We start from the raw sequence: 57671 nt of genomic DNA, 5'->3' as shown, positions 1-57671 counted from the left end.
GCGAGTGAAGCAGTTGCTTTGACTTTAAAAGAAATGCGAAGCTACGCTAAACCTGGTATGACAACAAAACAATTAGACAATTTTGGAGCAAATATCCTGTTGGACTTTGGAGCCAAGTCAGCACCTTTTTTGACTTATGGTTTTCCAGGTTGGACTTGTATCAGCGTGAACAATGAATTTTGCCATGGTATTCCGTCCAACAAAAGAATATTAAAAGAAGGTGATTTGGTGAACATAGATGTTTCAGCAGAGCTTGACGGCTTTTGGTCAGACAATGGTGGCTCATTTGTACTTGGAAAAGATATTAATCAACATCAAAAACTCATTGAAGCATCACAAGAAATTTTGCAAAAAGCAATCTATAACATTAAAGGTGGTGTTCGCATTTCAGACATCGGACATATAATGGAAACCGAAGCAAAAAAAAGGGGTTTTAAGGTTATTAAAAATCTTGGTGGACACGGCATAGGTAAAAGTTTACACGAACAACCTGATGAATTATTGAATTATAGAAGCCGATTTGACCAAAGACGATTTAAGAAAAATTCAGTTGTAGCAATTGAAACTTTTATCTCAACTACCTCCACTTATGCTACAGAACTTAATGATGGTTGGACAATGGTAGGAAACAAAGGGGGATTTATGGCACAACACGAACATACAATTGTGGTTACAGATAAAAAACCAATCGTATTGACAGAAATGAATGATATTTGGGAATGAATAAGCCCGAACATTTATTAGCTTAAATAATTTAAGAAGGGTAAAGTAATAAATTTAAGCTTTATGTATTCAAGAAAGTTTGCTGCAAGGGGAGTGGAAGATTCTTCGAAAAGCCCAACGTTTCTTAGCCGCGAACCGTCATAAAACAGCCAAATAAAATCCCAATCAATGAAAATCCTCCTGACACTGATATTAGCCACTTTCTCTGTAATCACTTACGGACAGGTCGATAGAACAAACCAAATTGACAAGGAGCTTCAAGATTGTCTTGATTCAAGTGAAAACTTCACAACCATAGGAATGACCGACTGTGTGCGAGCTGCGACAGAAAAATGGGACGCCGAATTAAACAAAGCGTACAGGGAGCTTTTGGACTTGCTGACCACTGAGCAAAAAGAAAAGCTAAGGATCGCTCAAAGTGAATGGATGGAATATCGAGACAAAGAGATCGAATTCTCAAACCAACTCTACTATGATATGCAAGGCACAATGTGGCGGCAGATTGCAGCCCGGACCAAACTCAACCTGTCAAGAAACAGAACCATAGAGCTTGAAAGTTACATTGCCAATTTGACTATCGACAAGTAAGGGATCACGACTGATGCAAGTAATGGAACTTTGAGTTCTGATCTGACTCGCAAAATCCGTTATGCCTACAATCTCTATAATTTATTTTTAATAATACGCCTTTTTGGCCACCAAGGCCCAAAGGCGCTAAGTTTTTTTTTGTATTAAAAGGGCTTTCAAGTGGTACTCCACAGCCTTTTTCTTTGTGTTCAAGTTTTTCTTTGCGACCTGGCGACTTTGTGGCTAATCCTTAAAGATACTCGCTAAGTTTTTGGCCACCAAGGCCCAAAGGCGCTAAGTTTTTTTATAGTATGAGGAATTTCAATGCAAGAGATATAAAGGAACTGTGGCTAGGGCACAAGTGGGTGTGGTTAAAGCTTATTAAATTCAAAAGTAAATGCGTCTTCAATTGCCAATATAAGGGTATTCATTTTATAATTATCTCTGTTTACAAAGTCATGATAATCATTTGGTATTAAACACAGTAGCTCATTGCATTCCTCTTTTATTTTCCAGTTTCCGGAACCATCGCAATATAAACATTCATGTTTAATCGCTTGAATAGTTTGGTGCAATATAGTGGTCTCATCAACGAATTTTTGAAAGAGCCTTTCTACGTGAGGAACATCAGCTAATTTGCAATAAGTGAATATTTGTGCTTGATGAGTGATAATCGTAGGTAATTTACTTTTGAATTCATTATACAAATTCAGCATGTTTTGAGGGCTTTTATCCCTTCCCAGTTCAAAAAAATCCAAATAAATCTTCACAAGGTTGTTAAATTCAAACATGGATTGTGACATCATATCCTTATGCCTCTCCCAAAGTGAATTTCCTCTAAAATTCTTGAACTGTTTCTTGGCAAAGAAGTAGGTTGCGATTATGAAACCAGCCTGTATGACAGTCGTAATGGCAATTAATGCAGAAGAGAATGATTCTTCAAATATAAATTTTAATTCCATAAATGATTGAGCTCTAATGTTTAAGAAGAGCTGTTTGTTCTCCTATGTTTATTTTCACCTCCTTCAGAAGAGGGTAAGAGTAGGGATTTAAAATATACTGTGACAGTTTGTGGCTAAGAGAGAGGTAATCTAATGAGAAAAAGCTCCCGATCGCTTAGGGGAATGCAGAACTCGATAAACATTTTACCCAGATTGAATTTATTAATATTTCAACATTCGAAACTAGATATCTTCCTGCCACCAGTAACTGAAAAGACCTTTTAAGATTCTTTACAATATGAAGCATAAAGTAAGAGGAAAAGGGTGGAAAATAATCAATTAAGGCGAAATTTTATTTAATAATCTCACTGCCCACCCCCATTTCTTTTTTATTCCACCTCCCTTTCCTATTTTAGGGACAGGTTTAGTTTGAACCCAAGTTTGGGGAGCAACTTTTCGTTTAAAAAATGAGTAAATCCAATTTTTCGTATCTGGAAAATGAATTCCCAATCCTTTTTAATATAGGACAGGCAGCAGAATTCAACCTTCATCAAGACCCCGTAACCTGCTTATTCAAACTCCGACAGTTTGGGGAGATAGTGACGGAGTATTTGTTCGAGGAACATCACCTCGAGTTTCCGTATGACAATTCCTTCCATAATAGACTTAAAACTCTAGAATTTGAAAGTGTCATACCCAACCAAGTCAAAGACCTCCTTCACGGCATCAAACACAAAGGAAATGTGGCGGTGCATCAGAACAAAGGATCTGTGGAAGAGGCTAAGGAGCTGTTGTTCTCCACCTTCAAAATAGGGAAGTGGTTTTATCAGGCTTACTCAGAGGAAAACGAGGACCTTTCTCATGTGAAGTTTCAGGTACCTGCTAAACTTGACGCCCGACATGCCCTTCAAGAACTGGAGACCCAATATACCAGCCTCCAAAAGGAATTTGAAAAACTCCTTGCCGAAAGGGACAAATCCGGATTGCCTGAAGCCAAGCAGGAAGAAATAAAAAACCGCTCCCAAAAAGCCGCCAAAAAGATAGAAATGTCAGAAGCGGAAACACGCATACTCATAGACGAGCAGCTGCGGAAAGCCGGATGGGAAGTGGACACCAAAAGCTTGAATTTCAAAACCCATAAAACCTTGCCGGAGCGGGGCCGAAACCTTGCCATTGCCGAATGGCCCTGCAACTCGAAATGGGCAGATTATGCCCTTTTTGTAGGTACGGAACTGTATGGCATCGTAGAAGCCAAAAAATATGCCTCGGATATCTCCACTGACCTCAACCAATCCAAAGTGTATGCTTCATTGGTGGAACCTGTTCAGGAAGCCACGCTCCTGGGGCAATGGGAAGAGTACAAAGTCCCCTTTCTGTTTTCTACCAATGGCAGGCCGTACCTGGAACAGATAAAAACCAAAAGCGGTGTATGGTTTTTGGACATCAGAAATGGATATTCCCGATCAAAAGCGCTCCAGGGTTGGTACAGCCCCAATGGATTGGTCAAGCTTTTCGAAAAGAACCTCAAAGAAGCCGAAAAGAAGCTTCAAACCGAACCCATGGATTTTCTCGAAAGTGAATCCGGTTTAAGGTTGAGGAAATACCAGATTAAGGCCATCAAAGCTGTGGAGCATAAACTCCTGGATCAGCCTGATGACAGGCGTAGCCTCATCACCATGGCCACCGGTACCGGCAAAACCAGAACCATGATCGGATTATGCTATAGGCTCATCCAATCAAACCGGTTCAAAAGGATTTTATTCCTGGTCGACCGCACCCTACTGGCGACCCAGGCAATCAATGCTTTTAAAGACAATAAGATAATAGGCTTGAATACCTTCTCGGAAATTTATGATGTCAAGGAATTGACGGATACCTTACCCGAACTTGATACCCGCTTACACTTTGCCACTGTACAAGGCATGGTCAAACGCCTCTTTTACAACAATAGTGAAGATGTCCCTGGCGTGGATCAATATGACTGTATTGTCATCGATGAGGCACATAGAGGATACCTACTGGACAGGGAGCTCGACGAAGAAGATCTGGAATTCAAAGACCAGAGGGATTACGTGAGCAAGTACCGGATGGTACTGGATTATTTTGATGCTTATGCCATCGGGTTGACGGCTACTCCTGCACTCCATACCACTGAGATTTTCGGAAAAGCAGTGTATACCTATTCCTACAGGGAGGCGGTCATCGATGGCTACCTCATAGACCATGAGCCACCCAAGATCATCAAAACCAAACTGGGAGAGGAGGGGATTGTCTGGGAAAAAGGAGCAAAACCCAAAGTCCTAGACCGGGAATCCAATGCACTGGTAGAGCTGGAACAACTTGAAGATGAGCTAAAGATCGAAATCTCCGGGTTCAACAAAATGGTGATTACGGAAAGCTTCAACCGTACCGTCATCCAACAGCTGGTCAAAGACCTTGATCCGGACGGTGAGGAGAAAACACTCATTTTTGCCGCCACCGATGAGCATGCGGATAGGGTGGTCCAGTACCTCAAGGAAGAATTTGCCGAATTGGGGATAGATGTTCCCGATGATGCTGTCCAAAAGATCACCGGCAAATCCTACGATCCCCAAGAACAACTGACCCGTTTCAAAAACGAAAAATATCCCAACATTGCTGTAACCGTGGATCTGCTGACCACCGGTATCGATGTGCCCTCTATCTGTAATCTGGTTTTTCTGAGAAGGATCAAATCCAGGATCCTCTATGAGCAGATGCTAGGCCGGGCGACCCGCAGATGTGATGAAATCAACAAAGAGGTTTTCCATATTTACGATGCCGTAAAAATCTATGAAACCCTCGAGGGCTTTACCCAAATGAAGCCGGTGGTGACCAATCCCAAAACCAGCTTCCGACAGTTGGTGGACGAGTTTGAGCACCTGGAAAAAGAGGATCGGGTAAAGAAACAAATCGATCAACTTATTGCCAAAATCCAGCGAAAAAAGAAATACCTCTCTGAGGAGAAAAAAGCCCTTTTTGAGTACAACAGCAAAGGGGAAAGCCCTGATGAACTGATAGAAAGCCTCAAAGCCGGGGAGCCTGGACTTTCCGTCCAAAAGATAATCCAGCTAAGTGGGCTATGGAAGTTTTTGGATGAATTGAAACCTGCTCCCGGGGTACAACTCGTATCGGAGCATGAGGACCGTTACCTCGGTACTGAGCGGGGTTACGGCACGGCCAAAAAGCCCGAAGACTATCTGGAGAATTTCGCCAAGTTTATAAAGGAAAATCAAAACAAAATAGAGGCCCTTAAAATTGTCCTCAGCAGGCCTACTGAATTGGACCGCAAGTCCTTAAGGGAACTGATGCTGGAACTGGATCAGGCGGGCTTCAATGCCAACACCCTGAATACCGCTTGGAGAGAGGCGAAAAATGAGGATATTGCGGCCGATATCATTTCATACATCCGGACCATGTCCATCGGTAGCTCCCTAATCAGCCACGAGGACAGGATTAAAAAAGCCGTAGATGCTATTCGAAAACAGCGGAAATGGAACACTACGCAGTTGAAATGGATAGACCGTTTTGAAAAGCAGCTGCTGAAAGAAACCGTCCTGAGCCAGGAAGACCTGGACAGGGATCCCTTTGATGGTGCCGGAGGCTACAAAAGACTGAACAAAATATTTGAGGATCAATTGGGGGATGTCCTTTCCCACTTGAACCGGAACCTATACGCGTAATTTATTTTCATGAGTGCAGAGCAAATTGCCAAAAAACTGTGGGAACTGTGTAATGTCCTCCGCGATGACGGAGTGACCTACCACCAGTACCTCAACGAACTTACCTACATCCTTTTCCTGAGATTGTCCGAGGTCAAGAAATTTGACCAAGACATACCTGAAAAATATAGGTGGACAAATCTCAAGGAGATTACCGACAACAAAGAGCTTTTCGATACCTATAGGGATTTGTTGGCCAACCTGGGAAGCCTTTCGACCAACGAAACCATTACCGAAATTTATACCAATGCGGCCACCACACTGAGAAAACCGGTAAACCTAAGAACCCTGATCACCAACATCGATCAGATCGACTGGTTTGAGGACGAGGAGCAGGACAAGATTGCCAGCATCTACGAAGAACTGCTGGAGAAGAATGCCGGCGAGAAGAAGAGTGGGGCAGGACAGTACTTTACCCCACGCCCGCTAATCAATGTAATGGTGGACCTCATGGCTCCAAAGGTAGGGGAGCGATGGAATGATCCGGCAGCCGGGACCTTCGGATTTATGATTGCCGCCAATGAATACCTCAGGCGCAAACATGATGATTACTATGAGCTGAATGAGAAGGAAAGAAGCTTTCAGGTCAATGAAGCCTTTTCCGGCTGCGAGCTGGTGCAAGACGCACATAGGCTTGCCCTGATGAATGCCAAGCTTCATGGGCTGGAAAGCAGGATAGAGATGGGAGATAGCATGACAGAGCTGGGCAAGACCTTCAAGAATTACGACGGCGTTCTGGCCAATCCTCCCTTTGGCACCAAGCAGGGTGGAGAGCGCCCGACCCGGGATGACTTTACCATAAAGACCAGCAACAAGCAGCTCAACTTTCTGCAGCATATCTATCGCTCTCTTCGCAGGGATACCGGCAAGGCAAGAGCCGCTGTGGTGCTTCCGGACAACGTGCTTTTCGAAGACAATGATGGACAGAAAATCCGCAGAGATTTGATGGACAAATGCGACCTGCATACGGTGCTCCGATTGCCTACCGGGATATTTTATGCAGCCGGTGTCAAGACCAATGTGCTGTTCTTTACCCGAGGCAAATCCGAGACAGGCAATACCAAGCGGGTATGGTTTTACGACATGCGTACCAATGCCCCCAGCTACGGCAAGCGAACCCAGTTTACCCGTGAGGCCTTTGCCGGATTTGTGAAGGCCTATACAGGAGGGGTTGCCTTGGATGCCGTGAAGGACCAATATGATGGCGCCGTGGATGAGGATAAGCGTTCTTCCATAGAGGATCCAAGATGGCAGGTTTTCACAAGGGAGCAGATAGCTGCCAAAAACGATTCCCTGGATATCGGCCTGATCGAGGATGAGAAGATCAGCAAAAATGCCGACTTGGGCCAGCCATTGGATATTGCAAAGCAGGCGGCGGATGAGTTGGATGCCATTAAAAAAGAGTTGGATAGGATAATTGCTTTGTTGGGATGATAGAGGAAAAATTGCCAAAGGGGTGGGATGTTTACCCCTTAATTAAACTACTGGAATTGTTGGAAACTGGTTCTAGACCAAAAGGTGGAGTTCAAGGAATTATTGATGGAATACCAAGTTTAGGAGGTGAGCACCTTGATTACAATGGAGGATTTAAGTTTGATAAACTGAAATTCATCCCATTGGAATTTGCTGAAAAGATGAAAAGGGGCAGAATTTATGATGGAGATGTTTTAATTGTAAAAGATGGTGCTACAACTGGCAAAACATCTTTTGTGGATGATAATTTTCCTTTTGATGAAGCATACGTTAATGAACACGTTTTTATTTGCAGACCCAATAAGAATCATTCTGGTAAGTTTATTTCATTCTTTTTAAGAAGTAAGGAAGGGCAAAAGAGGATTTTAGAAAACTTTACTGGATCGGCTCAAGGTGGGATAAATCAAAAATTTGCGCAGAACACTCAAGTACCAATCCCTCCCCTTCCCGAGCAGCAGCGAATTGTAGCCAAATTGGATGCCATGTTTGGACATTTGGATAGCTTGCGGGAGAAGATGGACGGGATACCGGTCTTGCTGAAAAACTTCCGACAGCAGGTCCTGACCCAAGCCGTGACGGGGGAGTTGACGAAGGAGTGGAGAGAGGGGAAGGGATTGGGAGAGTGGGAGGAGAAAAACTTGGAGGAAATTTGTATTTCTATAACTGATGGAGATCATCAAGCACCTCCTAAGGCAGAAAGTGGAATTCCATTTTTGGTCATTTCAGATATCAGCAATGGTAATCTAGATTTGGAAAAAGCTTCTAGATTTGTACCCATCCAATATTTTGAAAATTTAAAAGAATCTAGAAAACCTCAAAAAAATGACATTCTTTACACAGTTACTGGTTCAATTGGAATACCTGTATTATTAAAAAAAGATTATGAATTTACCTTTCAACGGCATATTGGCATCATAAGGCCAAGTGTCGAGCAAATAAATGAAAAGTTTTTATACTACACCCTAATGTCAGAATATTGTTTAACACAAGGAAGAAGTGTAGCCACTGGTACTGCGCAATTAACCATCCCATTAAGTGGCTTAAGGAAATACAATATTCCATTACCTGTAAAGGAAGAACAACTAGAAATTATTAAAAAAATAGATACACTCTTCTCCCTTGCCGACAAAATTGAATCAAAATATACTTCCTTAAAAGCCAAGATTGACCAATTGCCCCAGGCGATATTGGCAAAGGCATTTCGAGGGGACTTGGTAAGCCAGCAAGAGGACCAACTGTACCAAATTGAAGAGGCTGTGGAGTTGATGGCGGCGGAGAAAGCAGAATTATACAAATTAAAATAATTTGAAGGAAAAGATTGAACTTTGGCTATAAACATCGAATTGATTCAGTTCTTTATAAAGCGAATCTCAAATTCTAATTCTCAAACATTTGGAAGTGAAGTAGCGCATCTTTTTGAGCATCTTGAGAAAGAAGTTAAAGACAATCCGATTTATAAGATTTATGAATCCTCAAGGATTCGATGGAGAGAGTGGGAAGATGAAAGAGATGGTGAATTGGAGCTACCTGTTCAGTTTGAGGATGCTAAATATTATATCTATGACATCTATAAAAGAATCTCAGAACAGGGGAAAGAAGGATATAGCTTGGTTATTGAATACTTCCCAACTCGAAATTCTAATATAAATGACAAGGTAGCCTCTTTTAATGAACAATTACTTCCTTATCTCGCAGAAGCCTTAACAGACATTGTAAATGCAAATCCAGAAATAGAGGCCAAACCAAAAAAAGTTAGCGGAAATACCGTATTCATTATTCATGGGCATGATGAACTTTTAAAAACTGAAGTTCAGTTGCTATTACATAGAGCCGGGGTTAACAATATAGTTCTTCATGAACTAGCAGACAAAGGACGGAATATAATAGAGAAATTGATCGAAGAAACGGATTCTGCAAATTATGCAATAGCGCTTTTGTCACCGGATGATGTGCTCAATAATGGTACCAAGAGGGCGAGGCAAAATGTGATTTTGGAAATCGGTTATTTTTTGGGAAAACTCGGAAAGAGTCGTGTTAGACTGTTGAAAAAGGGAGAGGTTGAAATACCCACCGATTTAAGCGGAATTTTGTATCAAAATTATGATGAATCAGGCTCATGGGAAATAAAAATATGTAAGGAGCTCCAATCTGTCGGGATTTTTGTGGATTTGGAGGCTATTATTAGAATTCATTAATGAAAACAGCGATTTTATTAGGAGCCGGATTTTCCGCGCCAATGGGATATCCGATAGGAAATCAATTAAATGAAGCGATCTTAGGATTAGAAGGAACTGAATTTGGTTTTTCTACTGATTGCAAACTCGTTATTGATCATGAAACCGGTAAACGTCCAACTTCTCAAGTTAGATTTACCTATGATAATCAATTTGACTTCCTTCTTGAACTGATTAAGTTTTATCATAAAACAATAAAGGCTTTCGATTACGAAGAGTTCTATGACTTTATTTCTGAGGAAGATAAATGGCAATTGTTGTCAGAAAGCTTTCATAAGACTGCAGAAAAATATTATAATGAAATTTACAATGCTCCGCAGGACTTGATTCGAAACATTAAACCAATTTATAACCAAATTGTCGCATATTTTTTAAAAGATAAAAATGGTGACAATTGGTATGGAAATTCATCCCATTATTGTAAACCAACTTTTTCAGGATACACAGGTTTTCTTAATTGTTTAGAGCATTTAACTGAATTAGGAATTGTAGATATTCATACCTTAAATCATGACCTTTTTTTAGAAAGATTAAATAAAACTGATTGGCTTCAAGGAAATCTTTGTGATGGTTTTGAGGAAATGGGCTCCCCATATTTTGGAAAGCTTAAAACAAATTTAGATTCTTACATGGTCAGGCTTGCTAGGTATACAGGGAATTACACCAGTAATTTGAGATTGTACAAACTTCACGGAAGCGTTAATTATTATCCCTTTTATCGAAATGAAGGAGGTATGGCAATTCCTGAAATTTATGTTAAAACCAAAATCGGTATTGGTTCAAACAATCTATACAAGGAATTTCAAGATCAAAATGGAGAATTAGGATATGAAAATTGTTGGATCAATTATCATTCTGATTTTCTTTCAGGGACTTCTTCCAAAATTATCCGATATAGGGAGCCTCTTATATTCGAGCCTCTTTTTAAAAAATTCAAGGAGAATTTAAACTCCTCAGATCAACTAATCATCATTGGGTATGGTTGCAAAGATGAGGAGATAAACAGGATCATCCTTGAGAATTTTGACTACAAAAACAAGGGGTCGTTTATGGTTAATCCCTATCCTGGCGAAAAAGTCAGTGAGTTTTGTGAAATGTTAAGTTCAACATTGATTTCCGAAAATCTTGAAAATCTTCATAAAGAAATGTTTTAAAACCTTCTTCTTCAAATAGCTTCAACACCCACCCTTAATTTATTCAAAATCGGGGTCAGCAAATCTTCCGAATCTGTTTCTATGTTGATGATCAGACTGTATCGGACAGATTGGTTATAGCGTTTATGAATTGTTCTTGTTTTCCACCAGCCACCGGTTGGAATGATGGCCAGTTCATTTTTGGTAGCCAAATCAGCTGCATTGCCTATCCAGATATCTCTATGGATGGATCCTTTGTCCCTAATACTTTGACCGATTACCCAGTTTTCCCTTCCTTCTTGTTGATAATCCTCCTCTAAAGCTTCCCTTGCTTCTTTATTGATCCTTGCCAAAAAAGTAGTAGAAGTTTCATTGGTATCCTTCAATTTAAACCGAAGACCGAATGAAGCATAATTGTTTGCCTTGGCATACCTCTTATTGCCTGGATTGGGTTCTATAAAATAGGAGAGCGTTACATTCAACCTGACCTGTGTATTTCCCATTTCCAACAATTGGTCTTGCGGCCATGGAAGGGTGAACACGTGGCATTCATTGGCCTGAACCCTACTACTTTCAAATTTGTAAGGTGTAATGGTTTCTTGAACAACTAAGGAAACGGAATTCTGTAAGGTGTATAAAGCAGCAGGCAAAAATGGCACTCCGTAACCTACTGTCCTCAATAATTGAATTTTTTCAACTGTGGAAAGGTCTTCAATTTTCCTGTCGCCTAACATTTGATCTGTCCATTGGGCAGCATGGACCATGAGTGCCCTTACTGTTTCCGGCCAAATATTTGGATAATTTTCCAAAATACCTACAGCAAATTTGCTAGCAAATGCCGTGGCAGAGGAGGTTTCTCCAAAAGTTGAGAAAAGAGAACTTGCCATTCCTCCTTTTGAAATACTTAAAGGCATCAAGGAATCAGGATCACAAAGACCGCTATTCCATTCTGCCGCATTTCCTCCTTCAAAAACAACTTCGGGCTTTATTGCCCATACTTTTCCCCAATTCATGCTTGTACTGCTTGAAGGAGCTAACTGCCCCCTTTGCGCCAGAAGAGTTGATCCTGGATATTTGGATAAATCAATTCTATCTTTCAAAGTATATGCTCCTATGGTCAGGGCATTGAAAGCTTGGGCAGGATCATGTATACTGTTATCCTGATTGGATAAGGGATATTCCAGCCACCTATGATTTGGAATATTTCCTGCGGAAACCAATATTAACCGTTTCCAATCTTCTTCTCCGAAGGCTGATTTGTCTATTGCCGCAGACCATGCACTAGGTCTGCCAAAATGGGTATCTCCATCAGCAGTAATGGCCATGCAGAATACTCTTTGTTGGATGGGGTTTGTCTCCGCCCTGGCTATGGCCTCTTCTGTAACCGCACCATATTGATCTGGATCTGTAGGCTTTGATTGCTGAATCAACTTTATACTTTCCAATCGGTGGAAAATCCTAATGCTTTCCCTAGATACTAAAGCTTCAGATAAATCCCCAAATAAGATGATTCCGGACATAGCTGTTCCGTGGCCTGGAAAACGCCAAGAATCATTAGTCCCCCATGAAGGGTCTACCGTATCCACTTGGATATGGGAATTCAAATATGCCAGTAAGGGATGGTTTTCATTGATGCCAGAATCCAAAAGGCATACTGACAAGTTTGAATTTTCCTGAATTTCTAATTGCTGAGCCAAGTTGGCGATCCAGTCTCTTTGTTCAGGAATATCCATGGAAGTAAAAACATCAGACACCTCTACTGGCTTTCTCAATTCATCAAGATATTGAGAATATAGCAGTGGTTCAGCCAGTTGTTTGGCACTTCCTTTTGCTAGCATCACCAAGTGTTCTGGAAAAACCATAAAACGAGAGGATATCTGTACACCAAATGCTTGTAATCGTTCAGTAATTTCCGCACGGACAGCTTCTGCTGCTGAGGCAGTTATATCCAACCAAATCTCCCACCACACTGCCTGTTCATGATCAGGGAAAGAGATTTCAGGCTCCTGCCAAAAGGACTTTAAAGTAGCCTGATGTATGGACTCCAGGTTGGATAATAGGCTTGCGTTTTTAGGATTTCCTTTTTCTGTATTTCTTTCTGGTTTAGAATAGGCAGATATTTTTTCTAGAAAATCTTTGACCCCTTTCTTGGAAAGATAAATCGTACTGAAGGTTTTTTCCTTACCATCTTCCTTTATTACCTGTTTTAAAGAAGCAATTCTGATATCACCTGCTTTTGCTTCAAATTTCTTGATATCAAGTTCAAAACCAGGGTAAGTTTCAAGCTCCACATATACGAAATCACCGGGCTCACCTTGCCAAAAATCTAAAAAAGCTTCTTCAAAATCATTTTTTAGCTTATTCCCGTGTTTGGTTTGATCGATGTTTTTGTTTGTTTTAAACCTACCAGTTCCTAGGGGAGTAAAGCTTATTGATCTGACTTTGTTCTCTAAAAAAATATGCTTAAAAAATCCATTCATGTGTTTTAATTAGTAGGTTCTCTTTCTAGCCATTATATACTGAATAATTTTTTCTTCGGTTAAATGATTTTCTCCATAGAGAAGATAATCTTTCCAGATTTCCTCACATATTTTATAAATTTCCGCATAGCTCAAACCAAGAGACATTTTGGATAGCTGATCAAGATCTATAGCTTTTAGGACTCCTATCTCACCTATCCTAGCAGCGAAAATTTGTTTGATTTGTTCCGCTGAAGGATTAGAATAATTGATGATATCATCAAACCTTCGGAAAAGGGCAGTATCTAAGCTTTCCGGCAAATTGGTAGCAGCAATGATCAAACTATTGGATTTATCTTTTTCTATCTGTAGCAGAAAACTGTTTAAAACCCTTTTGATTTCGCCTACATCTTGAGTCTGAGTTCTGGTGCTGCCAATGCTGTCAAATTCATCAAACAGATATACAGCCCTAAAGTCCATCATGGCATCAAAAATCAAACGAAGCTTCGCTATGGATTCACCAAGGTATCTGCTGATAAGGCCATCCAATCGAATGACAAATAAAGGAAGTCCTAATTCTCCAGCTAATGCATGGGCAGTCATGGTCTTCCCTGATCCGGGAGGTCCCACTAGAAGTAATTTCCTTCGAGGTTGCAGGTTATGGCTTAATAACTTATCCAAATGCCTTTGTTCGTGGATGACTTTAGCCAAACTCTCCTGAATATCCTTGGAAAGTACCATGTCTTTCATTCTTGTGTCCGGACTGACCAGTTCCAAGAGATCATTCAGTTCTTTTTGTGCAGCATTGACAGGTAGTCTTTTGACTACTGCTTTGGAAGATTTCCCTTTGTCAATCAACTTTTTCAATTCCTCAGCCAGAGCAACATGCCCTTTTCTAGCCTCAGAGGCGGCAATTTGCATAGCAGTAGCATAGAAGCGGGATTCATCCCCCTCCCCAAATGATTTGATCAATGTTTTTATTTGTTCAGCCGCTGCCATATAGAATTACCAAAAATTTAATCTCCAAAATATAAACGTAAAATAATACAATATGCCTCAACATGCCATGAAATATCTTGCTTTCTTTTTTTAAGGTTTAATACTGATTGACATATTGGGTTTATAAACATAATTTGTCAACTGAAATGAGTATTTTTACTGCAAATCAATTTATTTATAACCCATGAAATACTTCGGCTCCCGCCTCAAATCAGCCAGATTGATGAATGGCCTATCCCTGCAGGGGCTGGCGGATAGGATTGAAAACCGTGTCACCAAGCAAGCCCTCAGCAAATATGAAATGGGGCAGGTGATCCCAGATTCGGAAATGATCGGCCTCCTGGCAGAGGCACTTGGTGTCAGGCCGAATTATTTTCATGCCGATACCATAGTGGAATTTGGGGAAATTGAATTTCGTAAGCTGGCAAACTATCCTGTCAAGGAAAAAAACAGGATTGTGGAGATTGCCAAGAATGAACTTAGCCGATACATAGAACTGGAGGAGATTCTGGGAATTGAAACCAAGTTTCACAACCCTCTCCATAATATGCCGATCAACTCCCAGGATGATATTGAAGTGGCAGCTGAGATGTTGAGAGATGCATGGGGGCTGGGAAGGGATGCTATATCCAATGTAATCGAGGTCCTGGAGGATCATCATGTGAAGGTATTGGAGATAGATTCTACCGAATCATTCGATGGGTTTGCCACCTGGGTAAATCGCGACATTCCTTTGATCGTTTTGAACAAATCCAGACTTGATGCTAATCTTGACAGAAAGCGGTTTACAGCACTGCATGAGTTGGCTCACCTACTGCTCGATGTCAATGGGCTTCCGGAAAAACAGAAAGAAAAAAAATGTCATGCATTTGCCGCGGCCATGTTGCTTCCGGCAGAAACCATGAAAAAAGAATTGGGCGGAAAGAGGACCAAACTTTCCATTCATGAACTATCTGCCATGAAGCAGCAATATGGAATTTCTATGCAGGCATTGGTATATAGGGCAAAGAATTTGGGGCTGATTTCAGAAAATTACTTCAAGCAATTCTATATGGTCTTTAACCAATTGGGCTATAGAGTGAATGAACCTGTAGAATATGAAGGGGTGGAGCATTCCAATCGATTTTCCCAACTCCTTTTTAGGGCTCTTGTGGAGGAGTTTATCAGCATGAGCAAAGCTGCAGCGTTGAAAAATCAAAAGCTGACAGAGTTCAGGAAGGAAAATATTGTCATCTGATGAGAATTGCTGTCACCGATGCCTGTATTTTTATTGATCTGATTGAACTGGATCTTATTGCCTAATTTTTCCGCTTAGAAATTGAGTTTCATATTGCAGTGGAAGTGATGAACGAACTGTTTCCGGAACAGAAACAGGTATTGGAGGAATATCAGGCTATGAACAGGGTACTGGATATCCAGGGGCAATACGAGCAGTCCGGAGTAGCATTCTTCTTCAAGCAATGGGGAGGCAAGAACAAAAAGAAGGCAGGAAGGGAACTCAATGGCAGGACGTAGATGAGATGTCGGGGATGGCGCTGGATTTTAAACAGAAATAAACGGAATGGAAAAGGTATTGAAAGTTTTGGTTTTTGTGACATTAGGGGCTCTGATATTATACCTTGTGGTTATTTAAGAGTGGTTGGGAGCATATAGCTTTTTGATTTATCTTCCTTTGACCTTCCTTTCTATTGGCTCATTGGCTTTATTCATTATGCTAATCGTTATTGGGATTAAAGAGGCTAAAGTACCTGATGCCAAATTATTTTCCATATTGTTTATTGCAGGGGGCATGTTTCTTGGGGTTTATGATTTTCGTAATGGCCTTTTTTGGAATAAAACTCTGGAAGCGGCATTTATAGATGAAAGAAGCCGAATAAATCTTATGTTGTTTGAGAACGGTAATTATATCATTTTTGCTAACTGGTTTTTTGGGGAAGAAAGGTTTGAAGGTAAATATGAAATTAAAGAAGATACTTTGGTTTTTAAAAAGTCTCCTGTTACTGATAATGATTTTATAAGTACTGAGTCAATCATTGATTATAATGCTGGTAAGATCTACTTTAAGAAAGGGAAGGACGAGAAATATGATACCACTTGTTATTATTTCCAAATTGATTTTTAAATTGGTGTTGGTTCGGTTGATGCATGAGTTCTGTCGTTAGGGGTATCCACCCAGCAGTCAGCATCCGCAGGAATGACAGGCGTTTAAAGCCTGTAAACGGAGATTGGGATCAATGGATCCGGAACTTTTGGGAGGGGTCAGGATAGGCCGGATTATCCATACTAGCATAAAAACAGGAAAAAGGCCAACATTAAACAGGCATTTGGCTCAATGGCGGGTGAAGTGGTTACTCAATCAGCACCTTGGAACTAAATTTTTATAAAATGGATGGAAGTTTCTTGGTCAACCAATAGATAAACCTCTGATGGTCCCGATGCATCGATAGAGCATTAATGTGAATTGGCCAGAATTGCAGCTTATAATTAGATATGCCTAATATTTTGAAAAAGCTTCCTCGAATATGAGTAAGAAGCCTAAATCCTTATGGTGATAATTTCATTCATAGTTATTTTAGCAACTCATAATAAGTTTCCTTTGCAGCATTCCAAAGCATAGAACAATATTTTCTTTTTTGGGACTGATTAATTTTTAATTCTGAACTTTCTGCACCTAACCCTGTTTTTGCCATGAAATTTATGATACTTGTTTCAAATATTTTGGGCCTACCTTTAAACTCTGCTTTGATTTGAATTGTTTTTGGTTCAGTGGAATGGTCAAATTCATATGTCATTGATGTAAATTTATAGCCATTTTCTACAGAATTTTTTACAAAAGAATTTTCTCGTAAATTTTTTCCTTCTAAAATTGCTTGTGTAATTCCTGATAAATTATCAGACTCCTGGTCTTCTTCCCTCGAAGATACGTCAATAATGTCTTCATCATTTTCAGAACCTCTTTTTAAAGTTAAATGTTTTATGTCTTTAAAAGTCCAGTTTTCATCAAATTTATTTGCTAGCGAATCAAAGAAGTTAATTGTTTTTTCAGTTGTTAAACTATTCAGTTCAATTTCTTCAAAATCTGTTTCCCGTGATAAATTTTTTTCAAAAATCTTTTTTATTTCTCCTAAATCATTTGACCTAACACAATCTACTTCTACCTGCCATGTTTTTTGGTCTATTTGGAAAAAGTTAAACTTAAAATTTATTGTTTCCTCTTGTAGGAACTCAATCCGTCCGATTTTCCTTTTTCGATATTCCATCATACTTGTGAATATTTTAGTTTTACCCTCATATTCTTCTGTTAAGCTGCTTAGGCTTTGTCCAATTTCAATATTACCAGTACTTATTATTGACTCAAAAACTGATGGTAGCTCTATACTACTTTCTGATTTAATTTGAAAACCCGACAAGGTGTGGTTGGTATTTCTTCTATAAGCTTCATTTCTGATTTCGTCAATATCTTCTTTGTCATAAAAAAGATAAGCTAATTCGGACGCTGTATTGGCATGGTTTGATCTCGATATTATAATACCCCTTTCTAAGCCAAAGGCTACGTTGAAACTTTTATTAGTTAAATTTTCCAATACTTCCTTTAACTCATAAAAAGAGGGGTAAGTAATTTCCTTCATATATTATGTTAATTTTTAATCCAGGATGGAAGGTCTGCTAAAATATCCATTTGTCTAATTGAAAAAGATGTGCTACTAAACAGATTTTCTACATCTGGTCTAATTTTTCTAAATTGATTATCATCTCTTTTGTATAAGAATAAAATTAGATCTTTATCTGAATCAATAAAATTGAGATTTAACAGGCAGTCTTTTAATAGTTTAAAGTTTTGGATAATAGGGTTTCCGAAAAAGAAAACGATTTTAACTTCTTTATTTGCTCCATAAATTGCTTCCCCTAAAATAAATTTAGAAAACATGTATTCAATTGATAAGGAGTTGCTTCTAAATATAGGATTAGAATTATTCCCCACTGATGGATAATAAAATTTAAAGTTTTTAAATCCTTCTTTTTTTGATTCAATATTTTCAATGGAATTTTTTAGCGAGCAAAGTCGTAGAATGTGGTAATTGTCTAGTACAAAAATTCTAGAAGGTCTGGTTAAGCCTGAGGGGTTCTTAGGAGAAATACTTTTTAATGCTTTCTTTAATTTATCTTCGTTATAATTTGCTACATCAGCGAACCAAATCATGATTATTCCGTTTCTTGCATCTGAGTTTGAGAAGTCAGGGAACTGTTCTTCCATTTCTATGCTTCCTCGTAACAACCTAATTTTATTGTCGAGAGTGTTAACCCAATCCCTGAAGTTGACAGCTTTAAAATTTTTGGTCTCATATCGTTTTGCTTCCAAAAAAAATCCTTGAGGTAGCCTGTTAAATAAATTACCTTCGTATTTTATTAAGGTATCAATCCCATGTTTTTTTTTATCTATTCCTTTTATATCAATATTATTGTCACCGATACTAATCCATCCAAACTCCTTTAATAATGAGACTGCTTCTTTGTTCCAAATATCACCGTTTACTCCTTGGTCTTCTGCCATTATATTATTAATGTTTTTATTAAAATTTTTTGTATCTCAAGAAAATCGTCTTCGTGGCATCTTATCTGTAAATTTCCTGTTTTCGAAAAGTTAGTATAAAACTCAAAATTATCGTAAGTAAAATAAATTAAACATTTGGTTACGTCGTGCTTATATTCCTCAAAAAGATTTTTAGCTATTTGGTTTTTACTTATATCAGGTTTGAACATTCCAATAGCCCCTTCTGTATGCTTGTAAGCTTGAATTGACATTTTATAGATTTTAAAAAAGATGCTTGTTAACTTTATTTTGTTATAAATAACATATGGGCTAATGTTCAATGGTGTTAATGATTTTCCCTTAGTCAATATCCTCTTGAATACACCTTTAAATTTTGGAATGTCAACTGAACTTCCATATATGATTAATAAATTATTTAGTGTATCTATATCAAACTCTACTTCTGAAAAAATCTCTATAGTCCTGTTGCTAAAAATTTTTTCTTCAATGTCAAAATATTTCAAGGATGTTATGGTTCTTTTAATTAAAGTTCCGGAAAGGCTACTTCTCGATAACATTAATTTTTGGAATTCATAATCAAAAGAATGAGAGATGTTTGTGGAGTTGAATTGGTCATGAAGTGATGATATATCTTCGTGAGACAAAGAATCGATTTCAAAGATAAATAATGTATATGTTTGAAAATCATCCATTGATTCTCGTTATTGTTGTTATTTGAAATTTATTTTTTTTATGATATCGGTTTGTTACAAGTCATGGAACTAATTCTCTTTTTTTTCATAATAATTGTTTGCGTAAATAGTCCTACTGTTTGAGCCTATATTATAATTTATAGTTTCTGCTAAGTCTAATAAATGCCTTGGATTTATGTCGTAGAGGTCTCCTAATTGAGCAGCCTGTAGTAGATTTAATTGCTTTTCCCCAGATTCAATTTTAAGGTATTCTTCAGGAGTGGCATCAATTTTTGCTGCAACAAGGTCTGGAGCATACTTATTTTCTTCTCTCAATTTTTTCAGTAGGTTCTCTTTCATTTTATTCGGATTTAATCTTACCCCCAAGGTGTTTGATAAGTTCTAGGAGGTTTTCTTTTTCTTTTTTTATTTCCTTCAGCTCATTTATTAAATAGTCAATCTGGACATCTTTTTCAGCAATAATTCGCTCAAACAATTCCGAGGATTTTGATTCATTTGCTTCATTGTAGGTCTTAGTACCTATAATGGATCTACTATAACTGCCAGTGTTATAATTAATCGTAGGTAGTTCATCTCCCAGAAAATACTCGGGCTTAACCTGATAGAATTCTGCTAGCTGATTTATCCTTTCTAGGGTAAGTTTGGTTTTGCCTGACTCCAGGTTGGAATAGGTCTTTTGGTTCATGTCCAAAATATTGGCGACATATTCCTGGCTGTAGTCGCGGGACTCCCGAAGGATTCGCATGATTTTCTGAGCTTTCATCATTATTTCTAAAAATGTCCTGAGTTAGTATCTAAAATCCTAAGCTAGTACTATTCTTACTTACTCTTATACGCTTTTTTTCCAAACTTTGTCCTAAGGATTTCTTAATTAAAGTTAGCAAAGAAATCGCAATAATTCACCTGTTGATACCAAAAAATCAATGGGTAATTCTAAAAAGAAAGAATGGAACCAAGCCAAAATATAGGACAAATAACTTGCATCCTTAAATCGGAGGAAGTTCTGTTATGTCAATTTGGGGCTGGAACTCTTTCCTCTTCTAACATTCTATACATGCGCTACGGTCATTGGGGACCTGCCGTAAGCTGCTTCCTCGTTCCCCCCTTCGGCTACGCTCAGAGACCTGCCCTCGGCTACGCTCGGATGATCTATCAAAACCTAAGAATAACAATCAAACAACTGCAGAGAAATCTGATTAAAAGCCCGGACTGAAGCTTCGCTGTTTATTTGGCTTCGCCGATTATGGTTTACTTGGCTTCGCCGGTTCTGGCTTCGCCGTTTACTTGCTGCGCGCTTATGGGCTTCGCCGCTTATGGTTTAAGGTTTAAGGATTTCGGTTTTTAAACCATAAACTTTCCCCGCAGGGGAAAAATAAGCTTTAAACCAAAACGGTATTGCCGTAAAAAAAAAAAGAATGCATCACTTCTTCGGGGGAGAGGTATGCCTTGTGGGCTGCGCCGGTTACTTGGCTTCGCCGGTTCTGGCTTCGCCGTTTACGTGCTGCGCGCTGAGGGGCTTCGCCGCTTATGGTTTAAGGTTTAAGGATTACGGTTTTTAAACCATAAACTTGCCCCGCAGGGGAAAAATAAGCTTTAAACCAAACCGGTATTGACTTAAAAAAAAAAGAATGCATCAATTCTTCGGGGGAGAGGTATGCCTTGTTGGCTGCGCCGGTTACTTGGCTTCGCCGTTTATTGGCTTCGCCGTTTATGGGCTGCGCCGCTTATTGGCTTCGCCGTTTAGGGGCTGCGCGCTTATGGGCTTCGCCGTTTAATGGTTCACTGTTCCCTGTTCACGGTTGGAGCCAGGGCTGAACACTGAACTTTGAACATTGAACTTATAAACTTTAACCGTCCGCGCTAGCGGACAATAAACTTTAAACCATAAACCAATGAAAAGTATAAAACAATTTCTTGACGGTGTGTTGTGGCTGCTGGTGGGGGATAGGCCATTGACGGGGCTGAAAGTGGATTCTGAGAGCAGGTATACCTACGTGCCAGACCCCAAGCCGAAGCCTATGAGCAGGGAGCAGCAGGAGGCGATATTGCTCTGTAAGGCGATAGGAATTATCCTCAAGGAGGAGGGGGAGAAGAACCGGCTCAAGGTGGAAGTAAGGATCAGCCCAATGGGGGAGGAGCCGCCGGACAAAACGTAGTTTATGGTTTATCGACTGCTGCGCAGTCTAGTTTATGGGCTTCGCCGCTTACTTGGCTTCGCCGGTTACTTGGCTTCGCCGTTTATGACTTATGGTTTATGGGCTGCGCCGCTTGTGGATTAATGGTTGATCGTCCCGTGGGCATAATGCCCAGCGGGGACTGATTATAGGATTAAGGAAAAAAAATGACAAATGAACTTCCTTTTCTCTGCCTGGGTGGATTATGTCTAACCTAGCTAAACTCGATATGCCATCCTGGGTGGGGAGAGGGATAAAAGGGTTCATAGTTCACAGTTCAGGGTTCACAGTTAGTTAACCCTGAACTCTGAACCCTGAACTTTTAACAATTACCAATTAACCTTTAACTAATAATTTGATGAAAAAAAGAACGATTCTTTCTTTCCTGGCACTGCTATGCCTAGTCGGGAGTGGAATATACCTATACGGCGAGAGAGTTGCCCACCCTGATTTCCACCAGTCAGGCCCCTCCGGCTCTGATGCCGCCTTCCCCGGGTCCTCCGGGGAGCCGGCCCCGGTGGTGATCTATGGGGAACTGGCCAACCGGCAGGGGGTGGATAGTCTTTGGCTCAGGGTATACGACCCCTTCATAGGAAAGTCGAGCAAGACTCCCCCGCCCCGGATCCAAGGAGTGGACGTGGAAATGGGTAGGATTACAGATGGCGTTTTTCCGGGCAAAGACCTGGTCTTTCAAGTGGAAACAGCGAAGGTGGCAACCCCGATATATTTGGATTTGAATGAGGGCAATCAGCCACTTCTCGATCGGGTGCTGGCTTTTCCCGGGGATAGCGTAAGGGTTCGGATAGAGCGCGATATGCATAGAGTTCTGTTTGATGGTCCCCAGGCATTATTTTACAAAGTCCAATATGAGCTGGCTGCCGCTGAGGCTTCCCAGAAATTCGGAACCAATCCAATTTTACTGACCCATGATGCCGGAAACAGAAGCAAATATGGCCCCCCGTCTTTTGAATTTGGCAGAAAATTAAATGTAATGGTCAAAGGCAGGGAGCAGCTGGATTGGTTTAAAACACAACTGGAGGTGGATTTTTTTGAATCATCCGCATACCAAAAGCTCCAATTTTTTGAGGACAAATTATCTTCCGATAGGCTGAAATTGCTTGAAGCCGATCTGTGGGGAAGGCATTATCTGCCGATTTTTCAATCCTATTATTTCCTTCTGAAAGAGTCACTCCGGGGCGGAAATATCGAGCTGGTAGATGAAATGAGATCTTTTTATGAATCTCAACTGTCTGGAATCCAGCATTCCCCAATAGACCATGAAATGTTGGTATATGCAGCAGATTTTCAAGATTGGCTGATCATAAAAGCAAGGATTGAAGGGGTGCTTGAAGAGAAGTCGGTTATTGAGCAATTGGTTAAAAACAGCTCTCCTATGGCTGATAGGGCATTGGTGCGGTATATACTTAATGAAACCCAGGAGGTGGATTTGGACCGGAGCAATTACATGAGCCTTTTGAAGCAGGTGAAGGAACCTGTGTCCCAGGAGTTGTTGAGGCAATTTGGGGGCAGGGTGGTATCAGGTGAGGAGGCATATCCTTTCCGGCTTCCTGATGCTGCTGGGGATACCGTTACGCTTGAAAGCTTGAGGGGGAAGTGGCTATTTGTGGATTTTTGGTATACCGGCTGCGGTGGCTGTGTGCAATTTTATCAGCAGGTAGTCAGCAGGCTAGAGGAGCGGTATGTTGACGACGCACGATTGGAGATCCTGTCTATAAATACCGATACGGATAGTCGCAGGTGGAAAAAGAGCATTCAGAGCAATAACTATACATCCGACCATGCCATCAACCTGAGCACCGGGGGCAATGATCATCCCCTTTTGGGCCATTATAATATTCAGGCATTTCCTTATCAGGTACTAATAGACCCTGAAGGGAAGGTATATAAGACCGGAGACTTGCGCAAACCCGCAAATGAGTTGATCCACGAGCTGGATCTATTAATCAATTTACAACCTTGATAAAATAACAGATGAAAAGACTAATACTAACATTTGCCTTGTGGTGGATTTACTGCGAGGTGCTTCCCCAGCAAGTGACTGGAAAAGTCAGTGACAGCAAAACGGGCGAAGGTTTGCCCGGAGTTTTAATAAAGGTAGAGAATAATGAATTGGCTACCGTTACCGATGTAGAGGGGAACTTTATTTTCCAATTGGAAGAAGGAAATTATGTGATAATAGCCAGTTTGTTGGGATATACATTGCAGACTAAGGCTGTTTCCGTACCCATTTCTGCCCCGCTTTTGTTTGAATTGAAAGAGGAAGGTTTGGACTTGACTGAAGTGGAGGTGGTGTCTACTGGTTATCAAGAGCTGCCTCGGGAGCGGGCGACGGGAAGTTTTGCCCTAGTGGATGAGGAGTTGGTAAACCGCCGTGTAAGTACCAGTCTATTGGATAGACTTGAGGATGTGACCAGTGGTTTGATTTTTAACCGTGCAGGTTCTTCCAGTGACCCTATAAGTATCCGTGGAAGAAGTACCCTTTTTGCAAGTGCCCAGCCGCTGATAATTGTGGATAATTTCCCCTATGATGGACCGGTAGAAAATATAAATCCAAACGATGTGGCCTCAGTAACAGTGTTGAAAGATGCTGCAGCAGCTTCTATATGGGGTGCCAAGGCAGGGAATGGGGTCATTGTGATCACCACCAAACGAGGCAGGACAAACCAACCCATGAGGGTCACGTTAAACAGCAACATCAATATAATTGAAGCTGACGATCCATTTTATCAACCTATTATCAGTGGGAGTGACTTTTTGTATACTGAAGAACTGCTTTTTGACAGGGGATTTTACAATAACCTGTTCAACCACAACAATAAGACAGCTTTATCTCCCTTTGTGGAAGATTTATTTGCACACCGCAATGGCTTGATTGGAGATGCTGAATTGGCTGCCCGCCGATCTGGATATACCCTACATGATGTTCGTAATGACATCTCCCGGTATTACCTACAGAACAGGATCAATCAACAGTATGCCCTCAATGTATCCGGTGGGAGTGATCGGCACCATTATTTGTACTCGGTAGGCTATGACAATAACCGGGCAGGGGTAATAGGAAATGGTTCCGACAGATTTACAATTAATGCCCAAAATACCTGGAAGTTTCTCTCGGATAAGCTGAAGGTGGATTTGGGAGTTTATATGGCCAAGTCCCTGGATGATTCCGGAAATGAACTACCCCAAGGGTTTGTCTATGAAAGACTGGCGGATGATAATGGCCTGCCACTGCCCATTACACGGACCTACAGCCAGCGATATCTTTCTTCTGTAGAAGGGATTGGCTTGATGGATTGGCGTTACAGGCCATTGGAAGAAATTAACATGATACGCAACCGTCTCCAGAGCAATGATATACGGTTGAATCTTGGAGTGGGGTATAAATTGCTCGAAGGGCTCCAAGCAGAAGCATTGTATCAGTATTGGGAGAATAGAGGTGATAGGCAGGTGCATTATCCAGAGGGGAGTTACTTCGTAAGAAACCTTTTTAACCTTTATAGCTATTTCCAGCCCGACGGTACTCTGGGACATCATATGCCGCAAGGGGGTATTTATGATTTCACCCATTCAAACAGTTTAAGTCATAGCTTGAGAGGTCAGCTGAGATATGGGCGCCAGTTTGGAAAGCATCGGTTGGATCTTTTATCAGGATATGAGATTAAGATGATGGATGTGCATTCTGATGGAGGTCGGTTTTATGGGTATGATGATGCTTTGGGCACCAGCCAACCTGTGGATTACTTAACGAGGTTTAGATTTTTTCATAACAATGGGTTGAGCAATATTCCCTACCGCGGTGTACACTCCGGGTTATATGAAAGATTTTTGTCAGGTTATGTCAATGGTGGTTATACGTATGACAACCGATATTCCTTCACCTTCAGTGCCAGGAGAGATGCTTCCAATTTGTTCGGTGTGGAAGCCAATCAGCGAGCGGTGCCACTTTGGTCCGTTGGCGGGGCATGGACACTTTCGGAGGAGCGATTTTATCGGTGGGGAGGGCTACCTTATATGAAGTTGCGGATGACCTATGGTTATAATGGAAACATTGATAGGAATCTTTCTTCTTTTACAACAGCGGTTTACCGTCCTGCGAGTACCAATAATTCATTGACCGGCTTTGCATTGCCTTATGCACAAATCCAAAATCCTCCCAATCCGGAGCTCAGGTGGGAGCGGATAGGGATCTTCAATACAGGAATGGACTTTGAAAGCCGTGGAGGTAAGCTCAGGGGAACTATAGAATATTACAAAAAGAGCGGATTGGATCTGATTGGAGATTCACCTTACCCACCTTCCTCCGGGGTGATCAATTTTAGAGGGAATTATGCCAATACAACCACCGATGGTGTGGATGTGATATTGGGTAGTGATCTTCGCGTGGGAGGATTTAGGTGGCAGCCGGAATTCCTTTATAGCCATGTCCATGAGGTGGTGACTTCCTATGCGAATGAAGCCGTTGCCTTTAATTATGTAAGCGTGGGAGGTTCTGGGGGGATATTGCCACGCGAAGGTTTCCCGTTGTTTTCCATTTACAGTTACCCATGGGCTGGATTAGATCCCGATACGGGCAACCCGCAAGTGTATTTTGAAGGTAGCCCCAATTCAAACTTCACCCTTATCCGAAACCAGTTTTCGACCGAGGATTTGGTGTTTCATGGGAGCATGAGGCCGACACATTTCGGGGCTTTCCGAAATAATATCCGTTGGAGGGATTTTTCAGCCTCCTTCAATATCAGTTATCGATTTGGATATTTTTACCGCAGGGAATCCGTGAATTACTTTCCTATCCTAAGGGGAGAGGGTGGACATTCTGATTTTAACCACAGGTGGCAGCACCCAGGTGATGAGGCCTTTACCCAAATACCTTCCTTGCCGTCGGTTAACAATCAAAACAGGGATAACATGTATTTATATTCCGATCAATTAGTAGAACAAGGAGATCATATTAGGCTTCAAGATGTAAGGCTTTCCTATGAATTTAACAAAAGCCGGTATGGGAGAATGCCTTTTCAGCGAGCGGAGCTCTATACCTATGCAAATAATTTAGGAATATTATGGAAGGCTTCTGATGATCCACTTGATCCGGATTTTAGAACAATGCGGCCCTTGCGTAGTATAGCGGCCGGAATTAGAATTGACTTCTAGATTTAAAAATGTCCCCTCCCGTCGCTTTCTTCATAAGGTTTAGTTAACGGTTTTGGCGGGCGGGGCATTTTTACAGTTCATAGTTCACAGTTCAACGGTTAACTTATAATTCTTAACAATTTAATTCTACTAAAATGCAAAAACATATATATATATTATTGACCATACTGTCTGCCGGAGTGCTGATGGGGTGTGAGGGTTATTTGGATCAAAAGCCAAGGAAATCGTTGGTAGTTCCGGAAACCCTGGATGATTTACAGGCTTTATTGGACAATGCAGTCATTATGAATTCAAATGTTCCGGGACTTGGATTGCTGGCTTCAGATGATGTCTTTATGGAAGAAGCTGGGTGGGCAGGCTTATTTGCTGAGATGGAACAACAGACTTACCTGTGGCGAAGGGATGGTGGGTTTGAGGTGATTGGCGAGTGGAACGGTGCCTATCAAAAAGTGTTTTACTCAAATGTAGTTTTGGAGAGGCTACACGAAATGGAAGAAGTGGTGTCGGCGAATGAAAGGGGCCGATGGATGGCCCTTAAGGGAGCTGCATTGTTTTTTCGGGGAAGCGCCTTTTATGATTTGGTCAGGATTTTTGCCCAAGCCTATCAGCCTGGGGTGAACGACAGTGAGATGGGAATACCATTGAAACTGACAGCTAGGGTGACCGAGCGACCGGGAAGAGCAACTTTGGAGGAAACCTATAAACAAATCATTGGAGATCTGAACCAGGCAATTGAATTTCTTCCCGTTACAGCTTCCTCCTTAAACAGGCCAAATAAACCTGTCGCCGAATCCTTATTGGCTGACCTGCACCTTCAACTGGGGAATTATAGTATGGCTCGGGATCTTTCTTCAAGTTTGCTACAGGCAGGTACTTTACTCGACTTTAACGAATTAAATCCTGAAGATCCATTTCCCGTTCCGTTTTTGAATAGTGAGGTTTTGTTTCAATCTGTAATGGCCGTATATTCCTTTACCTTTAGTTCCTTAGTTCAGGTGAACCCAATATTACAAGCTTCTTATGCTGCTAACGATTTGCGTGGGAGGATATTTTTGAACAGGCAAAACCCACAGGTGGTGACCTTTAAAGGATCCTATTGTGGTAACTTTGATTATTTTGCCGGTATAAGTTTGAATGAACTTTATTTAATTAATAGTGAAGCAAGGATTCGGACTGGGGATGTAGCGGGTGGCATGGAGGTGTTGAACACATTGTTGGAAAAACGTTTTGAAGCAGGCACATTTCAACCCTTAGAGGCTTCAAGTGTTGCTACCGCATTAGCATTTGTTTTAATGGAGCGTAGAAAAGAATTGCTTTTTAGACCAAGTAGGTGGTATGATTTGCGACGATTAAATAATGATTCGGAATATGCGACTACTTTGGTTCGTGAGATGGGTGGGAATACCTATATATTGGCCCCGGGCGATAATCGTTATGTTTTCCCAATCCCACAAGTAGAGGTGGATCAAGGCATGAAGCAAAATCCTTGACTACATCAGCGAAAGTAAACCTTTCAAATCGAGAGATTGTACATCTCTTAATAAGTGGAGGATTCCAATTAGCGCCTTAAATCATTAAAGTACTATGAAGAGGATGGGTAACCAAATTGGTAACCGTTCATTGAGCTTCCAGTGACTAAATATAAAAAGGGCCCCATTTGGGGCCCTTCATTCCTGACTTTTCAGTTGCAATTACAGCAATTGAAAAGTACCGTGCTCAACGACATCTGATTCAAGATCCGGTGCCTCGTAGATGCAAACATCGGAAGGATTGGAAATGCATCTATAATTGACTTCTGGATCAGATGTGTCTATCCATGTATTACCGCCATCCATAGTGGCATAACCTTGTACTTTGGGCTGCGTAAATGCAAAAGCAAATACCGCTGCCAGGGCAAACACACCTCCGCGTAGGAGGTTCTTTACTGAATTTTTCATAACTTTATAATTATGGTTAATTACTTTTTTTCCGGTCGCTTCGATCCTTCTCCCGCGCGTAGGGAGGTGCTATCTTTTGAGAGGGGCGGCCGGATTTTTTTTATGCCCCCTGCTGGTGCCTGCTAGCTGCCTGGCAGCATCCCAGACTGACGTGATTTTATGGATTCATAGGCTTTTTACTTATAGTTTATTGTCCTCTTCGAGGACGTTTATGGCTTATGGTTTATGGTTTTCGGTTTGAAGCTTTAATTGTCCGTGCAGAAGATTACGTAAATAGTTCAACCCTTTCAGGGTTGTTGTTTATCTTGTAGTTATTTGCCCCGGGTTGCCACCCGGGGTTACTCATAGTTGAAGTCCTTCAGACTTCTATATAAAGTTTTTTTTCGCCCAGTTTTATAATTGACCCTCACTCTCAGAAGAAGAAATTTTGTTTATAGTTTATTGTCCGCTACGCGGACGTTTATCGCTTATGGTTTACGGGTCTCGGTTTTTTAAACTTTAACCGTCCGCAAAGCGGACCATAAACCTTAAACCCACTCATTGCTTTACCTTAATCCATTCATCCTCCGCTTAGTTTACCTCCTGCGGGAGGCAGAAATTAAACCTTTAAACCTGTCCCCACTTTCCTGATGACCTTCACCAGGCATTGTGGTGGAAAGGTAGATTCCTACAGCACTTATGGCCACAAATGCCAAGTTTACTACCAAATGTGCTCCCCAGCTCATGGAGTCGAATATGCCTGCGCAGCCACAGGGCACTCGGGGAAAGGAGCCTATCCAGATGAGGCCTACGTAGGTGCTGAATACTGATAGTAAAGCCAGGGATCCTATGAATCCCCATATTCTCGTATTCTCCCAAAGTAATAAACCCACAAGAAGCAACTCTACCATCGGGATTGCCCAGGCCAGTTGCCTGGCCCAATCCAACGGTATTTCCTGATTTTGCATGGCTGATCGGAAACCTTGGAAATCCACGATTTTGGCAAATCCCGTATAGCCCCAAAGTAGGATAAGCAGGAGGGATGCTGTTATGCTGAGGTGTTGTTTCATAGGGGGTTTTAATTTAGTCACCTGTAATCTTGTTTATGCATAGTTAGTAGCTTTTTGATATATAAAAAAGCAAACTTTATCTTGGTCAAGTACTATTTTTTAGGTGCTTGTTCTTCGATTTTCTAGTAAAAGGAAGGGTAATATCTAGGATAAAATAATTCTTGATATAAATCAAGTTTTGAAAACTGGTTTAGTTATTTGTTTTTCAGTAAGAGTACAACAAGACCGTCCCATTTTGAGGAAAAAAATCAATTTTTGCCAGTAAAAATATAAAATTGATTTTTGCTAATTTATAATTAACTGGTTAACAATTTAGTAACGTAATTTGGAGGTTTAGTTTGTTTGTATCTATATTTTGGAACGAAAAGCATGGTTTTACTTTTTTTTAAACCCTTTTTTTGACCGTTTGAATTTTTAAATTATATGCATATGGAAAAGATATTGAGAAGAATCAAGGCCCAGTTTGATCCCTATTATGAGATCCCTTTTGCCACCTACAAAGCCGTAACCCCATTTTTGGATATAGAAGAATATCCTCCCCGGCACTTGGTCAAAAGAAGAAGTATGGTGGAGGTGAAAGCCCGGTACCTTTTGGAAGGGGGGATGGGATTATATGCGCACACTGATAAAGGGGTACGCTGCCAAAAATATTTTAAAGAGAATCAGATAGCCTGTGATTTTAATTCATATTCCACCCAGATGCTTTCCAATAAGTTGATTAAAACTTATGTAAATACGGTCGCTGTGGTCTTCTACAAGAAGGATTTTTTTCCGCTGAGTGAAGCGCATCCGGAATTTGCCTTGCTGGCTTTGCGGATTACCGAAGAGGTATATAACCAGAACATCAAATGGCAGGAACGGATGGCGGGAAAAAATGCCAAAGAGCGGGTTATGATTTTTTTAAATAAGGATCCACATGCCCTGCAGCTTCTGCCCCAAAAGGACGTGGCCAATATGCTCAGCATGAGCCCGGAAGTATTGAGCAGGGTATTGAAAGAATTGGATAAGGATGGGCCGTCGTTTGATCATGAATAATATCATAAACATAAAATACGCCTTTCCCTCTTATCTCAATCCACATGTGGAAGCTGTAGATGCCGAGGTGATCCAATGGGCGCAAAGCAATAAGGTATTGAAGGGGCCTTTTGAAGTAACCCAATATCGGAAGATGAAAATCACCTGGTTTGCGGCGCGGCTTTATCCGGAAGCATCCCAGCGTAAACTTACTGCAGTGGCGAAGCTTTTTTGCCTGCTTTTCATATTGGACGATTATACGGATATGATCGGGGACAAAAATGAATTTTGGATAATCATCTCCCGGGATTTGATGAAGGCCATAAAGGGGGAGGAGGGGAAGTTTGAACTTTTCTTTTCCAGGGCTTTTCAGGAAGTATGGGAGGAAATCAGTTCCTGGACCGGCCACCTCTGGCAAAAGGAAGCACAGACACTTTTTGAAAGATTTCTTCAAGCGGGATCTTGGGAGGCACGAAACCGTCAGAAAAACAGGATTCCCGCTATTGGCGAGTATATGAGGCAAAGAGTGGAATTCTCCGGGGCGAAGATTGCTTTTATACTCATCCCCCCGGTGTGGGACATTCCCTTTGAATTGACCCAAAAATCTAAATTCAAGGAAATCCAGGAGGTGGCCGGGAAGATCATATACATCGCAAACGATCTCATGTCCTATGAAAAGGAAAAACTGGAGAATGATTGTCATAACCTTGTCCTGCTGATCACGCACCATCATGATTTGCAACCGGAGACGGCCCTAAAAAAAGTCTTTGATTTGCATTACGAGGAAGTGGCAAAATTCCACCAGCTGGAAGAAGAAATCCGCAACTGTGCGAAGGGATCCGATGGATTCAGCCATGAATTTCTGATGGCCTTAAGATTTTTGATCTCCGGAAGCACGGAATGGTCAAAAGCTGATACGCAACGTTACCGTTCGGCCCAAAACGGCAATTGATCCCAAAGTTGCCAATCCATGTATTACTTTTTAACCCATCTTTTTATGTACAAGAAAAATCAAAAGATCAAGAAGAAGTGCGTCATTTCCGCCAATGACATCCTCAGGATTACCAACATGAGTGAGCGCTATGGACAGGACCTGCTGTGCAGGATCAAAAAATACTACAAGAAAGGGAAGCACCAGTTTGTGACGGTGAAGGAATTTTCAAAATTTTCCGGTATACCCGTGGAGGAAATTGAAGAGTATTTATAAAAAAATCCAGGAGGTCATAGGGGTTTTAGTGGGGCCGTATATCCGCCGACCCAAAGGGCTATATACTCCCGACCTCCTCCCGATCAGGTCCGCTTCAGGTCTCCATCAGGTCCGCCAATCAGACGGCTTGGGTGTGCTCCGTGCCTGTTCCGAAAGAATTTCAAAACGGGACTGGAGAAAGGGGACATATAGGGCTGCTTTGGGTTTTATGGAATGGCATTCATTTCAATTTTTTATTCACTTATAACGACAAAAAAATGGCAAAAGCAGATGGCCCCGAAAAACACTACCGGGGCAAAACAGGATCATTGGTCTATTACCGGGTGAAGGGGGTGACCTATGTAAGAAAGCATGTTGAAAAAATTGCTGCAAAGCCTCCCACCAAATTGCAGGAATATGGGCAACGGAAATTCCGGCTGGCAGGAGAATTTTTCAAACCGCTCAAAATTCCCGTGGAATTCGGTTTTCAGCAACAGGCCAATGGCATGCGCACGGGCACCCACCTTGCCTGTGGCTGGGCCATCAAAAACGGGTTTAAGGGCAGCCTTGAAGACAGCACGCTGGATCCCTCACTGGTCAAAGTGAGCGGGGGAACACTCACGGGCGCACTTTCTCCCTCTGTCCGCTGGGCCGGGGTGGGGAAGGTCCTCTTTGAATGGGAGGACAATTCCAACCTTGGCAGTGCCCGACGGGATGACCAGGTCATGGTGACCCTGTACAACGTGGAGGACAAAGCCGTGTTTTTTGTCCTGGAGGGCAATTTCAGATGGGAAAGGCAACAGGTTGTCTCCATTTTCAGGCACGATCTGCATGTTGGGAAACTTGAGGCCTATATTTCCTTTTCCAGACCTCTGGCCAAAAACAAAACCCGAGACCTTTCGGACAGTGTGTACGTGGGGAGGGTTTAAGGTTTAAGGCTTAAGGTTTATGGTTTAAGGTTTATGGTTTATGGATTATGGTTTCAGGCTTAACGGTTCAGGGTTCATGGTTCATAGTTATGAGCTTTGAACAGTTAAACTTTGAACATTTGAATCCTGAACATTGAACAATTAAATATTTAATATTCAATTTTTTATAACTATAACAAAAAACAACTATGGCAAAGCAGAGTGGATTATTATTTTTTGAAGGCAATATGGGCGGTATCAATTACTATAAAACCGCCAAGGGGTATTATGCCCGGAAAAAAGGAGGGGTAAGCAAGGCCAGGATTATGAAGGATCCCAACTATGAGCATACCCGTAGAAACATGGAGGAATTCAAGCTGGCAGCTGGGGAAGGGAAGAGGATCCGAAGCCTGATCCTGCCCCTGATTCAAAGAAGTGCTGACAGCACCTTTAGCTCGAGATTTTTTACTTTGATGCTGAAAATCACGAAAACCGACCCTGTCCATCCTCCCGGAAGCAGGAAACCCGGGAATGGGGACTGGAGCCTATTGGAAGGTTTGGAGCTAAACAAGGGACGTAAGTTCTGGAAACTATGGTCGCCCGAGATCCTTGTGGAGGAAACCGGCTCAGCGTTGAGGTTTTCGTGGAGCCAAACGGATTTCGAGAAATTTGAGTATCCGACAAACGCCACCCACCTCAGACTTTTTCTGAATGTGATAACGGTGGACGTGGAAGGTAGGGGAAACGACTCTCAGATCGAACTGTCCAGGGAGTTTGAGATGGGAGCCACACTCCAGGGGGGAGAGCTTGTGGTGGATAAACAGGATATCCCCGGCACACGCAGGTTATACATATTCAGTATTGAATATTACCAGTGGATGGCTGGAACCTATTACCCCTATTGCTCCACGGAGTACAAAGGCGCCAAGGTGGTCAAGGTGGAATGATATTTTATGTTTAAGTTAAAAATCAAAAGGGGAGCCCAGGTTGGGTTTCCTTTTTTTTGTGCCTAAGGTCTGTATTTCCGCAATGACCGCAAAATGCGCAGAATCCGCTGTAACCGCATAATCGTTTGTTAATCAGTATTTTACAACTGATATTTGGACATGTTTAACATTAAAAAACAATAAAATATGGGACAACAAGCGAGTTTTGTGAGTTTCACCGGCAATATAGGCAAACTTACATTTTACAAAAACAAAGACGGTTTTATGGTCCGCGAAAAAGGCGGGGTCACCAAGGAGCGGATCATGAATGATCCCAAGTATGCCCGTACCAGGGAGAATATGCGGGAGTTTGCCGAAGCGGCTTCGGCCGTAAAACTGCTTAAGAACAGCATCAGACCGGCAATCATTTCCTCTACCGATTCCAGGCTACACAGGAGGCTTCAGCATGCGATGGTGAAGGTGGTAAAGAGCGATCCTGTACACACCAGGGGAGAAAGAAAGGTGACTGAGGGCAACTGGGACCTGTTAAAGGGTTTGCAGCTCAATGCGGGAGCCAATCTCACTTCCGTGTTGAAAAAGCATGTGGTCATCACCAATACGGGAGAAACCCTGGCGATCAGCCTTCCGGCATTCCATCCAGCCAGTTACCTGATGGCACCCTCCGGTACCACCAATTACAGGATCTACCTCATGGGAGGTGCCATTGATCTTGAATTGGCCGATTTCAACCTGGAGAAAGTGGAGTCGGAAATGTTGAGCGTGCGGGCGAGTTCCCCTGAACTGACCCTGGAGCTTAACAAGGCGCCATTGGAATTCAATCACCGGGTGTTTGTGCTCGGCATTGAATTTTTCCAGACGGTCAATGGGGAGGAGTTTCCGATGAATGACAGTGGGTACAACGCCGGTACCATTATATTGACCGAAAAAATCGTTACGCCATGAAGCTCCTCTTGAACAGGGAGTATTGGCCCAACGGTACCAATGGGTTTATCACCCACAATGGGGTCGAGGTGGCCAAGACCATAGAGTTGCCCTGGAAGAACAACAGGCGGAATGAGTCCTGTATTCCTGAGGGGGTATATGGGTTGGAGAAGCGGTACTCGGAGCGATATGGTTGGCACCTGCTGGTGAAAGGGGTAAAGGACAGGTCAGGGATACTTTTCCATCCCGCCAATGATGCCTTGAAGGAGCTGAAGGGCTGCATCTCCCCGGTAACGAACCATACGGGCGAGGGGAAAGGCAATTTTTCCCGGAATGCGACCTACCTGTTTCGGGATATGGTGTATGAAGCTTTGGAGAACGGGGAGGAAGTGAAGCTGGAAATCTTCAGCGATGCGGATCTCGCTCTTAATTTGGCTGTAACAGAGCTGCTATGGACGGAGGAATTTATTTAGTGGGAGTGGGGGGACTGGTTACAGTCCTCCTTTCCCTCTCCGGTTTCCTGCTCCGCTACCTGGTCCAGGATCTTCGCGAACTCAAATCCGAACTCGCCGAGCTTAAAACGGGTGTACACAGCCTGCAGGGAGAGCAGCTGGTGATGAAGTCCATGCTGGTGACGCAGCTGGGGATGCTGAGGAAGCGGGTGCAGGTGTTGGAGAAGGTGAGTTAGTAGTTGTCAGGGTTGTCCACCCGTGGGTCGGCTTCGCCTCCCCGGGTTGTTGTCAGGGTTGTCTTTGTTCTATGCACGGAAAGCACTGAGCACTGAGCACTGGGCACTGGGCACGGAGCACTGAGCATTTAAAAATCCGGAAAGGCAAAAATGGCTAAAATGGCCCGCCAAGATGCTCCATCTGACAACCATGACAACGGCGAATTTCGATGCGAAGCGTCGGAAAAGCGGACAACCATGACAACCACGTAATCTTAAACATTAAACTAAAACAAAATGAACGAAATCCAAAACAGATGGCAGGCGCCGACGCCGCCGTTTTTCAAAAGGCTGCAATATGCCGGAATGATGCTGGCAGCAGTGGGGGGAACCCTATTGGCCGCGCCAGTTGCCCTACCTGCGGCGATCATTACAGCAGCAGGATACGCCGTGGTGGCTGGGTCGGTACTTGCGGCGGTGAGCCAGGTGGCTAAAGAGGAATAGTCGGAATGGTGTGAAGTCGGAGACATTCGCACAACGAATCAATTAAAGCCCGGGGGAGACCTTGGGCTTTTTTGTTTGAGGTTTATTCGCCCTGGGGGCTGGGTTATGGTTTATGGTTTATGGAGATGATTGGGAGGATTAAAGGTTTAAGGTCCATAAGGGAATAGCTGCGCTATATTCCCTTATGGACTGATTAAAGGATTAAGGTGCTGGAGTACCTTACGTTAATCCATTGATCCATTCAACCCTTCAACCTTTTCATAGATTCGCGAAGCGGTATTCAGGAATTAACCCTGCCTTTGTCGGCTGGCAGGCTTCTAAACTTCTTGGTTTAAGAGGTTATTCGGCCTGCGGCCTGGTTTAGGGGGTTAGAAATCGCGAAGCGGCGAGGAGAATGAGGCATTGGTTTCACGCAAAGGGCGCAAAGGAGATCGCCAAGGGCTGCGTGGTTTCAGTGAATTGGAGCGTATGGGTAGATGGTAGGGGTAGATTCCCCGCGGAGTGGCACCTTCTGGGAGGCTTAAGGATGAGGGTAGTGCACGTTGCCTTTCTCGCGGAAGTTTCAAGCAAAGGGCGCAACGGGAAAACGCAAGGAGCGCGGCGTTCCCTACAGCTCCATTAGGAGCGGCCGATTTAATAACCGCCGGTGGCAACCGGCGGGCAACAAACACCCACCACAACCTAAGTCCCAGAGGGACGCACCATATAGGTTACTGGGTGATGGTTGGAAAACTATCAATGCGGTGGAATACCATTAGCCTTTTAAGCACCGTAGTTTATAAGGTTATTTGTCCTGCGGGCTGGGTTAGAAATCGCAAAGTGACGAGGAGGATGAGGCGTTGGTTTCACGAGGGAGTTTCACGCAAAGGCGCAAAGAGAATGCGTAAAAGGCGTGGCCTTAGGGTTGGTTTCATGAGATGCGCACAGATGGGTAAATGGTAGAGGGTAGATTTGCTGCGGGGTGGGCATGGCCACCAGCGGGGAGAAATTTAAATGGCCATATGGCCTAGGTTTAGGTGAAATAATAGGAAAACCATAGTAGAAAAAGATCTACAATCTATTTGGAAGTAATGGTTTATAACGATCATAATTTCTTGATAATGCTCCTTAAACCAGCTTAGGAGTAGTTATTCCAATTTAAAGCGATATAATGTATCATTGAGGAAATCAATAAAAGCAAAAAAGCTTGATTTTATTTACCCTTATTTGTACGTTTGTCTAGACAAAGTATTTAAACCCGATTTATCCTTATGAAAAACAATTTACCCCAAAAGTTTAAGGAAGATTTAAAGTGTTCATCAAAGAATATTTTATTAATCTTTATAATTCTAGCAATTCCTTTGTTTTCGTTTGCTCAAAGTCGACAAGTTGAAGGTGTAATTACAGACGAATCAGGAGAAGGCATTCCTGGTGCAACCATACTCTTAAAAGGTACGGATATTGGAACAGCATCTGATATTGATGGGAATTTTACATTAGATGTACCTAATAGTCAATCTGTTTTGGTTTTCTCTTCGATAGGTTTTCGAAGTGTTGAAGTACCTGTTGAAAATAAGAATAGGATAGATATAACTCTGTCTGCCGAATTAAGCTCCTTGGAAGAGGTGATTGTGGTAGGTTATGGTACTACCAAGAAGGACAACCTAACAGGAGCCATTAATGAAATAGGAGAGAAAGCTATAGAAGGTAAGCCAGTTACTAATGCATATCAGGCATTGCAAGGTGAATCTCCCGGGTTGGTCATCCAGCAAGGGACATCAGAACCAGGCTCCATGCCGCAGATAAATATCAGAGGCCTAAGTACAATGAGCGGGAATACGCCATTAATTGTAATTGATGGGGTGATCGGTTCATTGAACAATGTCAATCCTAATGATATAGAAAGCGTAAGTGTACTTAAAGATGCTGCTTCAGCGGCTATTTATGGATCCAGGGCAGCTAATGGGGTAATTTTAGTAACTACAAAGGCCGGAAAGGAGGGTAAGCCTAAATTTACTTATAGTGGGCAAGTGGGTATTCAGCAACCTACCAATTTTCCGAAGATTGCAGACTCTTGGGAGTATGCTACTATGAGGAATGAGGCGTTAGTAAATTCTAGGATGGCACCTGCTTTCTCTCCTGAACAAATTCTAGATTTTAAAGAAAATGGTCCTAATGTCTCACACTATGAGGCTCTTTTTAAAGATCAGGCGATTCAAAGTAATCATAATCTCTCCGTAAGTGGCTCTCAGGATGGTCTGAATTACATGATGTCTGTAGGGTATATGGATCAGGAAAGCCTTTTCAGAGGACCGGATTATGGACATCAGCGATATAATTTCAGGATAAATCTCGATAAACAGGTTAATGAAAAAATCAAAATAGGAGGTCGGGTTTCTTATGCTCGGAACAATATTAAAAGTCATGCTTGGTGGACCGAATGGTTGATTGAGCCTAGTGTAAGAATGCCTCCAATTTATAATATAGTGGATGCAAACGGAAATTACACGCTATCAAGCGGTAGTAATGGGAATCCTTTAGCCCAATTAGAACAAGGAGGTGCTAGGAACAGCCAAAATGATGAAGCGCTTGGAAATGTTAGCATTGAATATGAACCGATACAAAACCTTTTGATAAAAGGTGTAATGGGAGGAAATATTACCAGCAATTTGACTCAAGAATTTCGTCGCGCTATAGAATATGCCTATCCAGGAGGAGGCAATAACCAAAATTCAGTATCGAACCAATATAATAGATCAATTTATCTCAATCCATACCTAACGGCCTCATATAGTAAAAATTTATCTGATAAACATGATTTTGATTTCATGCTAGGGGCCTCATCGGAATCATTTAGAACTGATTTTTTTGGTGTGGCAGGTTTAGATGTACCAGGTAATGAATATGGTGTGATTGATAATGTTTCTGAATTACAGCAAAGTGAAACATACGGTTCAGGCCACGAATGGGCAATCCAATCATTCTTCGGCAGGGTTAATTATCGATTTCAGGACAAATACCTATTGGAAGGAAATCTTCGCCTAGATGGGTCTTCACGTTTTTCATCAGAGAATAGATGGGGAATTTTTCCTTCTGTTTCTGCGGGATGGATCCTTAGCAAGGAAGACTTTTTTGCTCCAATTGAAGAGATTGTTTCTTTCGCAAAAATAAGGGCTTCATGGGGCCAATTAGGCAATCAGGATATTGGGGATTTATATGGTCATCAAAGCCTGGTGAATATACAAAGTAATGTTTATGCATTTGGAGGCGTGCCTGTTCCGGGATCTTATTATTCAGTTTCCAATCCATTTAGAACATGGGAAACCTCCACCATGGCCAATTTGGGTTTGGATCTGGCATTTTTGGATAGAAAGTTAAGCGTAGGTTTTGACGTATTTGATAATCTCACCGAAAATATTCTATTACAGCTGCCTGTTCCTGCCGCTTATGGATTAGGGCAACCTATTCAAAATGCAGGTGTAGTACGTAACCGGGGTTGGGAGGTTTCTGTAGACTACAGGATCAGCACTGGATCAGTAAATCATGGAATCAATATGAATTTATCAGACAGTTGGAATGAAGTGGTGGATCTTAGAGGAAGGGAATTTATTAATGGAACAGATGTCCAAACGATTCTTCGAGAAGGCTTTCCTATGAATTCTTACTTTGCATTACGAAGTGATGGGTATTTCAATTCACATGAAGAAATTGCAAATAGTGCAACTCCAATTTTCGCTACCAGTGTTCAACCTGGCGATTTAAAATATGTTGACAGAAACAATGATGGTCAAATTGATTATGAAAATGACAGATTTGTGTTAGGAAACTCTTTTCCCAGATACACCTTTGGATTTACTTATTCTGCCGCATTTAAAGGGTTTGATTTTTCAATATTTATTCAAGGAGTAGGTGAAAGGCACCAATGGATCAGGGGAGAAATTGTTGAAGCTTTTCACAATAATAATGAAGGACCTGTATTCGAACGTCATTTGGACCGATGGACACCTAATAACCATGATGCCTTATACCCTAGATTAACTGTAGGTACTGAATCAGTAAATAATGCAGCCAGATCAGATTTTTACATTTTTGACGCACGATATCTTAGGGTAAAGAATGTTCAGTTAGGGTATACAATACCTACTACATTAATGTCACATGTGGGATTGAGCCAAGCAAGGATATATTTGACAGGATTAAATCTGCTCACTTTTAGTCCTATGGATATAGGTGTTGATCCTGAAAGTTTTGGGGGAGCGGCAAATAATGGTAGGGTTTACCCCGTTTCCAGAGTATTTTCTATGGGTTTAGACGTAAATTTTTAAATTCAAAAACGAGATCATGAAAAAAATATTTATAGTTATAGTAGTGTCAATCCTTAACATCAGATGCATGACTGAACTGGATCTTGCTCCATTAGATGCGACAAGTGAACTTACATATTGGGAAACAGAAGAGGATGCCAGAATCTTTCTGAACTCTATGTATGCTGACCTTATGAGTGCAGATTCTTATTTATTTTTAAATTCTGCCAGCGATGATGCTTATTCTAGAGCAAGAGAGGATTACAGAAATATTGGTAATGGTAATTATGATTCTTCGAATGGATTAATTGCAGGAACCTGGGCTTCCAGGTTTGAGGGATTGAGAAGAGCAAATATTTTTCTCAATAATATTCATAAAGTGGAATCTATGGATGATGGCCTTAAGGAAACATATATTGGGCAGGCCAGATTTATTAGAGCTTGGCACTATTTCTATTTAAGGGAATTCTTTGGAGATGTTCCGCTTGTTACTGAGGAAATAAGTATAGATGAGTCGCTTGTTTTGACAAGGACAGATCAATCCACTATTTTGGCTTTTATATATGATGAATTGGACTTAGCTATAAATGTACTGCAGAATAATATATCGCCAGAACAGCAGGGGAGAATTAGTCAAAATGCAGCCATTGCTTTTAAGTCACGTATTCATTTATACAATCAAGAATATGAGGAAGCAGCAATGCTGGCCAGTCAGTTAATTGGAGAATATCAATTATTTCCTTCTTACGAGGGATTATTTAAGCCTGATAATCAAGATAACACAGAATCATTGTTAAGTCTTCAATTTGTACCAACAGATAGAGAGCATAATATTCAATATTCACTAATTCCTCCTAGTTTATCTGGATATTCGAATTTTGCACCCCTACAGGAGTTAGTGGATAGTTATACGATGATTAATGGGATGTCGATTCAAGACCCTTCCTCAGATTATAATGAAAACGATCCATTTAATAACCGTGATCCTCGATTAGCAGCTTCTATCATATATGATAATTACGAGCTGATAGATTTTAACGGTAATCCTGTCACCATTCGAACAGCTCCTGGCTTTGCTCCGGATGGATTGAATTATTCCTCTAATTCAACACCTTCTGGATATTATGTTTCAAAATTCTTTGACCGTGGTGCTAGAAACAACACCAATTCAGGATTGAATCTTATGGTAATTCGCTATGCAGAAGTATTGCTGAATTACGCTGAAGCAAAAATTGAGTTGGGTACCTTCAATGAACAAGATTGGGTTATCAGTATAGGAGCCATAAGGGAACGTGCAGGGTTAAATGGTGCAGCGATTCAGTATCCTGGTAATAATCAAGAAATACTAAGGAGTATAGTGCGAAATGAAAGACGAATAGAATTAGCATTTGAAGCAGGTCACAGGTTTTTTGATATCCGAAGATGGAGAATTGCAGAAGAGGTTCTGGACGGATGGGCCCATGGGATGAAAACCAATAATTCAACCCAAAGTGATGGTTATGAGCGGGTGGATTTGAGATCATTCAATACCGGAAGACATTATCTATGGCCCGTTCCATTAAGAGAAATAGAATTAAATAACAACCTAACACAAAATCCTAATTGGTAATGAAGGCATCTATTAATTTACTGTTGATTTTGGTCATTTCCGCTTTAGCTATTTGGTCATGTTCTGAAGATGAACAACGCTTAAATATTGAGATTGTAAGCATGGGAACTTTGGAGAGTCCGGCAATTGATGAACATATAAATATTGACCCTGAAAATGGGGAGGCTATTTCTTTTAACTGGAGAGCCGCACAAGCGGGCGATGGAGGGTTAGTGCTATATAATGTTTTATTTGATAAAGAAGGGGGAGATTTTAATCATCCTGTCGCAAGCTTTCCTTCTGCCGATCATGGAGCTTCACTAACTTTTTCTTTAACCCACTCAACCTTAAATTCCATTGCAGCGAATGCGGGTATTGAACAAATGACCACAGGTAATATTATATGGACTGTGCAGGCTTCGAGTGGATATAATAAAGAAATATTTCCTGAAAAGCATTTATTGACCTTGTCAAGACCAGAGGGAATAGCAAATATACCAGCACAGCTATTTATCTATGGAGGTGCCACTGAAGGTGAAGGGATTCAGGATGCTGTGGCATTAAAGAAAATCCTCCATCACATGCCAAATGACGAAGTCGAGGATAATACCTTTGAAACCATCACCCAACTCCGACCAGGAGATTTTAATATTGTTAATGATAAGGATTCAGGGCAAAATTACTATATAAATGAAGGAGGCAATATTAGAGAAGGCGATGAGCCCTCAACTTTTGAAGGTGAAGAAGGGGTATATAGGCTTAGAATCAATTTCTCTAATTCCAGGGTGGCGTTTGAAAAAATCTCTAACCTCGAGCTTATCATATTGGCAAATGGAGCCTCAAAAGCTGAATTGGAATATGTAGGAAACCATGTTTTTGAAGGAACGGGGTATTTCGATTTTTTGACTCCCGGGGCTCCAGAGGCACCTGATTGGTTGGGATGGGAAGAAGAGAGGTATAAATTCAGATTTCAACTTGGCGAAGAAGAAGATTTTCTGGGAAGCAATATGAATGATGACATGAATGCTTCATTAATTGCTAACCTAGGAGCATACAATGATAGACCAAATGGTGACGAACCCCCATATTATTATCAGGTCTATTTCTTAGGCACAGAGGCTTCTCAGTGGCAGGGTGCATGGAAATTTTCCAACCAATTTAATGGTACACCATTTAAAGTACGAGTGGTTTTTGACCCTTTAGAGGATGATTATTTCCATGAAATGGAGTTAGAATAATCAGAAATTGAGTTTCCTTAATTGTGGTTTATTAAAAATTAAATCTTTAGTATGATTAAAGTCACAAATTATATAATATTAATTTTGCTTGCAGGCCTTGTTGCTTGCAATAGGGATTCATTGGATGATCAATTGATCAAAACTGATGAAACGGATACTTCTGAAGGTGAGAGGTTAAGCTTTAAAGATAAAGCCAAAGCCACCTATGATATGATTCAAACACATTATAATGAAGGGGATCTATACAGAGAAAATTATCCTGTACAATCAGGGGACAACAGGTATAGCTACCTGTGGCCTTATGTAGGAATGTTAACTGCTGGGAATATCTTATACGAGTTGGGTTATGACCAGTCCATTCTTGAAAAAGAATTTATAGGCCTAGAGGCATACTATGATGCCCGAGAAAAACTTCCTACATATCAAGCTTATCCAGTTTCGGAAAATACTACTGACCATTACTATGATGATAGTGCCATAGTGGCTATGGAGTTGATCACCGCTTACAGACTTACAGGCAATTCCTTTTACTTAGAACGAGCCATAGAAATTAATGAGTTTATCATGTCGGGCGAAGATTCCCGTCTTGGTGGAGGGCTTTATTGGTTTGAAGGGGAGTCTCAAGGTTGTCAATCTGGAGAATTCTGTATTAAAGCGGCTAATACCACTGCTTATGCATCATTTGTGGCGAGTGAGCTTTATCTTGAAACCCAAGAGACTCATTATCTTGAGTTTGCAAAGAAGACTTATGAATGGAATTATAATACTTTGAGAGATCCATCTGATAATTTGTATTTCAATGAAATTCATATTACCACAAGGCAAATAAACACCACCAAATGGACCTATAATGCTGCGATGATGATCATGGCTGGATTGAACCTTTACAGGATCACTCATGAGGAAGCTTACCTTGACCATTGCAAAGTCACTGCCCAAAGTTCTTTCTCTAGATTCACCCGCGTAGCGAATGATCAATTGTTTTACCCGCCCCATGATTCCTGGTTTAATGTGGAGTTAATGACTTCTTTTACAGAACTAGCCGAGTTTGACTCTAATGCAAAAGAATACGTCCGGGTTTTCATAAGAAACCTTGAATACGCATGGGATCATGCAAGAAATGAAAACGGGCAGTTTTATGAAGATTGGTCAGGGAATAATCCTGGCAGGTATTATTGGCTATTGCATCAAGCTGCCTTGATTGAAGGTTATGGAAGGGCCGCAATATTTGAACAAAATCAATAAACTCGCTCTAAATCTTAACAGGTTTTCGTCACTTAAATCTGCTTATAGATAAGCAAATGAAGGAAATAGTATAGTTACAGACTTACGATTTCAAATGTACAGACATAAGGACATGTCAATTGTTTAATTTTAATAATATTCTTAATGACATCATTAATTCAAACTGAGCAAAGAAATCATTTACAAAAGTTCCGGACCTCTTTGGAAGAAGTATTGCCCCTGCAAAAGGAATCGACTGTTTTACAGGGTTATGATATTTATCCTACCTATCAAATACCTCACGGACAAATTCATGTAGGTTTTTCAGGATTAGCAGAGTGGATTGCAGAAAAAAACTCGAATGTTATCCTTGAGGGGTATGTGGGGGTCAACTGGCAAAATTTCATCAGCAGTTTGGATGAAGTTTTTCAAAAATTGGAAATCGAGGTGTGCTGGAAAAACATTAACGATGCAATAAAGCCAGAGGAAGAGATTGAAAGATTGATCGAGCCTTTCATCGGTAAGGGTGATCCAGTTTTTGGAAAAATTTTTGAGGGAGAAATCAAAGATTTTTATGAAGAAGAAAAGATTAAGCAGATTAAGCCCCACAAAAATAAGATTACCATTTTATATGGTTGCGGATCGGCTTTAGCTAAATGGGACGTACCGGTAATTTACGTTGAGGTTCCTAAAAATGAAATTCAATTCCGTTCCCGCTCCAAAACAATTTGCAATTTGGGTGCGACATCCCCTATTCCTTCCCAAGAGCAGTATAAACGGTTCTTTTTCATTGACTGGCAAGTCCTGAACCGACATAAAAAAGCCCTCTTGCCAAAGATTGATGTTTTAGTTGATGAACAAAGAATGTTTGACATTACCTGGATGACCGGCAATGATTTTAGAAAATCCTTAAAGGAGATGGGCCGCAATACCTTTAGGGTTAGGCCATGGTTTTCACCAGGGGTCTGGGGCGGTGATTGGATGATGAACAGAATCCAAGGTTTAAATCAGGATGAAGTTAACTATGCTTGGTCATTTGAAATGATCGTACCTGAAAATGGAATCGTTTTGGAGAGTAGCCAATACCTTTTAGAGTTTTCTTTTGACTTTTTGATGTTTGCCTCCAATGAGGCTATCCTGGGAAGTGCTGCAGGTAAATTTGGAGATGAATTTCCTATTCGATTTGACTTCTTGGACACTTTTAATGGAGGGAATTTATCAATTCAATGTCATCCTACCAATACCTATATTAAAAAGCATTTCGGAGAAAATTTCACCCAGGATGAGACCTATTATATACTGGATGCTGATAAAGATGCCATTGTATATTTAGGTTTTCAGGAGGATATAGATAAAGACAAATTCAAGGCAGTCTTGGAAGAAAGCTTCCGAACCAACAAAGTTGTGGAGGTAGAAAAATTTGTACAGACTTTTCCTGCCAAAAAGCATGATTTGTTTTTGATTCCAAACGGTACAGTACATTGTTCGGGAATTAATAACCTGGTGCTTGAAATAAGTGCTACACCTTACATTTATACTTTTAAAATGTATGACTGGTTGAGATTAGATCTTAACAATAAGCCTAGACCTTTGAATATTGAAAGGGCTTTTGAGAACCTTAATTTTGATAGAAAAGGAGAAAAAGTTAAGCAGGAGCTTATTTCAGAACAGGTTGAAATTAGCAGGGGAGAAGACTGGAAGTTGATAGCCCTTTCTACCCATCAGGAGCATTTTTATGCCGTTCATCGTTATGAATTTTCATCATCTGTTAATGTTCAAACCGAAAATCAATGCCACATTCTAAGTCTGGTAGAGGGGACTTCTATACTCGTGACTTGTGGTAATAGGAAACAAGTAGTTCGGTACGCAGAGACATTTGCCATACCGGCAGCTGCCGGGAATTATACTTTAGAAAATATGGGCGAGGAGCCGGTAAAAGTGCTAAAAGTTTTTGTGAAAGAGGATCTTTATGTTTAATTCTAAAATCTTTTAATTAAATATAATGCAGAAGACGCAGTCAGTTGTATCTATCACGGTGGTTGTAACGTTGGGAGGGCTCCTATTTGGGTTTGACATGGCCGTAATATCAGGAGTCCTACCTTTTGTTCAAGAGCAATTCTCTTTGACAGCTGCCGAGGAAGGCTGGTTTGTTTCCTCAGCTTTGGTAGGGTGTATCTTGGGAGTAATTCTATCAGGGGAAGGAAGTGATCGTTGGGGCAGGAAAAAATTGCTGATGGCTGCCGCATTCCTATTCTTAATTTCTGCAATAGGTTCAGCATTGTCAGAAAGCTTTTTTCTTCTAATCCTGTCTAGGTTGATAGGAGGAGTAGGTGTAGGGATTGCTTCAAGTGTTTCTCCATTATACATTTCCGAAATTGCACCTGCTCATATTCGGGGCAAGCTGGTGACTTTTTATCAGCTTGCCATTACTGTTGGAATATTAGTGGCTTACCTTACCAATTCGGCTATATTGAATTTTTCTGTGGGCAATTCGGGAGAATTCCAAGGGGATTTTATAAACTACTTCTTTGTAGATGAATTATGGAGGAGCATGATGGGATTGGGAGTAATACCCTCATTGATCTATTTAATCGGTTTATTGTATGTTCCCGAAAGTCCCCGTTGGCTTATTTTGAATAACCGCATTGAGGAAGGCGAGGAGATATTAAGCCGGTTAGGAGGGAAAGAAAATGCAAGACGGGCTGTTGAGGGTATTGTTAGGAGCCTGAACCAAGAAAAAGGTTCATATAGGGAGCTTTTTGCCCCAGGGCTGCGAATTGCTTTATTGATCGGACTTTTGCTACCGCTTTTCTCCCAATTCAGTGGAATAAATGCAGTAATCTATTTTGGCCCCCGTATCCTAAGCGATGCGGGCATAGATATGAGCAACGCGTTTTTAGGGCAGATCTTTTTTGGTGTCGCAAATTTGGTATTTACCCTCTTTGCCATCTGGAAAGTTGACAAACTGGGGCGCAGGCCTCTTTACTTAATCGGTTCTTTGGGAGCAAGCATGAGTTTGGCCTTAATTGGTCTTTGTTTTTATTTAAAAGCCGCCGAAAGTATTTTTTTATTGGTCAGCATTATTTTATTTATTGCCTGCTTTGCTTTTTCCATAGGTCCGCTGAAGTTTGTGATTGCTTCGGAAATTTTCCCCAATAAGATAAGAGGACGAGCTATTGCCTTAAGCATTATGGTGATGTGGATAGCCGATGCCATTATTGGACAGCTAACTCCCTTGCTACTGGCTTTTGCCGGTCCTGCCTACACTTTCTGGATCTTTGCATCTTTTTGTTTGATGGCTTTCATTGTTGTATTCAAATTGGTACCGGAGACCAAAGGAAAGTCTCTTGAGGAAATTCAGCAAATGTGGTCTTCAAAAGAAAAAGAAAAAAAGAAAGCGTTAGTACTGTAATAAATCTCGATAAGACAATAATAGAAAATGTTACTATGATTAAAATACATGATAAAAAGTTGTTTCAGGTATGTATGTTGGGACTTGTTCTTACTTGTGCTTGCAGTCAGCAGGAACAGTTGGGAGAGCGAGAGTTTGAAGATGTTTTAAAGTATGTTGATCCTGATATCGGGACGGCCCACAGTAGATGGTTTTTTTATACTCCTGCGGCAGTCCCCCATGGAATGGCAAAGTTAGCACCTTCTACCAATGCACATTACGGTAATCCTTCCGGTTGGGAAGCTGTTGGATATGATACTCGTCATAATTCCATCGAGGGTTTTGTACACTTTCACGAATGGCAAATTGGGGGAATTAATTTGATGCCTGCTACAGGGCCTTTGAAAGTAAAACCAGGTAAACTTGAGGATCCTGATGAAGGTTACCGATCGCGGTTTGATAGAAATAATCAAGTTGCCGAACCGGGATACTACAAGGTATTTCTGGATGACTACGGGGTAATGGCTGAACTTACTGCAACTGAAAGGGTGGGTCTTCACAGATACACCTTTCCCCAAAGCAAAGAGTCTAGGATTATTTTCGATGTGGGAAATGTGCAAGGTGAAAGTGGTCAGGTCAAGGATGCATCTATCGCAATGGTCAACGATACCCAGTTTGAAGGGTTTGTAACCACCTATCCAAAATATGTTGAGCTTTTCCAGCCTGAGGGGGAGGTTTCGATGTACATATGGGGCGAGGTCAATAAGAATCCGGAAAGAATCGGTTCCTTTAATTCTGCGAATATCTATAGGGATTCGGTCCGGGCTGAAGGTAAAGGAGCTGGATTATTCTTAGAATATGAAACTTCGGATCAGGAAATGATCGAGGTGAAAGTGGGCATGTCATACACCTCCATTGAAAATGCTAAAAGAAATTTTGAGACTGAAGCAGACGGGCTTTCTTTTGATGCTGCTAAAGCAAATGCGCAACAAGTTTGGCAAGAGGAATTAAGCAAAGTTTACGTCGAAAGTTCTGATGAGCGTAACAAGGTGAAATTTTATACCGGGTTATTCCATGCTTTACTCGGAAGAGGAGTCGCTAATGACTCCAATGGCGCTTTTCCACAAAATGACGGTTCAATTGGGCATATATCCACAGGTGCTGATGGAAAGGTTGAGTACAATCATTATAACACTGACGCTATCTGGGGTGCCTTCTGGAATCTTACTCAGCTATGGGCCCTTTCTTATCCTGAGCGGTACAATGATTATGTTCAAACTCAATTAGCCGTTTTTGAAAATTCAGGCTGGTTGGGTGATGGAATTGCGGCAAGTAAATTTGTTTCGGGTGTGGGTACAAATTTCACAGGACTGGCTATTGCAGCTGCCTACAACAGTGGGATTAGAGATTATGAGGTAGATCTTGCCTATAGCGCAGTGAAAGGTAATGAGCTGGGATGGGAAAAGAGAAATCCCGGTTCGGGGAAAATGGACATTAAATCCTTTTTGGAATTAGGATTTGTACCGTATGTTGATGGCTTTAGAACAGATTCGATTGGGTCTTCATTTTCTGCTTCCCATACATTAGAATACAGTTTTAGTGCATATGCTGCAGCACAGATGGCTAAATTGTTGGGTAAGCAGGAGGATTATGAGCTTTTCATGGAAAATTCAAGGCTTTGGAAAAACCTCTTTGACTCTACGGAAAACCTGATCAGGCCAAAATTGGAAGATAATACTTTTATTGATCCATTTGATCCTTATGAGCCTTGGAGAGGTTTTCAGGAGGGGAATGCCATGCAGTACACTTTCTATGTTCCCCATGATCCGGAAGGTTTGATTAATAAAATTGGTAAGGAAAAATTTAATGACAGGCTTGAAAACATTTTTCAAGTTGCCCAAAAGAATGGTTTTGGAGGAGGAGAGGAAATAGATGCTTTTGCCGGTATCAGAAATATTTACAACCATGGCAACCAACCTAGTCTTCATATCAGTTGGTTATTTAATTTTTCCGGCAAGCCTTGGCTTACACAAAAATGGACCAGGGCAATATGCGATGAATTTTATGGTACAGAAGGTATCCACGGGTATGGGTATGGTCAGGATGAGGACCAAGGGCAGTTGGGAGCTTGGTATGTAATGACTTCTTTAGGGCTTTTTGATGTTAAAGGGTTAACGGATGCCAGGCCTATAATCCAGTTTGGAAGTCCTCTCTTCGATAAAGCTACAATTCAGTTAGGAAATGATAGAGATTTGGTTTTAGAAACGGTCAACAATTCTGCTGATAATGTCTATATACAATCCGTGGAATTCAACGGAAAGGTCTTGGATAATTGCTGGCTTTACAGAGACGAACTTATGGCAGGAGGGAAGTTAATATTCACTATGTCTAATGAGCCAAATGAGCAGTGGGGAATAAATAATCCTCCCCCTACTTTTAATTAGAAAGTTACAAAACCTTTTCAAAGCATTCATTTGAAAAAAGCAAAAGGGGACCCAGGGATAAAGTTGTATACCGGTAATACTTCTCTTGTCTGAAGTTACCAATTCAGCCTGTCCTTATATTAAATTTTAGTTAGTTGTTAATGAACTTGAACATGGATATTATCAGGAGTATAGTCGTTTTGCTGACACTTGCGTTAGCTGTTTCTTGTAGTCAGGATATAGGCACTAATGATCCGCAAGCTAAAACTGACCTCATAAAATACGTAAACCCATTGATTGGTACTGCCCCGCTTACCGATCCGGAGTTTATAGGCTATACTCCCCCTCCAGGTTGGCGGGTATGGGCGGGGTTAACCTACCCTGGTACATCATTACCCAATGCAATGGTTCAATTGAGCCCAATTACAGAATATGGTTCAGGGTCCGGCTACCAATATGAAGATACGGTGATTTATGGTTTTACCCATACCAACAAAGGTCATTGGAATTTGTGTAACATTCCGGTGTTGCCTATATCAGGAGAAACTCCTGGGGATGGTGCATATGGTTCTCGGTATTCTCATCAGACAGAAACTGCCCAAGCGGGATTTTACGAGGTGTTTTTGGAAGATTATAAGGTGAGGGCCAGTCTTACTTCCACTTTAAGAAGCGGCTATCATCAATACCGGTATGAGGAACCGACCGGGAGAAAAATCCTTTTTGACCTAGCAAAAGCAAACAATGAAGTGTCCGATTGGAAGATAGAAAAAGCTGCTGACAATGCTGTTCAGGGTTTTCAAAGAAACGGGGATCAAATTATCCATTTTTACGCTCTTCTAAATGAAGATATCCGGGAACTTGACGTGAAGCAAGAGGGGGATAAAAACGGATCTGCTATTCTCCATTTACAAAATGGAGATAATGATTTGGTAGAAATGAAAATAGGTTTGTCTTTTGTAAGTTCAAAAAATGCTAAACTGAATCTAGAGGAGGAAATCGGTCATAAAACTTTTGATGAAATAAGAGCAGAAGCCGGTCAGATATGGGAAAACCTCCTGTCTAAAATCCAGGTAGAGGGTGGTTCTGAAAAACAAAAAGAGATGTTTTATTCCTCTTTGTACAGGAGTTTTCTTTGGCCTGCTTTGCGCAGTGATATAAATGGAGACTTTAGTGATATAAACGGAGAGGTAGCTAATAAAGGGTTTAATTACTATACCAGACCATCATTTTGGGATACCTATAGAAACAAACTTGTTCTTCTAAGTATAATTTCACCGGAAGTAACAGGCGATATTATAAAATCCTTACAGGATATGGGAGAAAAGACGGGCTTTATTCCGACATTTTTTCATGGAGATCACGCAGCTCCTTTTATCGCAGGTGCCTATAAAAGAGGAATTAGGGATTATGATGTTCAGAAAGTATATCAATTATTGCTTCGAAATGCAAATGAGGAAGGTGGCATAAGGCCACATATAGAAGAGTATATTCAAAATGGTTATATCTCGACACCGGAAATTGAAAATCCCCATGTTGAAACAAAGGCTAAGGCAGGAGTGTCCAAAACATTGGAATATGCATACGATGATTATTCCCTCGCTCAGCTTGCGAAGGACCTAAATGACACTTCCAATTACCAGGTGTTGATGCAAAGGTCAAAAAACTATAAAAATGTATTTGACACTTCCACTAATTTCATGAGAGGAAGGCTAAAAAATGGGGAATGGGTGAAAAATTTTGATCCTCAATATCCTTATTATGAATATATGTTCCGGGAGGCAAATGCCTGGCAGCTATCTTTTTTTGCCCCCCATGATATGCAAGGCTTAATTGCTCTATATGGAGGTGAAAGTGATTTTGAAGCTAAGCTGGATTCCTTATTTACCGTACCATGGAATCCTGACCATATTGCTCGTAATGTGTCCAGCTTTATCGGCCAATATTGTGTAGGAAACCAACCGGATCATGAGGCTCCTTTTTCCTATCATTTTATTGGGAAACCTGAAAAGTCCCAAGAGGTAATAGATAATGTACTCAACAACTTTTATGGCGTGGGCGAACATGGCTTGGCATTGCCGGGAATGGATGATGCAGGTGAAATGTCTGCCTGGTATGTGTTTGGTGCACTGGGATTATATCCTTTTTCTCCTGCAGATGATGAATATATCGTCACAGTTCCGCTTTTCGACCAGGTCCGCTGGAAAGTAGACAATGGCAATGAGTTGATTATAAATAAACCCAAAGAAAGTAGAAACATGGTTTTAATTGAGGTGAACCAGGAAGAGAATCAGGGATACTTTATTTCACATGATCTTTTCAGGAACGGTGGTGAGATAAATATAATGACAGATTGAATGCTAAAAAAGCTGTAATTTTTTTCTTTGGGACCTTGCAATTGCTAGTCGCCTCTACATCAATATCCGGTCTGCCACCCAACATCCACGGGTGTTGTGGTGGCAGATTCCCAGAATCATTTAAACTTTTAAATTCGCCTGCTTTCCACTGTATAAATAAAACTATCAGCTTTGTAATAACCTATGTTATATTCTATTGGACGTTCTCCTTGGTCATAAACAAACCGTCTTCTTAATAAAATTGGATCTCCTTGTTGGATTTCCAGTTTCTCTGCAAGAGAATGATCTGCATTGATTGCTGTGATTTCCTCTTTGGACAAATAGGCACTGATGGAATAGTCTTGTTCTATAATTTCATAAAGAGGCCTGTTGTAATCCTCATTTCCAGTTAAGCCAATACGAGGATGAAAATAAGAAATAAAAAATACAAATGGGCCGTCTTTGTTTCCCCTTATCCGCTCCAGTTTAAGGATTTTTTTATCACCTTTAATCTCCAAAAAATTGGCTACTTTTTTATCAGGCAATTGCCAGCTTATTGCAAAATGATAGTTTTTGACCGGCATCCCCCGGGCATTCATTTCTTGCGAAAAGCTCAGCCAATTTTGCGATTTAGTACTTACAGGAGTGGATACTTTAGTACCAATCCCTTTCTTTCTAATTAATAGACCTTCCTGAACCAATTGATTTATAGCTTGACGTAAGGTTGCTCTTGAAATAGCAAATTGCTTGGCAAGCTCAACTTCATTTGGCAATAGTTTTCCCTCTTTGTATTCAGGCTGTTCTACCAAGTTTCGTAGCAAGCCCTCAACTTGGATATACAAGGGTGTTGAACTATTTCTATCAAGATAAAAATTCATGGCAAGTTCATTTTTTTACGTTAAAAGATTAAGATTTTTCTACTCAAATTCTTTGCATGTAAATCTATGAAAATTATCTGACTTGTGACCCTAAAGGAAATTCTAAACAAACTAGTCGAAAGTAAGCTGCATAATAATTAGCATAAAAAAAGACCCCAGCTAATTCGCCGGGGACTTTAAAACAGTTACCAAATCAACACTTCCTTTGAGTGGGTGCGCTGATTGGTTCGGAACAACCTGAAACTCGCCAAAAATTCATGAGTAGTATTGGGCAGTAGATACGATCTATTCATGGGAGTTTCATAGACATAGCCAATACTCATTTTATTGAGCAGAAATCCAAGTTGAAAGTTATTGGCATAATTAACTCGGTGTCCGGCACCAATCCAAAGCTTATCCATAAGCAGGGCCTTGACATTAAACTCCGTGTTATCCGGTAGATCTTCCTGGGAACGGTACATGAAATTGGCAATCACCGCTAAATCAGCTGAAAGAGCCTGTCTATAGCCTGCCTGTAAGATGGATACGGTAGGCTTTCTTTCCATAAACACATCACCTGAGCTTAGCGCACCCTTGTTTACATTGTGGGCTCCATAAGAAAGGTAATAATTGGCATGGGTAATGGCCAAACCGATATTAAAATCCAATACATTCATATTGGCGAAGTTATTATAATATTGACCTGTGGTAGGGTCATTAAGTTGCTCGGTACTCAGCCGGCTGCCGTCCAGCCGGACGGTGTTGTAATTAACCCCAGCCCCCAACCGCAAATTGGTACTAGAGGAAATCCTGATTCGAGATGCATAGCTAGCAATTATTTCAGTTTCCTGAAAAGGCCCATATTGATCATGTAGAACACTTAAGCCTGCCGCATTCTTACCCAACAAAGCAGGGTCGGAGCTTTTTCCCATTTCGGCAAAATCAAATTCTGCCGAAACGAAAACTGTTTTGGGAGCACCTTCAAAACCAGCCCATTGATTTCTCACAAATCCCCTGGCTGTAGAACCTTCATAACCTGTGAGCCCAGGGTTGTAATAGTTTTGGAAATGGCTAAACTGGCTGATATACTTTCTGGACTGTGCAAACCCATTGAAGGGTAGAAGTCCCAATATGCAAATGGCAAGTATGCTATATAAGTAGATTTTTTTCATTTTTTTGGTGGATTAAGGGGAGGATAACCCTCCCCGTTCAATAATTACTTCTTCAAAATAGTCAACATTCCCTTTCTCACTTTATTGAGCTCTTTTATCTCTACCACATAGTAATAGGTACCTGAAGCCAAGTTGATATTATTGAATGTTCCATCCCATCTTTGGTCAGGGTCTTCGGTGTAGAACACCCTCTTGCCGCTTCTTTCGAATACAGAAATGCTTACGCCTGAATAGAACCTCAGATCATTGATGCCCCAGTCATCATTGACCCCGTCGCCATCGGGGGTAAAGGTGTTATAAATGGTAATTTCATCCACCTCCAATCGGCTTCTATTGATTACAAATGACTTCAAGAGTTCATTTCCATCTCGGTCAGTTATTCTAACCTGTATAGTAAATGTGGTTTTTCCGGCCACTCTTTCAGCGCTGCTCCAGTATAGACTGTTATCGATCAACTCAAAGTATCCGTTATCATACACACCTTCCACCAACTCCATGAAATGGATATCATCCAATGGATCAATTACTGTCAGGTGTGCCACATGAATGAAAAACTCCTTTATACTTCCTTTGAAAGTATCGTTGGACATGGTCAGGTCCTCCGGTTTACCTTTAGGCAATACGGTAAAGGATATTGTACTGAATAGATCCTTCGGGTTAATTACACCATCTATAGGCTGTAGGCTACCCGTAACAGTATAAACTCCTCTAGCCAGGTTGTCTGCTTGTGAGAAGTCCCAAGTAACGGGGATTTCCAAAAACCTTCCATCTTGGCTCATCACAACAAGCATTTCCGGCATTTCTGGCAACTGTCCCCATGCAGCTTCCACATCTGCCGGATCCATGATCATCTCGACAGTGACCGCTGAAATATGGAAGACCCCACTTTCAAAACGGATGACGTAATTGTTCCCGGCACTTAAAGAACCTCTTTCTATATTATACTCACCAGGCAATTCACCATTTTCACGAATCAATGTCCCTGTGAATACCTCTTCACCATCATTGGCCATTAAACCTTTTACATTAAATTCGAGGTTCTTATCCTGTTGACCGTAAATTTTCCCTTGGCCTGCCGTAACTTTTATGAAAAGATCCGCGGGAGTAATTTCCAGTTGGGCGTTTTCCAAGTTTATCTTGTAATTCTGGTCCTTGGCCCCGGCAAGGGTGATTTCATAAATTCCAATGCTTGAACCAGAAGTTGCTTTTGTGGTAATCACTGGCGCCGTATCGGTTTGGGTATCCCCATTTACCAAGCCCTCATAAGCAAAGGTCAATTTGGGATTCTCCTCTCCATAAACTTTTGACTTGTCCTCTGCCTTGATGGTCAAAGCAGCTGGGGTAATCTCCAATTTGGCATCTTCCAGGGTAATAGTATAATTCTGGTCTTTAGCCTGGGCCAATACGATGTCATAAAAACCTACATTGGAAACTGCTTTGGCATCCATAGTAATTACCGGAATCGCCTCGGTATTGGTATCCCCATTTACCAAGCCCTCATACACGAAGGTCAGCTTAGGATTTTCCTCACCGTAAACTTTAGACTTGTCTTCTGCCTTGATGGTCAATGCAGCAGGGGTAATCTCCAATTTGGCATCTTCCAAGGTTATAGTATAATTCTGATCATTGGCCTGGGCCAATTTGATATCATAAACACCTACATTGGAACCCACCTTGGCATCCGTAGTAATTACCGGGATCGCTTCCGTTTGGGTATCCCCGTTTACCAAGCCCTCATACACGAAGGTCAGTTTGGGATTTTCATCTCCATAAACTTTTGACTTATCTTCTGCCTTTATGGTCAAAGCCGCAGGGGTAATCTCCAATTTGGCATCTTCCAGGGTTATGGTATAATTCTGGTCTTTAGCCTGGGCCAATACGATGTCATAAATACCTACATTGGAACCTACCTTGGCATCCGTAGTAATTTCCGGAATCGCCTCGGTATGGGTATCCCCGTTTACCAAGCCCTCATAGACGAAGGTCAGTTTAGGATTTTCCTCACCGTAAACTTTAGACTTGTCCTCTGCCTTGATGGTCAAAGCCGCAGGGGTAATCTCCAATTTGGCATCTTCCAGGGTTATGGTATAATTCTGGTCTTTAGCCTGGGCCAATACGATGTCATAAATACCTACATTGGAACCTACCTTGGCATCCGTAGTAATTTCCGGAATCGCCTCGGTATGGGTATCCCCGTTTACCAAGCCCTCATAGACGAAGGTCAGTTTAGGATTTTCCTCACCGTAAACTTTAGACTTGTCCTCTGCCTTGATGGTCAAAGCCGCAGGGGTAATCTCCAATTTGGCATCTTCCAGGGTTATGGTATAATTCTGGTCTTTAGCCTGGGCCAATACGATGTCATAAATACCTACATTGGAACCTACCTTGGCATCCGTAGTAATTTCCGGAATCGCCTCGGTTTGGGTATCCCCATTTACCAATCCCTCATAGACGAAGGTCAGCTTAGGATTTTCCTCACCGTAAACTTTAGACTTGTCCACTGCCTTGATGGTCAAAGCCGCTGGGGTAATCTCCAGCTTGGCATCCTTCAAAGTTATATGGTAATTCTGGTCTTTGGCCTGGGCCAATGTGATATCATTAACACCTACATTGGAACCTGCCTTGGCATCCGTAGTAATTTCCGGAATCGCCTCGGTTTGGGTATCCCCATTTACCAATCCCTCATCGACGAAGGTCAGCTTAGGATTTTCCTCCCCGTAAACTTTAGACTTGTCCTCTGCCTTGATGGTCAAAGCCGCTGGGGTAATCTCCAGCTTGGCATCCTTCAAAGTAATATGGTAATTCTGGTCTTTGGCCTGGGCCAATGTGATATCATAAACACCTACATTGGAACCTACCTTGGCATCTGTAGTAATTTCCGGGATCGCCTCGGTATGGGTATCATCATTTACCAATCCAATATATTCAAAGGTCAGCTCAGGGTTTTCCTCACCGTAAACTTTAGACTTGTCCTCTGCCTTGATGGTCAAAGCCGCTGGGGTAATCTCCAGCTTGGCATCCTTCAAAGTTATATGGTAATTCTGGTCTTTGGCCTGGGCCAATGTGATATCATAAACACCTACATTGGAACCTACCTTGGCATCTGTAGTAATTACCGGGATCGCCTCGGTATGGGTATCATCATTTACCAATCCAATATATTCAAAGGTCAG

At 41.3% G+C, this 57671-nt stretch carries 44 protein-coding genes (1 of these 44 running past the window's edge); 31 read left to right on the top strand and 13 right to left on the bottom strand.

The genetic code is table 11. The features are described from left to right. Positions 1 to 723, top strand: partial view of a type I methionyl aminopeptidase gene (gene map, locus KI659_RS16765; RefSeq protein ID WP_213946531.1) — the 3' portion only. The gene continues 42 nt to the left of window position 1, outside the view; 723 of the gene's 765 nt are visible here — the last part of the coding sequence; its start codon lies off the left edge, out of view; its stop codon occupies positions 721 to 723. A gap of 168 nt (positions 724 to 891) precedes the next feature. Further along, positions 892 to 1311 carry a lysozyme inhibitor LprI family protein gene (locus KI659_RS16760; RefSeq protein ID WP_213946530.1) on the top strand — a complete coding sequence of 140 codons (420 nt, stop codon included), beginning with the start codon at positions 892 to 894 and terminating at the stop codon, positions 1309 to 1311. A 350-nt stretch (positions 1312 to 1661) separates the two neighbouring features. On the opposite strand, the gene KI659_RS16755 is transcribed toward KI659_RS16760, so the two are convergent. Then, positions 1662 to 2252 (bottom strand): hypothetical protein, encoded by a 591-nt coding sequence (locus KI659_RS16755; RefSeq protein WP_213946529.1) that lies wholly within the window; start codon positions 2250 to 2252, stop codon positions 1662 to 1664. A gap of 446 nt (positions 2253 to 2698) precedes the next feature. Here KI659_RS16755 and hsdR point away from each other — a divergent pair, with 446 nt between their 5' ends. From hsdR to KI659_RS16730, 5 genes are read left to right on the top strand one after another with little or no spacing between them, the layout of a single operon-like run. Beyond that, positions 2699 to 5932: a type I restriction-modification system endonuclease gene (gene hsdR / locus KI659_RS16750; RefSeq protein ID WP_213946528.1), complete on the top strand. Its 3234-nt coding sequence runs from the start codon at positions 2699 to 2701 to the stop codon at positions 5930 to 5932. 9 nt (positions 5933 to 5941) lie between these two features. Then, on the top strand, positions 5942 to 7405 hold the full coding sequence (locus KI659_RS16745) for a class I SAM-dependent DNA methyltransferase (protein WP_213946527.1): 1464 nt from the start codon (positions 5942 to 5944) through the stop codon (positions 7403 to 7405). Then, positions 7402 to 8748: a restriction endonuclease subunit S gene (locus tag KI659_RS16740; RefSeq protein ID WP_213946526.1), complete on the top strand. Its 1347-nt coding sequence runs from the start codon at positions 7402 to 7404 to the stop codon at positions 8746 to 8748. Before KI659_RS16745 ends, KI659_RS16740 begins: the two co-directional genes overlap by 4 nt. Positions 8749 to 8769: 21 nt before the next feature. Next, positions 8770 to 9639, top strand: coding sequence for a TIR domain-containing protein (locus KI659_RS16735; protein ID WP_213946525.1), 870 nt, complete (start codon positions 8770 to 8772; stop codon positions 9637 to 9639). Continuing rightward, positions 9639 to 10832 carry an SIR2 family protein gene (locus KI659_RS16730; RefSeq protein WP_213946523.1) on the top strand — a complete coding sequence of 398 codons (1194 nt, stop codon included), beginning with the start codon at positions 9639 to 9641 and terminating at the stop codon, positions 10830 to 10832. Before KI659_RS16735 ends, KI659_RS16730 begins: the two co-directional genes overlap by 1 nt. Before the next feature lie 11 nt (positions 10833 to 10843). On the opposite strand, the gene KI659_RS16725 is transcribed toward KI659_RS16730, so the two are convergent. Both KI659_RS16725 and KI659_RS16720 read right to left on the bottom strand, forming a co-directional pair. Next, the gene (locus KI659_RS16725; protein WP_213946522.1) at positions 10844 to 13291 is read right to left on the bottom strand and encodes a S8 family peptidase; all 2448 of its coding nucleotides are present in this window, start codon (positions 13289 to 13291) and stop codon (positions 10844 to 10846) included. Between the two features lie 9 nt (positions 13292 to 13300). Further along, positions 13301 to 14269: an AAA family ATPase gene (locus KI659_RS16720; protein ID WP_246535451.1), complete on the bottom strand. Its 969-nt coding sequence runs from the start codon at positions 14267 to 14269 to the stop codon at positions 13301 to 13303. Positions 14270 to 14453: 184 nt separating this feature from the next. On the opposite strand from KI659_RS16720, the gene KI659_RS16715 reads away from it, so the two are divergent. From KI659_RS16715 to KI659_RS16705, 3 genes are all read left to right on the top strand, one after another. Next, entirely contained in the window at positions 14454 to 15506 is a 1053-nt protein-coding gene (locus KI659_RS16715; RefSeq protein WP_213946521.1) for a helix-turn-helix domain-containing protein, read from the top strand. Between the two features lie 107 nt (positions 15507 to 15613). After that, positions 15614 to 15784 carry a hypothetical protein gene (locus KI659_RS16710; protein WP_213946540.1) on the top strand — a complete coding sequence of 57 codons (171 nt, stop codon included), beginning with the start codon at positions 15614 to 15616 and terminating at the stop codon, positions 15782 to 15784. 124 nt (positions 15785 to 15908) lie between these two features. Continuing rightward, positions 15909 to 16391, top strand: a complete 483-nt coding sequence (locus tag KI659_RS16705; protein WP_213946520.1) for a hypothetical protein — start codon at positions 15909 to 15911, stop codon at positions 16389 to 16391. A 445-nt stretch (positions 16392 to 16836) separates the two neighbouring features. Here KI659_RS16705 and KI659_RS16700 read toward each other — a convergent pair whose 3' ends face one another. The 5 genes from KI659_RS16700 to KI659_RS16680 form a co-directional block, all read right to left on the bottom strand. Further along, positions 16837 to 17898, bottom strand: a complete 1062-nt coding sequence (locus tag KI659_RS16700) for a hypothetical protein (protein WP_213946519.1) — start codon at positions 17896 to 17898, stop codon at positions 16837 to 16839. An 8-nt stretch (positions 17899 to 17906) separates the two neighbouring features. Beyond that, positions 17907 to 18821 (bottom strand): hypothetical protein, encoded by a 915-nt coding sequence (locus KI659_RS16695; protein WP_213946518.1) that lies wholly within the window; start codon positions 18819 to 18821, stop codon positions 17907 to 17909. Next, positions 18821 to 19513: a hypothetical protein gene (locus tag KI659_RS16690; RefSeq protein WP_213946517.1), complete on the bottom strand. Its 693-nt coding sequence runs from the start codon at positions 19511 to 19513 to the stop codon at positions 18821 to 18823. The genes KI659_RS16695 and KI659_RS16690 overlap by 1 nt, the downstream gene beginning before the upstream one ends. 69 nt (positions 19514 to 19582) lie before the next feature. Continuing rightward, positions 19583 to 19852 (bottom strand): helix-turn-helix domain-containing protein, encoded by a 270-nt coding sequence (locus KI659_RS16685; RefSeq protein ID WP_213946516.1) that lies wholly within the window; start codon positions 19850 to 19852, stop codon positions 19583 to 19585. 1 nt (position 19853) lies between these two features. Continuing rightward, complete coding sequence (locus KI659_RS16680) at positions 19854 to 20279, bottom strand: helix-turn-helix domain-containing protein (RefSeq protein ID WP_213946515.1); 426 nt, start codon at positions 20277 to 20279, stop codon at positions 19854 to 19856. Positions 20280 to 21405: 1126 nt separating this feature from the next. Between KI659_RS16680 and KI659_RS16675 the strand changes: the two genes are divergently transcribed. The 4 genes from KI659_RS16675 to KI659_RS16660 all read left to right on the top strand — a co-directional run bounded on the left by KI659_RS16675 (position 21406) and on the right by KI659_RS16660 (position 28346). Next, complete coding sequence (locus tag KI659_RS16675) at positions 21406 to 21669, top strand: hypothetical protein (RefSeq protein ID WP_213946514.1); 264 nt, start codon at positions 21406 to 21408, stop codon at positions 21667 to 21669. Between the two features lie 376 nt (positions 21670 to 22045). Further along, complete coding sequence (locus KI659_RS16670) at positions 22046 to 23668, top strand: TlpA family protein disulfide reductase (RefSeq protein ID WP_213946513.1); 1623 nt, start codon at positions 22046 to 22048, stop codon at positions 23666 to 23668. Positions 23669 to 23679: 11 nt separating this feature from the next. Continuing rightward, positions 23680 to 26856: a SusC/RagA family TonB-linked outer membrane protein gene (locus tag KI659_RS16665; RefSeq protein ID WP_213946512.1), complete on the top strand. Its 3177-nt coding sequence runs from the start codon at positions 23680 to 23682 to the stop codon at positions 26854 to 26856. Positions 26857 to 26990: 134 nt separating this feature from the next. Next, the gene (locus tag KI659_RS16660; protein WP_213946511.1) at positions 26991 to 28346 is read left to right on the top strand and encodes a RagB/SusD family nutrient uptake outer membrane protein; all 1356 of its coding nucleotides are present in this window, start codon (positions 26991 to 26993) and stop codon (positions 28344 to 28346) included. A gap of 201 nt (positions 28347 to 28547) precedes the next feature. Here the strand turns inward: KI659_RS16660 and KI659_RS16655 are convergent, their stop codons facing one another. Continuing rightward, on the bottom strand, positions 28548 to 28793 hold the full coding sequence (locus tag KI659_RS16655; RefSeq protein ID WP_213946509.1) for a hypothetical protein: 246 nt from the start codon (positions 28791 to 28793) through the stop codon (positions 28548 to 28550). 575 nt (positions 28794 to 29368) lie between these two features. Beyond that, positions 29369 to 29842 carry a MauE/DoxX family redox-associated membrane protein gene (locus KI659_RS16650; protein ID WP_213946508.1) on the bottom strand — a complete coding sequence of 158 codons (474 nt, stop codon included), beginning with the start codon at positions 29840 to 29842 and terminating at the stop codon, positions 29369 to 29371. A 429-nt stretch (positions 29843 to 30271) separates the two neighbouring features. Between KI659_RS16650 and KI659_RS16645 the strand changes: the two genes are divergently transcribed. The 17 genes from KI659_RS16645 to KI659_RS16565 all read left to right on the top strand — a co-directional run bounded on the left by KI659_RS16645 (position 30272) and on the right by KI659_RS16565 (position 52490). Continuing rightward, positions 30272 to 30877 carry a Crp/Fnr family transcriptional regulator gene (locus tag KI659_RS16645; RefSeq protein WP_213946507.1) on the top strand — a complete coding sequence of 202 codons (606 nt, stop codon included), beginning with the start codon at positions 30272 to 30274 and terminating at the stop codon, positions 30875 to 30877. Then, positions 30870 to 31808, top strand: a complete 939-nt coding sequence (locus KI659_RS16640) for a terpene synthase family protein (protein ID WP_213946506.1) — start codon at positions 30870 to 30872, stop codon at positions 31806 to 31808. Before KI659_RS16645 ends, KI659_RS16640 begins: the two co-directional genes overlap by 8 nt. A gap of 45 nt (positions 31809 to 31853) precedes the next feature. Beyond that, entirely contained in the window at positions 31854 to 32063 is a 210-nt protein-coding gene (locus tag KI659_RS16635) for a hypothetical protein (RefSeq protein ID WP_143960204.1), read from the top strand. 257 nt (positions 32064 to 32320) lie between these two features. Next, positions 32321 to 32971, top strand: coding sequence for a DUF6266 family protein (locus KI659_RS16630; RefSeq protein WP_213946505.1), 651 nt, complete (start codon positions 32321 to 32323; stop codon positions 32969 to 32971). 188 nt (positions 32972 to 33159) lie between these two features. Further along, positions 33160 to 33897, top strand: coding sequence for a hypothetical protein (locus KI659_RS16625; protein WP_213946504.1), 738 nt, complete (start codon positions 33160 to 33162; stop codon positions 33895 to 33897). 186 nt (positions 33898 to 34083) lie between these two features. Then, positions 34084 to 34839, top strand: coding sequence for a hypothetical protein (locus KI659_RS16620; protein WP_213946503.1), 756 nt, complete (start codon positions 34084 to 34086; stop codon positions 34837 to 34839). After that, positions 34836 to 35291, top strand: coding sequence for a DUF5675 family protein (locus KI659_RS16615; protein ID WP_213946502.1), 456 nt, complete (start codon positions 34836 to 34838; stop codon positions 35289 to 35291). Before KI659_RS16620 ends, KI659_RS16615 begins: the two co-directional genes overlap by 4 nt. Next, complete coding sequence (locus KI659_RS16610) at positions 35270 to 35506, top strand: hypothetical protein (protein ID WP_213946501.1); 237 nt, start codon at positions 35270 to 35272, stop codon at positions 35504 to 35506. Before KI659_RS16615 ends, KI659_RS16610 begins: the two co-directional genes overlap by 22 nt. A gap of 276 nt (positions 35507 to 35782) precedes the next feature. Continuing rightward, entirely contained in the window at positions 35783 to 35989 is a 207-nt protein-coding gene (locus KI659_RS16605; protein WP_213946500.1) for a hypothetical protein, read from the top strand. A 1250-nt stretch (positions 35990 to 37239) separates the two neighbouring features. After that, entirely contained in the window at positions 37240 to 40293 is a 3054-nt protein-coding gene (locus KI659_RS16600) for a SusC/RagA family TonB-linked outer membrane protein (RefSeq protein ID WP_213946499.1), read from the top strand. Between the two features lie 67 nt (positions 40294 to 40360). Next, positions 40361 to 41881, top strand: coding sequence for a RagB/SusD family nutrient uptake outer membrane protein (locus KI659_RS16595; RefSeq protein WP_213946498.1), 1521 nt, complete (start codon positions 40361 to 40363; stop codon positions 41879 to 41881). Next, positions 41881 to 43098 carry a SusE domain-containing protein gene (locus tag KI659_RS16590; RefSeq protein WP_213946497.1) on the top strand — a complete coding sequence of 406 codons (1218 nt, stop codon included), beginning with the start codon at positions 41881 to 41883 and terminating at the stop codon, positions 43096 to 43098. Before KI659_RS16595 ends, KI659_RS16590 begins: the two co-directional genes overlap by 1 nt. Before the next feature lie 51 nt (positions 43099 to 43149). Next, positions 43150 to 44343, top strand: coding sequence for a glycoside hydrolase family 76 protein (locus KI659_RS16585; protein WP_213946496.1), 1194 nt, complete (start codon positions 43150 to 43152; stop codon positions 44341 to 44343). A gap of 144 nt (positions 44344 to 44487) precedes the next feature. Then, complete coding sequence (locus KI659_RS16580) at positions 44488 to 46299, top strand: class I mannose-6-phosphate isomerase (RefSeq protein ID WP_213946495.1); 1812 nt, start codon at positions 44488 to 44490, stop codon at positions 46297 to 46299. Positions 46300 to 46324: 25 nt separating this feature from the next. After that, positions 46325 to 47734 carry a sugar porter family MFS transporter gene (locus KI659_RS16575; RefSeq protein WP_213946494.1) on the top strand — a complete coding sequence of 470 codons (1410 nt, stop codon included), beginning with the start codon at positions 46325 to 46327 and terminating at the stop codon, positions 47732 to 47734. Between the two features lie 35 nt (positions 47735 to 47769). Then, positions 47770 to 50157 carry a GH92 family glycosyl hydrolase gene (locus tag KI659_RS16570; protein WP_213946493.1) on the top strand — a complete coding sequence of 796 codons (2388 nt, stop codon included), beginning with the start codon at positions 47770 to 47772 and terminating at the stop codon, positions 50155 to 50157. A gap of 140 nt (positions 50158 to 50297) precedes the next feature. Then, the gene (locus KI659_RS16565; protein WP_246535450.1) at positions 50298 to 52490 is read left to right on the top strand and encodes a GH92 family glycosyl hydrolase; all 2193 of its coding nucleotides are present in this window, start codon (positions 50298 to 50300) and stop codon (positions 52488 to 52490) included. 128 nt (positions 52491 to 52618) lie between these two features. On the opposite strand, the gene KI659_RS16560 is transcribed toward KI659_RS16565, so the two are convergent. The 3 genes from KI659_RS16560 to KI659_RS16550 all read right to left on the bottom strand — a co-directional run. Then, positions 52619 to 53347 carry a GntR family transcriptional regulator gene (locus KI659_RS16560; protein ID WP_213946492.1) on the bottom strand — a complete coding sequence of 243 codons (729 nt, stop codon included), beginning with the start codon at positions 53345 to 53347 and terminating at the stop codon, positions 52619 to 52621. Positions 53348 to 53532: 185 nt separating this feature from the next. Beyond that, on the bottom strand, positions 53533 to 54498 hold the full coding sequence (locus tag KI659_RS16555; RefSeq protein ID WP_213946491.1) for a PorP/SprF family type IX secretion system membrane protein: 966 nt from the start codon (positions 54496 to 54498) through the stop codon (positions 53533 to 53535). Between the two features lie 44 nt (positions 54499 to 54542). Next, the coding region (locus tag KI659_RS16550) for an MBG domain-containing protein (protein ID WP_213946490.1) at positions 54543 to 57671 on the bottom strand (3129 nt) is incomplete at its 5' end.

It is taken from the genome of Litoribacter ruber (assembly GCF_018449405.1).
GTDB classification, from domain to species: domain Bacteria; phylum Bacteroidota; class Bacteroidia; order Cytophagales; family Cyclobacteriaceae; genus Litoribacter; species Litoribacter ruber.
This window is presented reverse-complemented; position numbering and strand designations above follow the sequence as displayed.

What these genes read in the sequence shown, in the direction of transcription:
- KI659_RS16760 (WP_213946530.1), top strand. Translation starts at nt 892, where the DNA reads ATGAAAATCCTCCTGACACTGATATTAGCCACTTTCTCTGTAATCACT.
- KI659_RS16755 (WP_213946529.1), bottom strand. Translation starts at nt 2,252, where the DNA reads ATGGAATTAAAATTTATATTTGAAGAATCATTCTCTTCTGCATTAATT.
- hsdR (WP_213946528.1), top strand. Translation starts at nt 2,699, where the DNA reads ATGAGTAAATCCAATTTTTCGTATCTGGAAAATGAATTCCCAATCCTT.
- KI659_RS16745 (WP_213946527.1), top strand. Translation starts at nt 5,942, where the DNA reads ATGAGTGCAGAGCAAATTGCCAAAAAACTGTGGGAACTGTGTAATGTC.
- KI659_RS16740 (WP_213946526.1), top strand. Translation starts at nt 7,402, where the DNA reads ATGATAGAGGAAAAATTGCCAAAGGGGTGGGATGTTTACCCCTTAATT.
- KI659_RS16730 (WP_213946523.1), top strand. Translation starts at nt 9,639, where the DNA reads ATGAAAACAGCGATTTTATTAGGAGCCGGATTTTCCGCGCCAATGGGA.
- KI659_RS16725 (WP_213946522.1), bottom strand. Translation starts at nt 13,291, where the DNA reads ATGAATGGATTTTTTAAGCATATTTTTTTAGAGAACAAAGTCAGATCA.
- KI659_RS16720 (WP_246535451.1), bottom strand. Translation starts at nt 14,269, where the DNA reads ATGGCAGCGGCTGAACAAATAAAAACATTGATCAAATCATTTGGGGAG.
- KI659_RS16715 (WP_213946521.1), top strand. Translation starts at nt 14,454, where the DNA reads ATGAAATACTTCGGCTCCCGCCTCAAATCAGCCAGATTGATGAATGGC.
- KI659_RS16710 (WP_213946540.1), top strand. Translation starts at nt 15,614, where the DNA reads ATGAACGAACTGTTTCCGGAACAGAAACAGGTATTGGAGGAATATCAG.
- KI659_RS16700 (WP_213946519.1), bottom strand. Translation starts at nt 17,898, where the DNA reads ATGAAGGAAATTACTTACCCCTCTTTTTATGAGTTAAAGGAAGTATTG.
- KI659_RS16695 (WP_213946518.1), bottom strand. Translation starts at nt 18,821, where the DNA reads ATGGCAGAAGACCAAGGAGTAAACGGTGATATTTGGAACAAAGAAGCA.
- KI659_RS16690 (WP_213946517.1), bottom strand. Translation starts at nt 19,513, where the DNA reads ATGGATGATTTTCAAACATATACATTATTTATCTTTGAAATCGATTCT.
- KI659_RS16685 (WP_213946516.1), bottom strand. Translation starts at nt 19,852, where the DNA reads ATGAAAGAGAACCTACTGAAAAAATTGAGAGAAGAAAATAAGTATGCT.
- KI659_RS16680 (WP_213946515.1), bottom strand. Translation starts at nt 20,279, where the DNA reads ATGATGAAAGCTCAGAAAATCATGCGAATCCTTCGGGAGTCCCGCGAC.
- KI659_RS16675 (WP_213946514.1), top strand. Translation starts at nt 21,406, where the DNA reads ATGAAAAGTATAAAACAATTTCTTGACGGTGTGTTGTGGCTGCTGGTG.
- KI659_RS16670 (WP_213946513.1), top strand. Translation starts at nt 22,046, where the DNA reads ATGAAAAAAAGAACGATTCTTTCTTTCCTGGCACTGCTATGCCTAGTC.
- KI659_RS16665 (WP_213946512.1), top strand. Translation starts at nt 23,680, where the DNA reads ATGAAAAGACTAATACTAACATTTGCCTTGTGGTGGATTTACTGCGAG.
- KI659_RS16660 (WP_213946511.1), top strand. Translation starts at nt 26,991, where the DNA reads ATGCAAAAACATATATATATATTATTGACCATACTGTCTGCCGGAGTG.
- KI659_RS16655 (WP_213946509.1), bottom strand. Translation starts at nt 28,793, where the DNA reads ATGAAAAATTCAGTAAAGAACCTCCTACGCGGAGGTGTGTTTGCCCTG.
- KI659_RS16650 (WP_213946508.1), bottom strand. Translation starts at nt 29,842, where the DNA reads ATGAAACAACACCTCAGCATAACAGCATCCCTCCTGCTTATCCTACTT.
- KI659_RS16645 (WP_213946507.1), top strand. Translation starts at nt 30,272, where the DNA reads ATGGAAAAGATATTGAGAAGAATCAAGGCCCAGTTTGATCCCTATTAT.
- KI659_RS16640 (WP_213946506.1), top strand. Translation starts at nt 30,870, where the DNA reads ATGAATAATATCATAAACATAAAATACGCCTTTCCCTCTTATCTCAAT.
- KI659_RS16635 (WP_143960204.1), top strand. Translation starts at nt 31,854, where the DNA reads ATGTACAAGAAAAATCAAAAGATCAAGAAGAAGTGCGTCATTTCCGCC.
- KI659_RS16630 (WP_213946505.1), top strand. Translation starts at nt 32,321, where the DNA reads ATGGCAAAAGCAGATGGCCCCGAAAAACACTACCGGGGCAAAACAGGA.
- KI659_RS16625 (WP_213946504.1), top strand. Translation starts at nt 33,160, where the DNA reads ATGGCAAAGCAGAGTGGATTATTATTTTTTGAAGGCAATATGGGCGGT.
- KI659_RS16620 (WP_213946503.1), top strand. Translation starts at nt 34,084, where the DNA reads ATGGGACAACAAGCGAGTTTTGTGAGTTTCACCGGCAATATAGGCAAA.
- KI659_RS16615 (WP_213946502.1), top strand. Translation starts at nt 34,836, where the DNA reads ATGAAGCTCCTCTTGAACAGGGAGTATTGGCCCAACGGTACCAATGGG.
- KI659_RS16610 (WP_213946501.1), top strand. Translation starts at nt 35,270, where the DNA reads ATGGACGGAGGAATTTATTTAGTGGGAGTGGGGGGACTGGTTACAGTC.
- KI659_RS16605 (WP_213946500.1), top strand. Translation starts at nt 35,783, where the DNA reads ATGAACGAAATCCAAAACAGATGGCAGGCGCCGACGCCGCCGTTTTTC.
- KI659_RS16600 (WP_213946499.1), top strand. Translation starts at nt 37,240, where the DNA reads ATGAAAAACAATTTACCCCAAAAGTTTAAGGAAGATTTAAAGTGTTCA.
- KI659_RS16595 (WP_213946498.1), top strand. Translation starts at nt 40,361, where the DNA reads ATGACTGAACTGGATCTTGCTCCATTAGATGCGACAAGTGAACTTACA.
- KI659_RS16590 (WP_213946497.1), top strand. Translation starts at nt 41,881, where the DNA reads ATGAAGGCATCTATTAATTTACTGTTGATTTTGGTCATTTCCGCTTTA.
- KI659_RS16585 (WP_213946496.1), top strand. Translation starts at nt 43,150, where the DNA reads ATGATTAAAGTCACAAATTATATAATATTAATTTTGCTTGCAGGCCTT.
- KI659_RS16580 (WP_213946495.1), top strand. Translation starts at nt 44,488, where the DNA reads ATGACATCATTAATTCAAACTGAGCAAAGAAATCATTTACAAAAGTTC.
- KI659_RS16575 (WP_213946494.1), top strand. Translation starts at nt 46,325, where the DNA reads ATGCAGAAGACGCAGTCAGTTGTATCTATCACGGTGGTTGTAACGTTG.
- KI659_RS16570 (WP_213946493.1), top strand. Translation starts at nt 47,770, where the DNA reads ATGATTAAAATACATGATAAAAAGTTGTTTCAGGTATGTATGTTGGGA.
- KI659_RS16565 (WP_246535450.1), top strand. Translation starts at nt 50,298, where the DNA reads ATGAACTTGAACATGGATATTATCAGGAGTATAGTCGTTTTGCTGACA.
- KI659_RS16560 (WP_213946492.1), bottom strand. Translation starts at nt 53,347, where the DNA reads ATGAATTTTTATCTTGATAGAAATAGTTCAACACCCTTGTATATCCAA.
- KI659_RS16555 (WP_213946491.1), bottom strand. Translation starts at nt 54,498, where the DNA reads ATGAAAAAAATCTACTTATATAGCATACTTGCCATTTGCATATTGGGA.